Source organism: Mycobacterium sp. GA-2829 (assembly GCF_001499965.1).
Taxonomy (GTDB): domain Bacteria; phylum Actinomycetota; class Actinomycetes; order Mycobacteriales; family Mycobacteriaceae; genus Mycobacterium.
In genome coordinates, this window is the sequence record NZ_LQIT01000012.1 from 1 (window position 1) to 57,271 (window position 57,271).

Genomic DNA, 57,271 nt, shown 5'->3' on the forward strand with positions numbered 1-57,271 from the left:
CGAAGGCCAGGAATCCGGTGGCCAGTCCGCCGGCGATGATGGTGGCGAATCCGAACTTGTTCATTGTTCTGCCTCTTTCGCGTCTTACGGTCTGGAGGGTTTTCCTGGCCGGTCTGACTGCTTCAACCCGCAGGTCAGCGCCATCCATCCCGTTGGCAGTGATTGACCGACACGTGGCAGAAATCCGCCGAGACTGCTGCCAGATCACGAAATCTCGCGAAACGGCGATCTCCCCGCAGTCTCGGCGGCGCCGGAGGCTAGACGACCGTGAGCGGCAGCGACCGTCGCGGCTGGAACACGAACTCCGCGCCGCCGCTGACCCGCGTCACCGCGACCTCGGACATCTCCTTGGCCGCGGTGTCGGTCTCGACCACGCGGACCGTCCAGTCGGTCTCGGTGCCCGACACCTCGGCGCGCAGCCGCGGGTCGACGGCCTGGACCGCGGCCTGCAGCGGTGCGTCGGCCGCCGGGGAGACCAGCGAGATCCAGGCGCCGTCGGCGTGCGCGGGCGAACGCCGCACGTGCAGGAACCCGGGATCGACGTCGGCGTACACGTAGGCGGCGGGATTGAACAGCGGATGCAGTTCCAGCACCCGCAGGGCACCCGTGGCGTCGGCGGGCAGGTCCAACGCCCGCCGGATCCGGTCCGCGGCCACCCCCGCGATCCCGATGAGCTGTTTGGTGCGGATCGAACGCTCCAACGCCGCATCGTCTTTCGTACGCGCCTGGATCGCCAAGTTGAACGACAGCACCAGCAGGTGCATCTGCAGGCAGACCTCGTCGGCGATGCGCACGAGCGCCGAATGCGAGAACGCCCCGAAGTCGACGTCGGACAGCAGCGGACCCGAATAGTCCGACAACCCTTCATCGTCCGGGTCGATCGGTTCGAGCTCGGTGTGGTTCGCGCGGCTGGCGGCAACGATGTCGAGCTGCGGGATGAACGGCACCTCGGGATGGGACTCGTCGATGATGACCGTCCACCGGCAGTGCGGGTGCCGGTCGGCGGGCGTGCGCGGCGGCCGGTGGATCGGCCGCACCTGGCAGCGCCGGTTGGTGGCGAGCGCGGTCGCGTCGAAGGTCGGGTCCTCGATGTCGTGGCACATACCGCGGACGTAGTCCTCGCCCATGGGCTCGACGTCGAGCAGCGCGCCGCAGTGGTCGAGGTGGAACTCCCCGTGCCAGCGGTCGTGCACGGTGTAGCGGAAGTCCATGAACTGCGGCGGTGCGCCGATGTCGAGCTGCAGACCCTTGAAGATCGTGATCACGTCGACGCCCTCGTACTTCAGCGCCTTCTGCATCCGCTTGGTGTAGACGGGGCTGGACCCGGCCCACTCCTCGATCGCGATCTGCAGCATCTCCTCACGGCCGAAACTGCTGATGCACCAGGCCATCCCGGACCGGTCGATCAACTGGCCGATCAACAGCAGTTCCGGGACCAGCGTGGCGAGTTCCTCGCGCGTGAGCGCGGCGTACCTACTCATCATCGAGACTGCTCCCCGAGTGCATGTTCAGTGCGGCGTTGACGTTGCCCTTCTTGTCCTCACCCTTGCCGGCCGCCTTCCTGCGCTGCTTGACCACCTTGGTGACGACACCGTCGAGCTTGGAGCCCAGCGGGAAGCCCAGGTAGTGGGTCAGGAAGATCGCCATCTCCTTGAGCTCCTCCTCGGTGAGCTCCTCGTTCGCCAGCGCGGCGTTGGCTTGGATCTCCGCCAGGTCCGATATCCCGAGGGCGGTCACGACCGTCAGCGTCATGATCCGCTTGTCGCGCATCGACAGGCCCGGCCGGGTCCAGATGGTGCCGAAGAGGTGGTCGGCGGTCAGGGCGAAGTATTCGCCGGGCATGTCCGGCATCTCCCAGCCGTAGACCTCGTTCATCTTCTCGAGGCCCTTGCGGCGCAACTCGTCCATGCTCACTCCTCCGTGCTGGATTCCACGTGCGGCACACCCAGTCCGTCCGCCAGGTTCTGCAGCGCCACCTGCGCCAGGGGCAGATCCACCGACACCTTCTCCCCCAGCGCCAGCGCCAGCGCCAGATCCTTCTCACCCAGCCCGCGGGCGTGCAGGAAGGACTCGTACAGGAAGTTGTCGTGGTCGAGCGGTCTCATGTTGTCCCGCACCATGATCGCTCCGGGCCCGCTGGTCAGCGCGTCGGTGTGCCGGACCACCCGGCCGAGCTGCTGCAGATCGATCCCCGCCTGTTCAGCCAGCCGCATGGCCTCGCAGGCCGCGGCGTACCCGGTGAACGTCAACATGTTGCGCGCCAACTTCATCCGCGTGCCCGCACCCGGTTCGCCGGCGTGGATCACCATCGAGGCGAACTGCTTGAACGCCGGTTTGATCCGCTCGTACACCGGGCGGTCGGCGCCGACCATGACGGCCAGTTCGCCTTTCTCGGCCGCGGCACCGCCGCCGGACACCGGCGCGTCGACGACGTGGATGTCCTTCGGCCGCAGCTCGTCGGCCAGTTCGACGGCGGTGTCCGGGCTGATCGTCGAGTGGATCGCGATGACGGTCCCCGGTTTGACCTGCGGGACGAGGTCTGCGACCACGCTGCGCACCTGCGCGTCGTTGAGCACGGTGATGCTGATGATGTCGGCGGCCGCCACCTCGGCGAGGCTGCCCGCCGTGGCCGCGCCGGCCTCGGCCAGCGGTGCCATCGCCTCGGCGCGCAGGTCGAACACGACGAGCCCGCCCGGCCATCCGGTCAGTCGTCTGGCCATCGGCGCACCCATGTTGCCCAGGCCGATGTAGCCGTACTTGAGTTCCGTACTCATGAGCGGATGATCTGTCCGCCGTCGACGTTGAAGATCTGGCCGGTGACCCACTTGGCCTGATCCGACAGCAGGAACAGGCACATCCCGACGAGGTCCTCGGGCTGGCCCATCCGCGACAGCGGGATGCCCTTGACGATGTCGGCGACCATCTCCTGCGGCGTCGTTGTGCGGTTGGCCTCGGTGTCGATCGGCCCCGGGGCGATCGCGTTGACGCGGATGTTCTGCCCGCCCAACTCGGTGGCCAGCTGCTGGGTCAGCCCGTTGATGCCCACCTTCGCCAGCCCGTAGAAGTTCGAGTACAGCCACGCCGCGGTCGACGACTGGTTGACGATCGCCCCGCCGCCCCGCTTGGCCATCTTTCGGTACACCGCGCGGGTGCACACCAGCGCGCCGTCGAGGTTCACGCTCATGAACTTCTTGTAGTAGTCCCAGTCGACGGTGATGAGGAAGTCGAGCTTCATCCCGCCGAAGATCGCGGCGTTGTTGACCAGGTAGTCGATCCCGCCGAACTCCGAAAGCGTCTGCGCGGCCATCTCTTTCGCCGAGTCCGGATCGGACACGTCGACCCGGACGGCCAGCGCGTTACCGCCTTCGCCCTTGATACCGTCGGCCACCTTCTGGGCGCCCTCGACGTTGATGTCGGCCACGACGACCGCGGCACCCTGACGGGCCAGCGCCTCGGCGTAGGCCTGTCCGATCCCGCCGCCCGCCCCGGTGACGATGGCGACCTTGTCCTTGAAGTCGTCGCCGTAGTTGACCATCGAAAGCTCCTTAATTCGCTGCTGTGGCAATCAATTTGATCTCGGTGTACTCCTCGAACCCGGCGACGCCCATCTCGCGCCCGATCCCCGACTGCTTGTAACCGCCGAACGGTGCGTCAGCCGAGTACCAGATACCGCCGTTGACGTTCACGGTGCCGACCCGCAACCGGGCGGCGACGGCCTGGGCGCGGTCGTCGTCACCGCTGAACACCGTGCCGCTCAGCCCGTAGGGCGAGTCGTTGGCGATGCGCACGGCGTCGTCGTCGCCGTCGTGGGCGATGACCGTCAGCACGGGCCCGAAGATCTCCTCCCGGGCGACGCGGGCGCTGTTGTCCAGACCCGCGATCACCGTCGGCTCGACGAAGAAGCCGGTCTCGCGGTCGGCGGGACGCCCTCCGCCACAGGCGAATCGGCCGCCCTCCTGCAGGGCGAGGTCGAGGTAACCCTGGATCCGGTCCCGCTGCCGCGCGGAGATCACCGGACCGCAGACGGTGCGTTTACTGGTCGGGTCACCCGGGGTGATCGACCCCATGGTGGCGGCCGCCGCCTCGACGGCCTCGTCGTAGCGGGCGCGAGGCACCACCAGGCGGGTGGTGATCGCACATCCCTGACCGGCGTGCATGGCGGCGGTGAACGCCGACATCGCGCAGGCACCGGCCAGGTCGGCGTCGTCGAGCACGAGGAACGCCGACTTGCCGCCGAGTTCCAGGAACACCTTCTTGATGGTCGCGGCGGCGTCGGTCATCACCGCACGGCCGGTCGCGGTCGATCCGGTGAACGACACCATGTCGACCCGCGGATCCTGGGACAGCAGCGCGCCGACGGCATGGTCGTCGGAGGTGACGATGTTGATGACGCCGGCCGGGAAATCGGTGTGCTCGGCGATGATCTCGCCGACTGCGGCCGCGCACCACGGGGTGTCGGGTGCGGGTTTGAGTACCAGCGTGTTGCCCGCGGCCAGGGCAGGACCGACCTTGGCGAGGTTGATCTGATGCGGGAAGTTCCATGGCGTGATGGCGCCGACGACGCCGACGGCCTCGCGTGCGAGCGTCCGGTTGGTCGGAATGCCCTGCGGGGTGGCGTGTCCGAGATCGGTGCGCCACGGATAGGCCTCGGCGGTGTCCGCGCAGAAGCCGAGGTCGTCGATCGGGCCTTCCAGTTGCGCGCCGGAGGTCAGCATCCGCGGTGCGCCCACCTCGGCGATCGTGATGTCGCGCAACTCCTCGACGTGCTCGCGCAGCGCATCCTTGAGCTGACGCAGACAGCGCACCCGCAACTCGGTGTTCGTGGCCCAGTCGGTCTCGTCGAACGCCGTGCGGGCCGCCTCGATGGCGCGGCCCATATCGGCAAAATCCGCGTCCGCCGCGACGCCGAGCACCTCCTCGGTGGCCGGGTTCACGGTGGGGAACGTGCCCCCACTTCCCGCGACCAGTTTTCCGTCGATGAGCAGTCGGCTTTCGCCATCGGCCAGTATCGCCATCCGCACTCCACTCCAGTTCACTGGACAACTGTCCGGCTGTGTTCATTCGCACCTTAGACGGCGATCAACCGAGGTGGCAAGCACTCATGGATTCCGATCGGGCCTTGCTTCCCGCCCGCGGCGTCGGATAACTTGGACATGTGTCCAGCGATGCAGTGGCCGCGCTCCCGGAGTCGCCGCGCAACCGCCGGCAGGAGGAGACCTTCCGCAAGGTGTTGTCCGCCGGCGTCGAGATGTTGCGGGAGTCGTCCTACGCCGACCTCACCGTGCGGGCCGTCGCCGCGCGCGCGAAAGTCGCTCCCGCCACGGCATACACGTACTTCTCGTCGAAGAACCACCTCATCGCCGAGGTGTACCTGGACCTGATCCGTCAGGTGCCGTACTTCACCGACGTCAACGACAGCATGCTCACCCGCGTGGACAAGGCGCTGCGCAGCATGACGCTGATCCTGGCCGACGAACCCGAGGTGGCGGCGGCGTGCACCACCGCACTGCTGAGCAACAGTGACGCCGCCGTCCGCACCGCCCGCGACCGCATCGGCGCCGAGATCCACAAGCGCATCACCTCGGCGATCGGACCGGGCGCCGATCCGCGCAAGGTCTCGGCCCTGGAGATGACGTTCTTCGGCGCGCTGGTCAACGCGGGCAGCGGCGCCTTCACCTACCACCAGATCGCCGACCGGCTGACTTACGTCGTCGGCCTCATCTTGGGAGACGTTCAATGAGCCTGACCACGGATGTGGTGCTCGACCCCTACGACTACGACTTCCACGAGGATCCGTACCCGTATTACAAGCGGTTGCGCGACGCCGCACCGCTGTACCGCAACGAGGAACTGGGGTTCTGGGCGGTCTCCCGGCACGCCGACGTGCTCAAGGGGTTCCGCAACAGCACCACGCTGTCGAACAAGTTCGGGGTGTCCCTGGACCCGGCGTCGCGCGGTCCGCACGCCTCGAAGACCATGTCGTTCCTCGCGATGGACGATCCAGACCACCTGCGGCTGCGCACGCTGGTGTCCAAGGGCTTCACGCCGCGGCGCATCCGCGAACTCGAACCCCGCGTCACCGAGATCGCGGTCCGGCACCTCGACGCGATGCTCGAGGGCGCCGGGGACGGAACCGTCGACTACGTCGACGAATTCGCGGGCAAGCTCCCCATGGACGTCATCTCCGAGTTGATGGGCGTACCCGAGGCGGACCGCGTGCAGGTGCGGGCATGGGCCGATGCGGTGATGCACCGCGAGGAGGGCGTGACCGACGTCCCCGCGTCCGCGGTCGAGGCGTCGCTCAACCTGATCGTCTACTACCAGGAGATGGTCGCCGAACGCCGCAGGAAGCTGACCGACGACCTCACCTCCGCGCTGCTGGAGGCCGAGATCGACGGCGACCGGCTCACCGACGACGAGATCATCGGCTTCATGTTCCTGATGGTCATAGCCGGCAACGAGACCACCACGAAACTGCTTGCCAATGCCGCGTTCTGGGGTCACCGCAATCCCGAGCAGCTCGCACCGGTCTTCGACGATCCGACCCTGGTGCCGCTGTGGGTCGAGGAGACGCTGCGCTACGACACGTCGAGCCAGATCCTGGCCCGCACCGTCGCCGGTGAGCTCACGCTCTATGACACCGTCATCCCCGACGGCGACGTCCTGCTGCTGCTGCCCGGCTCCGCGCACCGCGATGAGCGCGTCTTCGACAACCCCGACGACTACGTCATCGGCCGCGAGATCGGTTCCAAGCTCATGAGTTTCGGCAGCGGCGCCCACTTCTGCCTCGGCGCGCATCTGGCGCGGATGGAGGCGAGGGTGGCGCTGGCCGAGTTGTTCAAGCGAATCCGTGGGTACGAGGTCGACGAGGCCAACGCCGTCCGCGTCCACTCCAGCAACGTCCGCGGATTCGCTCACCTTCCGATACACGTGGAATTGCGCTGAAAGGCCCGTTGCATGCCTCGTTTTGACCCCCTCCCCGACCGTCGGCCCGCACTGGTGGCGGGCGCATCATCCGGAATCGGTGAGGCGACCGCTATTCGCCTCGCCCGCAACGGCTTTCCCGTAGCACTCGGGGCCCGGCGGGTGGAGAAGCTCGAGGAGATCGTCGGCAGGATCCGCGCCGACGGCGGCGAGGCGATCGCCGTACACCTCGACGTCACCGAGCCCGATTCGGTGAAGTCGGCCGTCGAGCAGACCACCTCGCAGCTGGGCGACATCGAGGTCTTGGTGGCCGGCGCCGGTGACACCTACTTCGGCAAGCTCGCCGACATCAGCACCGAGCAGTTCGAGTCGCAGGTCCAGATCCACCTGGTCGGCGCGAACCGGGTCGCCACCGCGGTGTTGCCCGGGATGATCGAGCGCAGGCGCGGCGACCTGATCTTCGTGGGATCCGATGTGGCACTGCGGCAGCGGCCGCACATGGGAGCGTACGGCGCCGCCAAGGCGGCGCTCGTCGCGATGGTCACCAATCTGCAGATGGAACTCGAGGGCACCGGCGTGCGCGCCTCGATCGTGCATCCGGGACCGACCAAGACGTCGATGGGGTGGAGCCTGCCCGCCGAGCTGATCGGGCCCGCCCTCGAGGACTGGGCGAAGTGGGGTCAGGCCCGCCACGACTACTTCCTGCGCGCCGACGATCTGGCGCGGGCAATCACGTTCGTCGCCGAGACCCCGCGCGGGGGCTTCATCGCCAACATGGAGCTGCAGCCCGAGGCGCCGCTGACCGAAGTGAAAGACCGACAGAAACTCGCCCTTGGTGAGGAGGGAATGCCGTCATGACGACTGCGATCGTCCCCCGGGTCTCCGGTGGTGAGGACGAGGAGCACGGACACCTCGAGGAGTTCCGCACTGATCCGATCGGCCTGATGCAGCGGGTCCGCGACGAATGCGGCGATGTGGGCTGGTTCCAGCTGGCCGGCAAGCAGGTGGTGATGCTCTCGGGCTCGGAAGCCAACGAGTTCTTCTTCCGCTCCACCGACAGTGAGCTCAACCAGGCCGAGGCCTACCCGTTCATGACGCCGATCTTCGGCGAAGGTGTGGTGTTCGACGCCGATCCCGAGCGACGCGCGGAGATGCTGCACAACACCGCGCTGCGCGGCGAACAGATGAAGGGTCACGCTGCCACCATCGAGAACGAGGTCAAGAAGATGATCGCCGGGTGGGGCGACGAGGGGGAGATCGAACTGCTCGACTTCTTCTCCGAGCTGACCATCTACACCTCGACCGCCTGCCTGATCGGGCTGAAGTTCCGCGAACAGCTCGACAGCCGTTTCGCCCAGTACTACCACCAGCTGGAGCGCGGCACCGATCCACTCTGCTACGTCGATCCCTACCTCGACATCGAGAGCTTCCGCATCCGCGACGAGTCGCGGGTGAAACTCGTTGCGCTGGTCCAGGACATCATGGACGGGCGGCTCGCGAACCCGCCGAAGGACAAGGCCGACCGCGACCTGCTCGACGTGCTGGTCTCGATCAAGGACGACGATGGCAATCCCCGCTTCACCGCCAACGAGGTCACCGGCATGTTCATCTCACTGATGTTCGCCGGACACCACACCAGCTCGGGCACCTCGTCGTGGACGCTGATCGAACTTCTGCGCCACCCCGAGTTCTACGCGAAAATCCAGCAGGAGCTCGACGATCTCTACGCCGACGGCCAGGAGGTGAGTTTCCATGCGCTGCGCCAGATCCCGAACCTGGACAACGCGCTGAAGGAGACGCTGCGGCTGCACCCGCCACTGATCATCCTGATGCGGGTCGCTCAAGACGAGTTCGAGGTCGCGGGCCATCCCATCCACAAGGGCCAGATGGTGGCGGCCTCCCCGGCCATCTCCAACCGCATTCCCGAGGACTTTCCCGACCCGGATGCCTTCGATCCCAGCCGTTACGAGAAGCCGCGCCAGGAAGATCTGATCAACCGGTGGACGTGGATCCCGTTCGGCGCGGGCAAGCACCGCTGCGTGGGTGCGGCGTTCGCACAGATGCAGATCAAGGCGATCTTCTCGGTGCTGTTGCGCGAGTACGAATTCGAGATGTCGCAGCCGTCGGAGAGCTACCGCAACGACCACTCGAAGATGGTGGTGCAGCTGGCTCAGCCCGCCAAGGTGCGCTACCGCAAGCGCACGAAGGCCTAGTCCGATGGGCTGCTATCGCGTCGAACTCGACGAGGACCTCTGCCAGGGCCACGCGATGTGCGAACTGGAGGCCCCGGAGGTGTTCACAGTGCCCAAACGCGGTGTCGTCGAGATCGCCGACCACGAACCCCCCGATGAACTACGCGACGCCGTCGAACTGGCCGTCGAGATGTGCCCCACCCGTGCTCTATCCATCACAGAAAAGGACTGACAATGGCGTCATCTTCCACACGCGAAGCACTCGAGGACTGGGTCGAGCGCTGGCTCAAGGCCAACAAAGATTCCGAGGCGGCCGGTGACTGGACGAACCTGGCGGAGTTCTACACCGAGGACGCCACCTACGGCTGGAACATCGGGCCGAAGGAAGACGTGATGTGCGTCGGGAAGGACGAGATCCGCGAGATCGCCCTCGGTCTGGAGATGCTGGGCCTGGAGAACTGGTACTACGAGTACCAGCGCACGCTGATCGACGAGAAGCAGAACGAGATCGTCGGCTTCTGGAAGCAGATCGCCAACAAGAGCGATGGCACCACCGCCGAGATCTACGGCATCGGCGGCAGCTGGTTCCGCCTCAACGACTCCCTGCTGATCGAGTGGCAGCGCGACTTCTTCGACTTCGGCCACGTGGCGAAGGGGTACGCGAAGCTGATCGAGTCCGGGGACCTCACCCCCGCCATGCAGAAGCGCATCGAACGGTCGCTGTCCGGAGAGAAACTGCCCGGCTACTACCCGATCGGTCAGGCGCCGGTACCCATCTGGTGACCCGGCCAAACAGTTAGTTGGGGGTGGCTGTGACGCACCTAACTAATGCCTCTAGTCTGTGGGAACCGGCTCTATCGGAAGGCACTTGAGTATGAAGACAAAAGGCGCACTGATCTGGGAGTTCAACCAGCCGTGGTCGATCGAGGAGATCGAGATCGGGGACCCCGTCAAGGACGAGGTCAAGATCCAGATGGAAGCGTCGGGGATGTGCCACTCCGACCACCACCTCGTCACCGGCGACATCCCGATGGCGGGTTTCCCGGTCCTCGGCGGCCACGAAGGCGCGGGCGTCGTGACCGAGGTGGGCCCCGGAGTCGACCACATCAAGCCCGGCGATCACGTCGTGCTGTCGTTCATCCCGTCGTGCGGTGAGTGTCCGGCCTGCCAGGAAGGTCTGCGCAACCTCTGCGACCTCGGCGCCGGCCTGCTCGCGGGCACCGCGGTGTCCGACGGCACCTACCGCATCCACGCGGCCAAGAACGGCCAGCCCGTCATCCCGATGACCCTGCTCGGCACCTTCAGCCCGTACATGGTGGTGCACAAGAGCTCGGTGGTGAAGATCGATCCGTCGATCCCCTTCGAGGTCGCCTGCCTGGTCGGCTGCGGTGTCACCACCGGCTACGGCTCGGCGGTGCGCAGCGGCGACATCCGGCCCGGCCAGGACGTGGTCATCGTCGGCGTCGGCGGCGTGGGCACCGGCGCGCTGCAGGGTGCGCTGAACGCAGGCGCCCGCAACATCTTCGTCGTCGACCCGGTCGACTTCAAACGTGATACGGCGCTGAAGTTCGGTGCCACGCATGCGTATCCGGACATCTACAGCGCGATGGCCGGTGTCGCCGAGGTCACCCAGGGCCGGATGGCGCACAAGACCATCGTCACCGTCGGTGAGCTCAAGGGTGAGGACATCGACGACTACATGAACATCACGGCCAAGGGCGGCACCGTGGTCGCCACTGCCGTGGCGAACATGGCGAGCAACGACGTCAAGCTCAACCTCTCGATGCTGACGCTGCTGCAGAAGAACCTGCAGGGCACCATCTTCGGTGGCGGCAACCCGCACCACGACATCCCGCAGCTGCTGTCGATGTACAAAGCCGGCAGGCTCAACCTCGACGACATGGTCACCCGCCAGTACAAGCTCGAGCAGATCAACGACGGGTACCAGGACATGCTGGAGGGCCGCAACATCCGCGGCGTCATCCGCTACACCGACGCCGACCGGTAGAGCCGTGAGCCAGGAGACCGTCGCGCAGTCACCGGTGGTCGCAGCGTCACGTGCGTCGTGGCGCTGCGTCCAGTCCGGCGACAAAGAGGGTTGGCTGGCCCTGATGGCCGACGACGTCGTCATCGAGGACCCGATCGGCGAGGCGGTCACCAACCCGGACGGCAACGGGGTGCGCGGTAAGGAGGCCGTGGCGGCGTTCTACGACGCCAACATCGGCCCCAACACCCTCACCGTCACGTGTGAGGCGACGTTCCCGTCCAGTTCGCCGACGGAGATCGCCTACGTCCTGGTGTTGCGCACCGAGTTCCCGAACGGCTTCGTGGCCACGGTCCGCGGGGTGTTCACCTACCGGGTCGACGACGCCGGGCTGATCACGAACCTGCGCGGCTACTGGAACATGGACTCGATGACGTTCGAAGAGGCCAAGAGCGATTAGCGCCGAGCGGCCGCTGGCCGGACGTGGGGCGGTCGTCGTCGGCGGCTCCCGGGGTATCGGTCTCGCGGCGGCCGAACTGCTCGCGGCGCAAGGCGCCGGAGTCGTGGTCAGCGGACGCGATCCCGAAGCCGTCAACGCTGCGGCGCAACGGGTTTCGGGCGTCGGGGTGGCGGGTTCACCGGCGGAACCCGAGGTGGCTGACGCGCTCGTCGACCGGTGCGTCCGCGAGTTCGGGTCCATCGACATCCTGATCAACTGCGCCGGTACCGCCGAACCACCCGGATCGTCGATCCTCACAGTGACGTCCGCGCAGTTCCGCGAACTGCTCGACGCGCACCTGGGCACGGTGTTCGAGACCTGCCGTGCCGCCGCGCCCCGCATGGTGGCCCAGGGCGGCGGGGCGATCGTCAACACGAGTTCGTTTGCGTCCCTTGGTGATTACGGAGGCACCGGCTATCCGGCGGGCAAGGGTGCGGTCAACGGGCTGACCTTGGCGATCGCCGCGGAACTGCGGGAACACCGCGTGCGCGCCAACGTCGTGTGCCCGGGCGCGAAGACGCGGTTGTCGACCGGCCCCGACTACGAAGGCCACGTCCGGGAGTTGAACCGGCGCGGCCTGCTCGACGACGTCAGCCTGCAGGGCGCGCTCGACGCGGGCCCGCCGGAGTACGTGGCGCCGACGTACGCCTACCTCGCCGGCGACCTGGCCCGCGACGTCACGGGCCGGATCTTCATCGCCGCGGGCGGGTTCGTCGGCGAGTTCACCCGCCAGTCCCCCACCTTTCTGGGCTACCGCGACCACCACGACTCCCCGCCGTGGACGGTCGAGGAACTGCACGGCATGCTGCACTGAGCCCTCACTATGCTCGGGGCATGGCGACCGTCTTCACGAAGATCATCAACGGAGAACTGCCGGGCCGATTCGTCTACGAGGATGACGAGATCGTCGCATTCCTCACCATCGCCCCGATGACCCAGGGCCATACGCTGGTGGTCCCCCGCGCCGAGATCGACCAGTGGCAGGACGTCGAACCCGCGGTGTTCGCCCGCGTCATGGAAGTGACCCAGCTGATCGGCAAAGCCTGCGTCAAGGCATTCCAAGCCGAGCGCGCCGGTGTCATCATCGCCGGGCTCGAGGTGCCGCATCTGCACGTCCACGTGTTCCCGGCCTACAACCTCACCGATTTCGGCTTCGCGAACGTCGACAACGACCCGTCGCCGGAATCGCTCGACGAAGCACAGGCCAAACTCAAGGCCGCTATCGCCGAATTGACCTGAGCCTCATACCTTTTCGACGGGTACATCGCTGAATCGCGGCAAGTTCACGGTGAAGCGGCAGCCCTTACCGGGCGCCGTCGTCACCCGCACCGTCCCGCCATGGGCCAGCACCAGCGAGTCCACGATCGACAGCCCCAGTCCGGTCCCGCCACTCTCCCGGGCGCGCGAAGAATCCGTGCGGTAGAACCGCTCGAAGACCCGGCGCGCGTCCTCCTCGGTCATCCCCGGCCCCTGGTCGCAGACCTCCAGCAGCGCGTTGCGGTCGTCGGTGCCGACCCGCACCGTGATGCCCGCCGTCTTCGGGGTGTGCTGCAGCGCGTTGGCAACGAGGTTGCCCAACACCTGCCGCAGCCGTGCCTCGTCGCCGAGCACCTCGGGGGTGCCGGGCCCGTCCTGCACCTCCAGCCTGATCGCGCGTTCGGGGGCGATCGACTGGGCGTCGTGGACCGCATCGGTCGCCAGCGCCAGCAGATCGACCTGGCGCCGCTCCAGCGGGCGCTGCGCGTCGAGTCGCGCCAGCAGCAGCAGATCCTCGACAAGCAGCCCCATCCGCCGCGATTCGCTCTCGATGCGGTTCATCAACATCTCGACGTCACGCGCCGCGCCCTGGCGGTACAGCTCGGCGAAACCGCGGATCGTCGTCAGCGGTGTGCGCAACTCATGGCTGGCGTCGGTGATGAACCGGCGCATCCGCTCCTCGGAGGTGCGCGCGGCGTCGGCCGACGACTCCGACGACGCCACCGCCCGCTGGATCTGCGCCAGCATGCCGTTGAGCGCCAACGACAATCGGCCCACCTCGGTGCGCGGATCGCGCTGCGGTACGCGGCGGTCGAGCTGCCCGGCGGCGATCGCCGCGGCCGTCTCCTCCACCTCCGCCAGCGGGCGCAGGCTGCGCTGCACCACCGCGTAGCCCACGACGCCGAGCACCAGCAGCACCGCCGCCCCGATCCCCACCTGCGACCAGACCAGCGCGCGCACCGTCGACTGCACCTCGGACAGGTCGATCGCGACGGTGGTCAGTTCGCCGTCCGGTCCGCGGACGGTCATCGCGCGCCATTCGACGTTGGAATGGTCGACGGAGCCGACGGTGACGGGAACTGGGCCCACATCGTTGTCGGCGGGCAGCACGGGTTCGGCCTCGCGGTCGTTGACCGCGGTCCACATCCGTCCGTCCGGACCGGTGCCGCGCACATAGAAGTTCGACGGCGGGCGGGCCGGGTTGGGTCCGGCCACAGGCGCGGCCGGAAGCTGTCGCGGCGCCTGCGCCCAGCTACGGGAGGCGTCCAACAGGGTCTGATCGACGCGGCTCTCCAGGCTGTGCCGCATGATCGACGTCACCGCGATCCCGGACGCGAGCAGGCCCAGCGCGACGAGCACCAGCGTCGCGGCCACGAGACCCAGCCGCAGAGGCACACCTCCGCGCACTAACCGACCTGTCGGCTCATCGCGGCTCACGAAGCACGTATCCCACGCCCCTCAGCGTATGCAGCAGCCGTTTGTCACCGGTGTCGATCTTGCGCCGCAGGTAAGACACGTAGGACTCCACCACGTTGACGTCGCCACCGAAGTCGTACCGCCACACGTGGTCGAGGATCTTCGGCTTCGACAGCACGGTGCCCGCGTTGATGATGAAGTAGCGCAGCAGCGTGAACTCCGTCGGCGACAGCGAGACCGGTTCGCCGGCCTTCCACACCTCGTGGGTGTCCTCGTCCAGTTCGATGTCGGCGAAGCTCAGCCGCGAGGTCTTGGGTTCCTCGGCACCCCGGCCGGTGCGGCGCAGGATGACCCGCAACCGGGCCACCACCTCCTCGAGGCTGAACGGTTTGGTGACGTAGTCGTCGCCGCCGAGCGTCAGCCCCGCGATCTTGTCCTGCAGCGAGTCGCGCGCGGTGAGGAACAGCGCGGGGGCGTCGATGCCGTCGGCCCGCAGCCTGCGCAGAAGGCCGAACCCGTCCATCCCTGGCATCATGACGTCGAGGATCACCGCGTCGGGACGCACGTCACGGGCCTTGTCGAGCGCCGAGGCGCCGTCAGAGGCGGTGTGCACCTCGAAGCCCTGGAACTTCAGGCTGACGGAGAGCAGTTCGACGATGTTGGCCTCGTCGTCGACAACGAGGACCCGCGCCTCGGGCGTGGATTCGGGGAGCGCAGCCATGGCCATGAGCTCAGCGTCCGCCTCGGCCTTGGACTTAACCTGCAAGTTCGCTGTGAGATCTCTGTGAGTGTCGGCTTGCGCCGTCCCTAGACTGGCGGCATGGACTTCGGCAAGAACCTGATGCAGCTCGCGACCGCGCCGGCGCGCATCGGGCTCGCCGCCGCCGAGACCAGTCTCGGGATCGCCACCTCGGCGATCGGCGTGGCCAAGGCCACGCTCGGGGAAGATCCGGGCGTCGTCGCGAACCCCGGTGCCTTCGCCGGTCTGCTCGGGATCAACGACGCTGTGGAACGGGCCAACCGCCTCGCCCGGCTCATGGACGAGGATCAGCCGCTGGGCCGTGCGCTGGCACCGGACGGACCCGTCGACCGCCTGCTCAAACCGGGTGGCGTGGTGGACCGGCTGACCGCGCCGGGCGGTGTGCTGGACCGGTTGACGCAGGACGACGGCGGGCTGATGCGTGCGATCGAGCCGGGCGGGCTGGTCGACCAGCTGCTCGACGAGGACGGCCTGGTCGAACGCCTGCTCGCCGAGGACGGGATCGCCGATCGGCTGCTGGCCGAGGGCGGACTCGTCGACAAGCTCACCGCACGCAACGGACCGCTCGAGCAGCTCGCCGACGTCGCCGACACCCTCAACCGGTTGACGCCCGGCCTGGAAGCGCTGGCGCCGACGGTGGAGGCGCTGCGGGAAGCCGTGATCGCGCTGAGTCAGGTGGTCAATCCGCTGAGCAACATCGCCGACCGGATCCCGCTGCCGGGCCGCCGGCTGGGCCGACGCACCCCGACGGCCCCCACGACGGCGGTGCGGTCCCAACGGGTGATCGACGTCGAAGAGTGAGTTGTTGGGGATTGACCTGCTGACCGGCAGAAAGCCGAAAGTCAGTAGGACAAGCCGGCTGCGTAGCGCTGGCGCCGGTAATGGCGGCCGTTGCCCCGGTTCCTGGCCTTGTGGGTGGGCAGCTGGCTATCGCAGTTCGGGCAGATAAGCCGCAAATTCTCCCGACGGCTGTTGGTCGAGTCTCCATCGATGTGGTCGATGATCAGCCCTAGTGCCAGCCCGTTCCAGCTGTCGTTGTGGTTGCAGATGGCGCAGCGCCCGCCCTGCTGCTCGTAGAGGTAATCGCGAACGTAATGGCCCTGGTATGAGATGCGGCCGCACGTTCCGGTCTCGAGCCAGGCCTCCAAGAGCAGGCGTCGACGGTGCAACTGTTGGCATGCGTTTGTGCAATACACCTTCGCGCGGCGAGCCGAGACAACGGCTCCGCACCCGAGACAAGTCGTCGACACAATCCGAAGCTAGCGCTGGGCTGTGACAACTCAAGATCGCCTGGATATGGCAGACGCCCACTGCGGATAACCGAGGCCGCGGAGGAGCCGATAAGATATGGCGGTCTCGCAAGACACGCCTCCTTAGCTCAGCGGTAGAGCAACGCTCTTGTAAAGCGTAGGTCGTCAGTTCAATCCTGACAGGGGGCTCCACACGTCGGTGGCGCAATGCCCCTAGGTACTCGCGCGCCGGCTCCCGTCGCATTGCAGTGGCGTACTACTGCACCTCCTCGCGTTCGGTGGATCGACGATGACTCGGAGACGCCCCCACGCGGGAAGGCATGATGCGATGTCTGCGAATCCGGACCGAGACGCGCACTCCTTTGGCCGGCATCCGCCTCGGGGCGGCGCGGACGAGGAGCCGGTGCTGCAACTGAGGAACGTCTCCAAAACCTACCGGCGCGGACGCGAAGAGGTCCGCGTCCTCGTCGACATCGGGTTCGCCTTGACCGCAGGTGAATTCGTGGTCGTTACCGGTCCGTCGGGGGCGGGTAAATCGAGTTTCCTGCACGTCGCCGGTGGGCTGGACGCGCCTGATCACGGCGAGGTGGAGATCGGCGGCCGGGACGTGTGGTCGATGACCACCCGGGCACGCGCCGCGTTCCGGCGCCGCAACCTCGGATTCGTGTTCCAGTTCTTCAACCTCGTACCGAGCCTGACGGCTGTGGAGAACGTGTCGTTGCCGCTGGTGCTCGACGGCGTACCCGCCCGGGCGGCTGATGCGCGCGCCGAGGAGCTCCTACACAGAATCGGGCTGGGGGAACGCGCTCGGCATCGGCCCTCGGAGCTGTCGGGCGGACAGATGCAGCGGGTGGCGGTAGCCCGCGCGCTGGTCGCTCGACCGGCCATCGTCCTGGCCGACGAGCCGACCGGGAACCTCGACAGCCGATCTTCTGCGGAGGTCCTGGAACTGCTACGCGCGCTGTCGGACGAAGAGGGAACGGCAGTGGTCCTCGTGACTCACGACCGGACCGCCGTCGGTTACGGATCCCGTGAGATCCACCTCGTCGACGGGTGTGCCGGTGACGCCACGCCGGTCGCGGTGCGGTGATGCCCTGGTTGCGCTCGCGGTGGCTGTACTTCCGTCGCGTCCACCTCACCGCGCTGGCCGCCGATTGGCAGAGAACGCTGCTCAGCGTGATCGGCGTGGCCATCGGTGTGACGGTCGTACTCGGCACGCTGATCCTCAAGGCCGAACTCGCGCGGCCCTTCGATGCGTACGGCCCGGCGCTCGCTCACGCCGCCGATGCAAACGTCATCGAGGTCCGCCCGAATGTCAGCGGCCGGTTGCCCACCCAGACGGTCGACCGCCTGCGCGCCGAGGTGGGCGGTGCGGCATCGGTGATTCCCGTCGTCGCCGGCCTGACACCGGTCGACACACATCCGACCCGCACCGGGTTCCTCGTACTCGGCGGGTCCTGTCAGATCGAGTCGCTTGTCGGACCGTTCGATTGTCAACGGCGCGCCCGTGACGACGAACCCGCGCACGGCCCCGGCGTGCCGCTGCAGATGCCGGCGGTCGTCGCCGAACGGCACGGTCTGCGGCCGGGCAACGAAGTGCGCATCCCCGGCCTGCCCGCCGGTTCGGCGCACGTGGGGTGGACCTTTGCGGAATTCGACCGCGTCAAGGACATCAACGACGGCTACGTTCTGTTGGCGCCGTCGGTCGACTTCGCCGCATGGTTGTTGTCGAGCCCCGGGTACGTGACGGCCGCGTTCGTGCTGCCGCAGCAGGGCGCGAAGATCACCGCGGACGTCGACCGGGTCATCAGCGGCGTCGCCACGGCAGGGCCGCCGCGTCCGCACCTGCCCGCCATGTTCGAGAACAGCACGCAGAGCTCCAATCTCATTGCGCTGTGCGGAATCATCATCGGAACCCTGATCGCGGTGAACGCCCTTCTCTTGGCGGTCGAGGAGCGCCGCGCCGTGCTGGGCACCATCGGAGCGATCGGCGCGCGACCGGCCGGGACATTGGGCGGCATGCTGTGCGAAGGCGCTCTCGTCGGCGCGATGGGCGGACTCTGCGGAGTGCCGACGGGTTTCCTGCTCGGGACGTACCTGGTGGACCGCTTCGGACAAGCCATGCTGGCGGGTTCCGGCGGCAACATCACCACCCACTTCAGCTGGGTTCTCGTCCCCGTCGGCGCAGCCGCGGGGACCGCCTGCGGGGTCCTCGCGATGGCCGGCCCCGCGGTCAACCTGGTCCGTGCCGGCCCGTTGGCGTCGATGGCCAGCGCAGGTGGGGTCCAACGCATCAGGACCATCCCGACTTGGCCGCTCGTCCTCGGGACCGCCCTGGTGGCCTGCTCGGTCATCGTGTTGCGAATCTTCCGGCGCGGGTCGCTGCCGCTGCAGGTCGGCATCAACGGCATGACGATCGGCCTGTGCGGGCTGGTGTTGGCGACGGTATGGCTCGCGCCCCGTGTCGCGCGGGTGTCGGTCGGACTGCTGACCACCGTCCGGCCCAGCGTCGGGCGCCTCCTCGGCGCCGACATCCACCGATACGCATTGTTGTTCGCCTTCTCCACGGCCTTGCTCGCGGAGGGCACCAGCTTCGCGATCGGATCACACAGCATGCAACTCCTCGGGGCCGATCAGGTTGCCGCGCAGAAGGCCGAGCGGCTACCCACCGCACTGTTGATAACTGCTCAATCTGTGCTCGACCAGCGGGACGGCCGCCTGTCCGACGCCGCCTTCGAGATGGTCTCGAACACCGCGGGCGGGCGCAGCGTGGCCTCGCGCCGACAGGCGACGATCTCGTCAGGCGCGCTGTCCCGCCAAGTGATCGGGGTGACGCCGGGTGATTGGTACAGCTCGGCACTGTACGAGCCGACCGACGCCCCCGACCGGTTCTGGCAGTCCCTGCGAGGCGGCGAGGTCGGCCTGAGCGAGATCGCCGCCGGCCGCCTCGGCGCCGCCGAGGGGGACGTCGTCAGCCTGCCGACCGTCGACGGGCCCAAGCGGTACCTGGTGGCGGGAGTGTTCCGTCCACTGATGGTCAACGACGCCGCCGTCGGGGACATCGTGTTGGTCGACGAGGGTCTGGCACGCGAAGACTGGGCGGCCGCCCGCGACCAGGTCGCGGTGGATTACCCGTCCGCCGCCGACGCGACCGCTCATCGCGACGACTTCCTCGACCTCGACGCCGGGTTGCGGGTGTACGACAACCAGGGGTGGCGCGTGGCCGCCACCGAAGGGATCAACCGCTTCCTCGCACCGTTCACCGTGGCCGGTTACGTGGTGATGGCGGCGGCCGGCCTCAGCCTGATGAACGTCTTCGTGCTCGGTCTGCTGCAACGCGGTCGCGAGCGGGCGGTCCTGCGGGCGATCGGTATCACTGCCGGGCAGGAGCAGGCGGTGATCGTCGCCAACGCCTGCCTGCTCGGCCTCATCGCGGTCGTCGTCGCGGTGTTCGGCGGTGTGGGTCTCACCTACCTGTGGTCACTGGGTTCCCCCGTCTACTACGGCATCGAGATCGAGTGGGGCCTGCTGCGAGAGCCCGTGCAGACCTCGGCGGCGGCGCTGTTCCTGTTGGTCTTCGCCGCTGCGATATACCCGGTACTTCATTCGCGGCGACTCGAGACGGTCGAGATCCTGCGCAGCGCCTGACCGCCGAACTCATCTTTTCCGCGTTCGACACTCGCCGCGCCCGCCGCGATCCTAGGCTGCTTGAGTGTTGCTGTGCTGGCCGCTGACCGGGCGTTCGGCAGAGATGCAGACGATCGAGGCCGTCGTCTCGGCTCCCGACGTCTCCGGGGTGGTCGTCGGCGGGCCTGCCGGAGCGGGGAAGAGTCGAGTCCTTCGCGAGGCGCTGTCAGCCCTGAGCGCACGTGGATGTGTCACTCGCTGGGCGGTCGGCACCTCCGCAGCCCGCCTTGTTCCCCTGGGCGCTCTCGCCGCGTGGACGCAACCCGGGGTCGTCGACACGGTGCAGTTGCTCCACGGCGTGCTCGAGTCGCTGACCGCGGGTGCCCCTGGGTCGGGCTCCACCGTGGTGCTGGGCCTGGACGACGTCCACCTGTTCGACGAACTCTCGCTGTTCATCGTCCACCAGATCGTCCAGAGGAACGCCGCCAAGGTCGTGCTCACGATTCGCGACGGCGAACCGGTTGCTCAGGGCGTGGAGGAGATCTGGCGGATCGGCGAATTCGACCGACTCGACCTCCGGCCGTTGACCCTCGACCAGACCACCACACTGCTCACTGCCGCGTTGGCGGGGTCGGTGGATTCGGAGACCGCCGGGCGGTTGTGGCGTCTGACCGGCGGGAACGCCCTCTATCTACGGAACATCGTCGAGAACGAGATCGCCGAGCAGCGGATCGTGCAACACCACGGGTGGTGGCGGTGGATCGGTGAGCCCGTCCTGCCACCGGGCCTCGTCGAGCTGATCGAATCCCGCATCGGGGTACTTGCCGAACCGGTGAGCGACGTGGTCGACGCGCTCGCGGTCGGCGAGCCGATACCGCTGGAGACGTTGCGACGCATCACGGACCCGGCAGCAGTGGAGGAGGCGGACACCCGCGGCCTGATCATGCTGGAGCAGACAGCGGATGAGGTCCAGGTGCGGTTGGCGCATCCCATCTACGGCGAGGTACGCCGCAGGCGTGCGGCCCCCACCCGGCTTCGACGACTACGCGGACGGGTCGCCAACGAGCTGGTCGCACCCGAGGGCCGCGACGACAACCTCCAACTCGCCGTGCGCCGCGCCGCACTGAGCCTGGAGTCCGACCTCCCACCGGACGGCGACCTCCTCATGCGGGGCGCCAACGGTGCGGTGTGGCTCGCCGACCTGCCCTTGGCCGATCGCCTCGCCGAGGCGGCAGCGCGCGCCGGTGCGGGGCCGAAGGCTATCTTCGTGCGCGCACATGCGTTGTCGTGGATGGGCCGCGGCGAACAGGCGGATACCGTTCTCTCAGACCTCGAGACTCGCGATCTGACCGACCTCGAGCTCGCCAAACTTGCGTTCCTGCGGGCCAGCAACGCGTTGTGGACGCTCGGCGATCCGCCTCGCGCGAAGGCGATCATCGACGATGCACTGCGTACGAGCACGTTGCAGGGCGCCGGCTACATCGACGCATTCCTGAGCGTGTACTGGTTCGCCACGGATCATCCGGACATGGCCAAGGAGGCGGCGAAACATCTTGCATCGGAAGAGCTTCCGCCCGCAGCCGGCGCCGAGATCGCCTGGGCGCTCGCGACCATAGCCGCGGACGAGGGCCGCACCACGGCGGCGGTGACCATCGCAGAGTCGGGATACGGCGCGGTGAAACGGTCGTTCGATGTTCCGCATCTGAGGTTGAACATCGCCGACGCACACGTGAGCGGACTGCTGCTGGCCGGGCGCATCGAGGACGCTGTCGAAGTGGCCGAGCGGTTCCGCCGTGAAGCAGAACAGCTCCCCGGAGCGGCCGAAGCGATCGGTGCTGCGATAGCGGGACGAGCCGCTCTCGGCGCCGGCCGCCTCGAGCCGGCGTGCACATTGCTCGAACAGGCGGTGGAAAAGCTGTCCGCGACCCACGCGTTGGGCTGGGGGTACCGTTACGACGTCTCGCGCGCGACGGCACTTGCCATGCAGGGTTCGACGTGCCAAGCAGACGCCGCGCTCGCCACGCTCGACACGCGACAGCGCGCCTTCCGCGAGCTGGACTACGAACTGAGCCTGGCCAGGGCGTGGAATGCGGCAGGACACGGCGCGGTGAGCGAGGCGATCGCGATCACTACGGCGGCCGCTGAAAGAGCCTCTCTACAGGAACGATTCGCGGGCGAAGTGATCTGTCTGCAAACCGCCACCCAGTTCGGCGACTGCACCAGCATCACCAGACTGCGCGAATTGGGAGGCATCGTCGAAGGCCCCCGCGTCGGCCTCGCCGAGCGGTTCGCGGCAGCTCTACACGACGGTGACGCGCGCGAATTATCCGCCGTGTCAGAAGCTTTCGAGCAGATCGGCGACATCGTCGCCGCCCTGGACGCAGCGGCTCACGCCGCGCTCGTGTATCGGAGCCAGGGTCGCCGGGGATCCGCCTTCGGGTGCGCGACACGGGCCGAGACACTCGCCGAGCGATGTGGCGCCTGCACGCCGGCGCTCCGCCGGGTGAGCGAGCCCCTGCCCTTGACCGACCGGGAAGCAGAGGTCGTGATGCTGCTCGCGGAAGGGCTGACCAACCGCGCCGTCGCCGAACGCCTGACGCTGTCCGTCCGAACGGTCGAGAGCCACATCTACCGGGCCATGATGAAGACCGGTACGAACAGCCGGGACGAGCTGGCCGCGCTTCATCCGCGGCGCCGCGCCCGGGCGCAGTAGTGTGCCCGCGCCGTCAGACGTGGAGTTCACGGTGCAATCGCGGGATCTCGTCGTCCGCACGCTGGAACCGGTGCAGTTCCGCCCGCATCGACGGGGTCGACATAGCCTCGAAATCGCCCGGCGGCAACAACATCTGGAATACCAGTCCCTGACCGTCCGCACCTTCCATCAGCGCTCCGAAGCCGGGAACCGGTACCGTCATCAACAACGTCCAGTAGTACGCGGGGGTGCCACCGAACTCGAGGCGGTGCACCCCGAATCGAGTCAGGTTGGTGATCAGTGGGTTCCACCGCCGCAGGTTGAACGTCCCCGTCACACAGCGAAGGGCGCCCCAGGCCCCGGCGGCGTCCATGAATCGCTGGTTGGCCCGCATATCACAGTCCTCGTCCGTGAAACGGTCGAGGTGGTGGCGGATGTCCTCGGCGATCGATGCCGCGGGCTGCCCCCGCCGTAGGTCGACGTTCGTCGTGGTGACGATGTTGCCGACGAGCATGGGATCGAGGTTGCACCGAGTCCGCACATTGACGACGAGTGCGAGAGTGCGGCGATCCACCTCGGGTTGCGCTCTCATCAGAGCTTCACAGACATGGGCACACACGACCTCATTCGTCGACAGCCATCTCCGCGCCGAATAGGCGTCTCGCATGCGGGCCAGTTCGTCGTCCCCGAAGTACATCCGGACGCTGCGCAACTTCCGCGCATCTCGTACCAGATAGCCTGCCCCGCGCGCGATTTCAGCCAGGCCGAGGCGGCGCACCCCGGGCCGCGCAGCGCCATCGGCCGGAAGATGCTCATCGAGGTAGGCGGCGCGGTCTTCGACGATCAGGGGCACAGCGAACGGTTCGCCGCGGGCGGCGGCAGTCCATGCTCCCATCAGGTACATCAACGTCTGCATGTCGCCGATCGCGTGGTGCCAGGAGATCCCGATCGCCGTCGAGTCGTCCGCGAGATGCGTGATGCGGACTGTGCACAACGGACCCCACCCCCACCGGGCGGCGACACCGTTCACCGGGTCGACGAGCCATCGCCCGCTGTCTTCGGAAGTCGAGGTGATCGCCTCGTGGAGAGTCCGACCGGACGACATCACGGTGAAGGGGACGCCCTGTCCCCCACAGCGAATGCGCATACCGGCACCGCCCATGGCCATGCGGCCCGCGAAGACCGGGACCCCGCCGATCGCGCGCGCGAACGACCGGCGCAGCGCCCGGGCATCGAGATGGCGCTTGAAGAAGAACACCACGTTCATCGCCAGGTTGGCGACGATGGCGTCCGCGGCATCGCAGCGGATCTCCAGCGGATGTGTGCACGTCGGTGCGATCAGTTGGGTCAACACGGCACCTGCCTCCGGCGGGTCAGTATCACTCGCGCCCCGCGTTTGGGTGTGTGAGAGACGCCGCGGAAATGCGACTTCTCGTCGGGGGCGTCGTCGGTTTGCAGGCGGAACATCCGCAGCACCGTGCGCAGCACGACGTCCATCTCGACGATGGCGAAGTCGGCCCCCGGACAGCGTCGTTCACCTCCGCCGAACGCCTGCCAACCTGGCGCGGTTCGCTGGGCGCCGACGAAGCGATAGGGATCGAATCGCTCCGGATCGGGGAAGAGCTCCGGGCTTTCGTGCAGGTCGGCGATGCGTACGAGCACGGTACGACCGCTCGGTATCCGCCATCCGCCGAGTTCGAGATCCGTTGCGTTGACTCGGCGTCCGGCCACGTCGAGGACGGTGCGCGCGCGAAGCGCCTCTGCGATCGTGGCTCGCCGCAGGGCGCTGCCCCGCTCGTCGATCTCGGCGACGAGGTCGGCCAGGAGCGCGGGGTGGCGCCGCAGTCTTTCGAAGGTCCACGCCAGCGCCGACGCGGTCGTTTCGTGGCCGGCGCCGATGAGCGCCAACAACTCGTCGCAGATGTCCGCCCGGGATAGCTGGGTTCGACCTTCCTGACTGCTCCGGACCAGCAACGCCAGGACATCCGTCCGCTTGCCGAGTTCTGGATCCGTCTCGGCCTCGTCGATCAGTGTGAGGACGACTCGGTCGTATGCGCCCCGGAAGCGGTTGAGTGCGCCCCAAGGGCTGTGGCGTCCCCTCCAGAACGACGGCGCGGTCACGAACGCCACCAATGAACCCAACGTCATGAACGGGGGGATGATCGCGCGTAGCTCGTCCGCCCCCGACCCGTCTGCGCCGAAAACCGTTCGAAGTATCACGTTCAGGCTGATCCGGTTCATCGGTTCGAGGATTCGGAACTCTTTCCCCTCGGGCCACCGGGAACTCTCCCGCACCGTCTCTTCCTCGACGACCTTCTCGAGGTCCCTCAGGCTGCGGCCGTGAAACGCCGACGCGAGCAACCGGCGCCGTTGGCGATGCGGCTCTCCGTCGAGTCCAAAGACCGACCCGGGTCCGAACAGATTGCTGAGGTTCGGTTGCACGTTCACCAGTCGTTCCGCGCTCGCGGCGAACACCGCCTTCACTGCCGCCGGATCCGATATCACCGCCGTCCGCCCGAACAGGGGGATGTCGAGCTCGAAGACGCGCCCGTACCGGCGGATCCAGGTCCGCATCGCCGTGCGGCGCCGGACAGCGAATCGAACCGCCTGAATCATCCTCGGCTCCCCCACGACGGGCACGCTGAACTGCTCGGATGTCCCGCGGGCATCGCTGCTCGTCAAGACGGTCATCGGCACTCCAATCCACGGCGCTCCCGATCGTCGCGCGTTCCGGACGCGACGACCGCGGTAGGGCACTACTGCAATCGGCGCCGGATGCAGCGGTGGTACTGAGTCGGTGTGACCCACCACATCTGGATCCCGATTGAATTCCGTCGCTCTGGGTAACCTCCCCCTCGTGCTCAGCGGGGAAACGACAGTGGCCATCGACGAATGTCACGGATGTGGCTACCCACGGTTGGGGCCGGGTCTGTGCGCCCCGTGCCAGTCGTTCTCCACCCTGCCGTTCATGCGGTCAGAGGAACGTTTCACCGGTTAGGAGTCGCGAGTATGCGCACGCAACATCGCCGCATTTCCACCGTCGTAGCGATCGGCGCCGCCGTCCTGTTCACCCCGTTGGCCGTGGCCTGCGGAGGCAGTGAGGAGTCCGGCGACACCTCGACGTCGGAGACCACCTCGTCCACCACCGCCGTCGCGCCGACGCCCACCACCACCGCGCCCGCGACCTCCCCGGCGGTTCCGGCCCCGGGGGACACCGGCGGCACGGAAGGCACCGGCGCACCGGCCGCACCCGCCGCGCCGGGCGACACCGGCGTTCCCGCTCCCCCGGCCGGCTCGCCCGCCGCCGAAAGGGGTCCGTCCACCCAGCCGGAGACCCCGACCATCGCGCCCGGTGAGGGTCCCGCGGTGACCACCACGCCCGAGGACACCCCGCCCGGGATGGGCGACGACGAGGGCAGCGGCGACTAGCGGTACTGACGTTGACGTCAGCGCCTTCAGGGGTATCCCGGGGCGATGACCGTCATCGGCTTCCACTGCTCGCATGAGCAGATCAATCCCGCCCAGATGCTGCGGGACGTCCAGCACGCGGAACAGGCCGGCTTCACCGCCGGCATGTCGTCCGACCACTTCAGCCCGTGGAGCGAGCGGCAGGGCGAATCCGGCTTCGCGTGGGCGTTTCTCGGCTCGGCGCTCGCGACCACCGGACTGCCGTTCGGTGTGGTCAACGCCCCCGGTCAGCGCTACCACCCGGCGATCATCGCCCAGGCCATCGCCACGCTGGCGCAGATGTTCCCCGGCCGGTTCTGGGCTGCGCTGGGTTCGGGCGAGGCGTCCAACGAACGCATCACCGGGCAGGCGTGGCCCCGCAAGGAGGTCCGTGACGCGCGCCTGGTCGAGTGCGTCGACGTCATCCGCCGCCTGCTGCGCGGCGAGGAGGTCAGCCACGAGGGCCTGGTGGAGGTGAACCGGGCCCGGCTGTGGACGCTGCCCGCGGTGGTGCCCGACCTCGTCGGGCCCGCGGTCACTCCGCAGACGGCGGCGCGCCACGCCGCCTGGGCCGACGGGTTGATCACCGTCAACCAGCCGCCGGAGAAGCTCCGCGCGGTCCTCGATGCGTACCGGGAGGCCGGCGGGCGCGGCCCGGCCCGGCTGCAGATCCACCTGAGCTGGGCGCGCACCGACGACGAAGCCATGGCGATCGCGCACGACCAGTGGCGCAACAACGTCTTCGACCCGCCGGTGTCGTGGGATACCGAGACGGTCGAGGCGTTCGACGTCATCGGCAGCGCGGTCTCCACGGAGAAGGTCGGCGGCGCGGTGCGGGTCTCATCGGACCTCGGCCGCCACGCCGAGTGGCTCGCCGAGTATGTCGAGCAGGGCTGGGAGGAGCTCTACCTGCACTTCGTCGGCCAGGAGCAGGCGCCCTTCATCGACGCCTTCGGCGAGCACGTGCTGCCGCAGCTCTCGCCGACGGCACCGGGTTCGAGCGCGGCGATCGCATGAGGAAGATCGAGACCGGCGACCTGTGGTGGAAGAACGCCGTCTTCTACTGCGCCGACATCGAGACGTTCTACGACTGGAACGGCGACGGGACCGGCGACATCCGGGGGATGACCGAGCGCATCGAGTACCTCTTCGATCTCGGCATCACCTGCCTGTGGCTGATGCCGTTCTACCCGACCGCGCGCAAAGACGACGGCTACGACATCGTCGACTTCTTCGGCGTCGACCAGCGCCTCGGCAACCTCGGCGATTTCGTCGAGCTGGTGCGCACCGCCCGCTCCAAGGGCATCCGCGTGATCGTCGACTTCGTCATGAACCACACCTCCGACGCGCACCCGTGGTTCAAGTCCGCGCGACGCAGCACGGACGATCCGTACCGCGACTACTACGTGTGGAGCGAGACCGAGCCCGAGTCGAGCCCGGCCGACGTCGTCTTCCCCGATCAGGAGGACAGCCTCTGGGAGCAGGAGCCCAAGACCGGGGAGTGGTACCTCCATCACTTCTACAAACACCAACCCGACCTGAACATCGCCAATCCGCGCGTGCAGGAAGAGATCTCACGCACATTGGGCTTCTGGCTGCAGCTGGGCGTCTCCGGCTTCCGGGTGGACGCCGTGCCGTTCCTGTTCGCCCGGGACGGCGCGCCGGGCGACCCCGGCGTCTTCGACCCGTACGAATACCTTGGCGACGTCCGCAATTTCGTCACCCGCAGGGTCGGCGACGCGGTGCTGCTCGGTGAGGTGAACGTGCCCTATGCCGACCAGAAGTCGTTCTTCGGCGGCGACGACGGCGACGGGCTCAACATGCAGTTCGACTTCATCGGCATGCAGAACATGTACCTCTCGCTGGCGCGGGGTGACGCCGGACCGCTCGCGGCGGCGCTGCGCGAACGCCCGTCGCTCGACGAGACCAGCCAGTGGGCGAACTTCGTGCGCAACCACGACGAACTCACCCTCGACAAACTCGGCGAAGCGGAACGGCAGGAGATCTTCGACGCGTTCGGTCCGGAACCGGACATGCAGCTCTACGGCCGCGGGCTGCGGCGACGGTTGCCGTCGATGCTCGGCGGGGACGAACGCCGGATGCGCATGGTCTACTCCCTGGCGTTCTCCCTGCCGGGGACCCCGGTGCTGTTCTACGGCGAGGAGATCGGGATGGCCGAGAACCTCGACATCCCAGGGCGATTCGCGGTCCGCGTACCCATGCAATGGACCGACGACGCCAACGGCGGCTTCTCCAGGGCCGCCGCACGGCAGCTCCCCCGACCCCTCACCGACGGCCTCTACGGGCCGGAGCACGTGAACGTCGCCGACCAGCGCCACAATCACCAGTCGTTCTGGTGGTTCATCCGCGATCTGATCTACACCTATCGCCAGCAGCCCGAGATCGGGTGGTCGACCGCCGAGGTGCTCGATCAGCCCAATCCCGCGGTCCTCGCGCACTGCTGCCGGGAGAAGAGCGGGTGGACGATGGTGGCGCTGCACAACTTCGGCGCCGACCGATGCATGGTGCCGATCCAGATCGAGGACGCGCCGGAGGGGTCGACGCTCGTCGACCTCATGGACGGGTTGTCCGTCCACGAACTCGACGCGAAAGGGCGGCTCGAGATTGGCCTCGACGGTTACGGATACCGGTGGTTGCGGCTGCTGCGGCCGGGCGACGACCCCATCATCTGAGACCATCTCACCGTGTGGGAGCTCGCCATCGGTATCGGCGCCGGGTTCGCGCTCACCTGGCTGGCGCTCGTGGTCGCCTTGATATGCGCGCGCCCGCGCGGAAACCTGTTGCGCGAGGCGCTGCGCATCCTGCCCGACACCCTCCGCCTCGTCCGCAGACTCGCCGCCGATGACGCCCTGCCGCGAGGCGTCCGAATCCGATTGGCGCTGCTGCTCGCCTATCTGGCGTCGCCCATCGATCTGATCCCCGATTTCATCCCCGTACTGGGCTACGCCGACGACGCCATCGTCGTCGTCGCGGTGCTGCGCAGCGTGGTGCGGCGATCGGGTCTGGATGTGGTGCGCCGGCACTGGCCCGGAAGCGATGACGGGTTCCAGGCGCTGCGGCGGCTCACCGGGTTGGCTGCGTCATGTCCTGATCCGGCCCAGGAACCACCGGCTGGCGAGGAGGTAACACGCGAGGGCCGCCACCTGCGCGACGGGGACCACGATCAACAGGGCACGGCCGAGCGCGGCGCTGCCGAGGTGGGCGGTCAACGCATCGCTGATGAGTCCCGTGACGAACGGACCGGCCGAGCCGAGGACGGCGCCGAAGAAGAGGAAGACCGCCGAGGCGGTGGCCCGCTGCTCGGGGAGGACCAGCCGCTGGATGGCCGCGATGGACGGCGCCATGTAGGCGGTGCCGATGACGTAGCTCAGCGCGATGAACAGCACACACAGCGCGGGGCTGCCCACCAGGAAGGCGGCCACCGAGCACGGCAGCAGCACCGCGGTCATCGCGGCGACGAGCCAGAGCAGCCACCGCGGGTCGCGGGCGGCCAGGCGGTCGGCCACCCGTCCCACCACGAGGAGGCCGACGATGCCGGCCACCCCGCTGGCGATGCCGTACTGCAGGCCGACGTCGCCGATCGACATCCCGTGGCTGCGGATGAGGAACGCAGGCGCGAACGTCGTCAGCGAATAGCCGGCGATTGAGATGCACGCCGCGCCGGTGACGATGACGACGTAGCTGGGCTCACGCAGCAGATCCCACGGTTTGGCGGTGCGCTGTCGCGGGGCGCGGTCGAGGACGGGCATCGCCTGGCGGCGCCCGATCACCACCAGCACCAGCGGGACGAACGCCACGCTGATCGCCCCCATCACCACGAACGCGGTGCGCCAGCCGAACGACTGGGCCAACAGCCCGCCGCCGATCAGGCTCGCGGCACTGGCCAGTGGGATCGACAGGGTGATGACCGCCAACGGTGCGGCACGTCGTTCCGGTGCGAAGTTGCGGGCGACGTACGCGTGGGCGGCGGGGGTGCTGCCCGCCTCCCCCACCGCGACCCCGACGCGGGTCAGCGCCAACTGCAGACCCGACTGCGCGACCGCGCCGACCATGGTCATCGCGCCCCATAATCCGAGGCACACGGCGACGACCGAGCCGAACGCACCGCGGTCCGCGAAGCGCGCGATGAAGATGCCGAGCACCGCGTAGACGATGAGGAAGCCGAAGCCGTTGATCACACCGATCGCCGTATCCGACAGCGCCAGGTCGTTCTTGATCGGCTCGGCGAGGACGGCGGGCAGGAAGCGGTCGGCGTAGTTGAGCGTGCCGACGACGGCCAACAGCGCGACGGCCGCCCATGCCCGCCGCGGCCCGTGCGTCTGCGCCTCGATCGGGGATGTGCCCTGCGTCGTCAGCGCCACGGTGCGGAAGCCTGGCAGACCGCGGTGCGGTTGTCAGGCGAATCCGACTTCCCGATTCGGGTCCGCGGACGCCGCCGGGCTGGCAGTCTGGGCGCAAGATGCCCGCACCCGACGTCCTCACCTGCGGAAATGACACTCTCTCTTTTGAGCAGATGTCTTATCACTTACGATAACCAGACTCTTGCTTCAGCCCCGGCCCCGCCTACTTACGCGCAGAAGCAATCGACGGAATGGAGCGCTCACCGATGACCGACACCGTCGCCACCCGCTATTCGGGCACCCGCGTCGCGAGGGTCGAGGACAACCGCCTGCTGACCGGTCGCGGCACCTTCGTCGACGACATCCAGCGCCCCGGGATGCTGCACGCGTGCTTCGTCCGCAGCCCCTTCGCCCGCGCGAAGGTCAACGGGATCGATGCCTCCGCGGCGCTGGCCATGCCGGGGGTGCACGCGGTGTTCACCGCCGCCGACCTCAACGGGGACGCGGTCGAGGCGTGGCACGCCGTGGCAGGCAAGGACGTCCCCGACACCCCGCGTCCCCCGCTCGCCGAGGGTGAGGTCAAGTTCGTCGGTGATCCGGTCGCACTCGTCGTCGCCGAATCCCGCTACCTCGCCGAAGACGCCGTTGACGCGGTCGAGGTGGACTACGAACCGCTGCCCGCGGTGGCCGACTTCCGCACCGCCGTGAACTCCGAAGTCGTTGTGCACGAGCAGTATCCGGACAACGTGGCGGGCGGGATGGGCGGTGCGCCACCGGACGAGGAGACGTTCGGCGCGGCGGCGTGTGTGGTCAGCGAGAACATCTACCAGCAGATGTACGTGCCGGTGCCCATCGAGACCCGCGGCCTGGTCGCCGAATGGGGTTCGACCACCGACGAACTGACGCTGTGGGCGTCGACGCAGACACCGCACGAACTGCGCGCCTTCGCCGCCCGGCTACTCGGTATCCCGGCCCAGAAGGTCCGCGTCATCATGCGCGACACCGGCGGCGGTTTCGGCCAGAAGGTCGTGCCGATGCGCGAGGACATGGTGATCATGCTCGCCGCACGCAGAGTGCCCGCGGCACTGAAATGGATCGAGGACCGGCGCGAGAACCTCATGTCGGCGGGGCAGTCGCGCCACGTCGACGGCACCGCGCGCATGGCGTTCGACGAGGACGGGACCATCCTCGCCGTCGACATCGACTTCAACCAGGACGTCGGCGCCTACCCCACGCCGTATCCGGTGCTCACCACCGCGGCGATCGGCATGTTCTTCCCCGGCCCGTACCGGGTGCCCAAGGCCAGCTTCAACTACAAGACGGTGTTCTCCAACACCGCGGGCCTGCACGCCTACCGCGGCCCGTGGCAGTACGAGACCCTCGCCCGCGAGATCATGCTCGACATCGCCGCCCGCAAGCTCGGCATCGATCCGGTCGAGTTGCGCCGCAAGAACATCCTGCGTGGCGACGAGATGCCGTACTTCAACCCCAACGGCATGCCGTATGACCACGTCGCGCCCGCCGACACCTTCGAACAGGCCGTCAAGATCCTCGACCACGAGGGCTTCCGCAAGGAGCAGGCCGAAGCGCTCGCCCAGGGCCGCTACATCGGCCTCGGATTCTCCGCCTACATCGAACCGACCGGCGCGGCCACCGGCCACCTGGCCACCGAGGGCTGCACCATCCGGATGGAGCCGACCGGCAAGGTCAACGTCTACGTCAACGGCGGCTCGAGCGGAAACAGCTTGGAGACCACCGTCGTTCAGCTCACCGCCGATGCGCTGGGCGCCGACATCGACGACGTCTCCACCATCCAGGGCGACACCGCGGTCACCCCGTACGGGGCGGGCACGCAGGGCAGCCGCAGCGCTCCGATGACCGCGGGCGCGGTCAGCGAGGCGGGGGCGGTGCTGCGCAGGCAACTCGTCGCGATGGCCGCCCACCATCTCGGCGCCGAGGCCGGCGACATCGAACTCGGCGGTTCCCGGGCGTACCTGCGCGAGGATCCCGACAAGAGCGTGTCGTTCGCCGACATCGCCTACCGCGCGTACTACGAACCCGCCCAGCTGGCACCGGGCACCTCGGCAAGCCTGGAAGCCACCGCGCGCTTCACCTCACCGCCGGAGGCGATGATCCACTGGGCCAACGCCACTCACGCGTGTACCTGCGAGGTCGACGTGGCGACCGGTCAGGTGACGTTGACCCGCTACATCGTCAGCGAGGACGTCGGCCCGATGATCAACCCGAACATCGTCGAGGGTCAGGTGGCCGGCGGCACGGTCCAGGGCATCGGCGGCGCGCTGCTGGAGAGCCTGGTCTACGACGCCGACGGCAACCCGCTGTCCTCGACGTTCGTCGACTATCTGCTGCCGACCGCGACCGAGGTGCCGCCGATCGAATTCGGCCACGTCGAGATCCCCGGCCCGGGTGTCGGCGGCTACAAGGGCGCGGGCGAGGGCGGCGCCATCGGCTCCACGCCCGCGGTGATCAACGCGATCAACGATGCGCTCGCCCCACTGGGCGTCACCGTCACCCGACTACCGGCCAACCCCGCGACCATCGTCGAACTGCTCGAAAACATTCAGCGAGAGGACCACTGACCGTGGAACTGAACAACGAATTCCGGGTCGCGGTGCCCGCCGCCAAGACCTGGGAGGTGCTCACCGACGTCGAGCGGGTGGCGCCGTGCCTGCCCGGCGCCACGCTGCTGTCGGTCGACGGCGATGAGTTCACCGGTGCGGTGAAGGTCAAGGTCGGTCCGATCACAGTGTCCTACAAGGGTGTTGCCGCCTTCCAGGAGAAGGACCCCGCCGCCCAGCGGGTCGTGCTCCGCGCCTCGGGCAAGGAGACGCGCGGCAACGGCAACGCCGCGGCCGTCGTCACCGCGCAACTCAAAGACGAGGGCGACGCAACCCACGTCGTGATCAACACCGACCTCACGATCTCCGGTAAGGCCGCCCAGTTCGGCCGCGGCGTGCTCGCCGACGTCGCCACCAACCTGATCGGTCAGTTCGCCAAGGCCCTCGAGGCCGACGTGCTGGGCGACGCCCCGAAGGCGACCACCGCCCCCACCACCGAAGCCGCGACCGCCGCCGCCCAACCCGCCGCGGGCGATTCGGTCGACCTGCTCAAGGTCGTCGCGGTGCCGATGGCCAAACGCTTCGCCCCCGTGGTCGCGGGTGTGGCCGCGGGCACCGCGCTGGGCTTGCTGATCGGCCGTCGCCGCAGGCGCGCACATCCGGCCGCCGTGCTGGCCGAGGATCTGCAGGCCGCGTTGGCCAGGCTACTGTCGTCATGAAGGCCGCCCCGTTCGCATACCACCGCCCGGAGACGGTGGCCGAGGCGGCGCAGCTGCTCGCCGAATTCGGCGAAGACGCCAAGATCCTGGCCGGCGGGCAGAGCCTGGTGCCGATGCTGGCCATGCGCCTGACCCATTTCGCGAACCTGGTCGACATCTCGCGGCTCGACGAGCTGACCGGCATCGACCTGATCGACGACCAGATCGTGGTGCGCGCGGCGACCCCGCACGCACTGGTCGGCATGGACGACGAGGTCGCCGATTCGGCGCCGCTGCTCACGCTGGCGACCCCGCACATCGGGCACTTCCAGATCCGTACCCGCGGCACCCTCGGCGGCGCGATCGCCCACGCCGACCCGGCCGCCGAATACGCCGCCGTCGCACTGGCCCTCGACGCGCGGATCGAGGCGGTGTCGACCCGCGGACGCCGCGAGGTCGCCGCCACGGACCTGTTCACCGGTCTGTGGGAGACCTCGCTCACCTCCGACGAGATCCTCACCGCCGTGCGGTTCCCGGTGTGGAGGGGCCGCTGCGGATTCGCGGTCGAGGAATTCGCCCGTAGGCATGGCGATTTCGCGATCGCCGGTGCGGCGGTCGCCCTCGAGGTCGACGGGGACGACCGGGTGACCCGGTGCGGTATCGGCCTGCTGGGTCTGGGATCGACGCCGCTGCGCGGCACCGACGGCGAACGTGCCCTCGTCGGAGCGCGCCTGTCCGAGATTGACGCCGACGAGGTCGGTGCGGTCACGCTGGCCGCGCTGCGCGACATCCCCGCCGACCTGCAGGGTTCGGCGAGCTACCGCCGTCGCGTCGGCACTGCGATGGTCGCCCGTGCCGTCACATCGGCCGCGGCACAGGTGAATTCGGAGGAGTTGAGCCATGCATGAGCTGCCTGTCGAGTTGACGGTCAACGGCCGCGCCCACCGCGGCCTGGTCGAACCGCGGATCACCCTCGCCGACTTCCTGCGCGAGACGTGCGGGCTGACCGGCACGCATCTGGGTTGCGAGCACGGCGCCTGCGGTGCGTGCACGGTGCTGCTCGACGGTCAGGCCGTGCGCTCGTGTCTGGTGTTCGCGGTGCAGGCCGACGGTCAGGACGTCACCACCGTCGAGGGGATCGCCGGTCCCGACGGTGAACTGTCCCCGGTGCAGTCCGCGATGAAGGAGTGCCACGGGCTGCAATGCGGCTTCTGCACACCGGGTTTCGTCACCTCCATCACCGCGCTGCTGGCCGACAACCCCGACCCCAGCGACCAAGAGATCCGCGAGGGCCTCTCGGGCAACTTCTGCCGCTGCACCGGCTACCAGGGCATCGTCGACGCGGTCCGCCTCGCGGCCGAGAAGACGCGCGCCGGGGAAACCGTCAGCCCGTAAAGGAGAAGCGCGAACACGATCCGCCCGGCAGGATTGCGCCATGCGCATCGGATTCATCGGACTCGGCAACATGGGCTCGGCGATGGCGGCCAACCTGCTGGCCGCCGGACACGAGGTCACGGCCTACAACCGGTCCCCCGACAAGGTGGACGCCCTGGCGGCCAAGGGCGCGCACCCGGCGCGCACGGTGGCCGACGCCTGCCGGGGCGACGTGGTGGTGACGATGCTGTCCGACGACACCGCCGTCGAGGCGGTCGGCTTCGGCGACGACGGCATCGTCGCCTCGCTGCCCCCGAACGCGATCCACGTCTCGGCCTCCACGATCAGCCTGGCTCTGGCCCAACGGCTCATCACCGCCCACGCCGAAGCCGGTCAGCGATACGTCTCGGCGCCGGTGTTCGGCAGGCCAGAGGCGGCGGCAGCGGCCAAACTCTTCGTGGTCGCCGCGGGCGCACCCGACACGGTGTCCGAGGTGGCGCCGGTCTTCGACGCGGTCGGCCAGCGCACCTTCGTTGTGGGCACCGAACCGACCGCGGCCAACCTGGTGAAGGTGTCGGGGAACTTCCTCATCGCCTCGGTCATCGAATCGCTCGGCGAGGCCATCGCGCTGGTCACCAAGGGCGGAGTCGACGCGGGCGACTACCTCGACCTGCTGACCTCCACGCTGTTCGACGCACCGGTGTACCGCACCTACGGCGGGCTGGTGGCGCGCCGGCAGTTCGAACCCGCGGGCTTCGCCGCCACCGGCGGCCTCAAGGACATCGGCCTTGCCCTGGAGGCGGGTGCCGGGCTGCAGGTCCCGCTGCCGATCGCGAGCCTGCTACGCGACCGGTTCCTCACCTTGCTGGCGCACGGCGGTGGCCAGCTGGACTGGTCGGCCATCGGCGCGTTGAGCAGCTGGGAGGCGGGCGGGTCTTCCCCAACGGCCTGACCGACACCCACAATGGCCAGATGGGCCCGTCGATCACCTATCGGCTGCTGCAGATCGCGCTCGCCGTCTTCGGCACGGTGATGGTGCTGCTCTACCCGCTCGCGGTGGTGTGGCCGTCGGGGTGGGCGTGGCATCACGGGCCGCCGCACGAGTCCGACTACTTCATGATGATCGTCGGGCTGTACGCCACCCTCGGCGTCTTCCTGTGGATCGCGGCGCGACGCCCGGAGGCGCACGTCAGCTTGATCTGGTTCACCGTCTGGTCCAGTGTCGTACACGCCGCGATCATGGCGGTGCAGTCGCTGCGCGGCGACCACCTGGGTCATCTCCTGGGTGACGTCCCCGCACTGGTTCTGGTGGCCGTCGTCCTGGCCGTGTTGGTGCAGATCTCCGGCGCGGGGCAGCGCTCAGACGACCCCGCGTAGGCCGTCGGCGCCGAACAACGGCTCGAGCATGCCCGACATATCCGGCCCGCGTCGCAGATTGTGGCCGCCGTCGACGTTGACGATCTGACCGGTGATCCACGACGACGCATCGCTGAGCAGGAACACCGACAGGTTCGCGATGTCCTGCACCTCGCCGAAGCGCGGCAGCGGGGTGCACGCCCGGTAGTCCGCGGACACCTCGGGCGACTCCAGGATTGGGCCGACGAGGTCGGTCTGGATCAGCCCGGGCCGAATCCCGTTGACCCGCACCCACGACGGTCCCAGTTCGTCGGCGGCCAGCTGCATGATGTGATCCAGCGCGGCCTTGCTCGGCCCGTACGCGCCGAACCAGCGGTGCACATTGCTCGACGCGATCGACGAGATGCCGACGAAGGATCCGCCGCCGCCCCGAACCAGTTCGCGCGCAGCGTGTTTCAACACGTACATGGTGCCGTTGACGTTGAGGTCCACGGTGCGCCGCCACGCGTCGGAGTCGATCTGGGTAATCGGGCCGATGGTCTCGGATCCGCCGGCGCTGTGGACGACGCCGTGCAACCGACCGCGCCAGGCGGTGGCGGCCTCGACCAGGCGCGCCGCCTCGTCCTCGTTGGTGACATCGGTCGGTTCGTAGCGAACCTCCCCCGCTCCGTCACCGGTCGCGGCCGACAGTTCCTCGGCCGCGGCGGCGAGCCGGTCGGCGTTGCGGCCGGCCAGCATCACATCACCGCCCGCAGCGAGGATCGCCGCGGCGACCCCCTTGCCGATACCGCTGCCACCGCCGGTGACCAGATAGGTGCGATCCGCCAGTGAAAGCAGCAAGGCCGTCCTCCGATACCTAGGTCGTATAACTGAAACGCGTTCTAGTTATACGTCACGGTTCGTCGCGGCGGGCCAACTTCGGCGCCCCCAGTTCGCGCCAGTCCGGCACATCCGGGGGCAGCCCGACAGCCATCCGGTTCTCGTTGTGCGCCGCCCAGTGCGCATGGCCGAGTTCGTGAATGTGGAAACCGTGCCGCAGCGCCTCGGTGAAGCCCATCGCGTCGGCGGCCGCGTTGACCGAATCCTTGACCAGCAGCGCCGCCATCGTCGGCAGCGCGGCGATCCGGCGCGCGAACTCGACGGTCCGGTCCTCCAGGTCCGCGCGTGGGAACACCTTCGACACCATGCCGAGGCGGTGCGCCTCGTCGGCGTCGATCGAATCCCCGGTCAGCAGGAGTTCTTTGGCCTTCCGCGGCCCGAACTCCCAGGGGTGCGCGTAGTACTCGACGCCCGGCATCCCCAGCCGCACCGCCACCACGTCGCTGAACCTGGCGTCGTCGGCGGCGACGATAAGGTCGCACGCCCAGATCAGCATCAGGCCGGCCGAGATCGCATTGCCCTGCACCTGGGCGATGGTGATCTTGCGCAGATCGCGCCAGCGCCGGGTGTTCTCGAAGAAGTAGTGCCACTCCTGCAGGTAGATCTTCTCGGCGATCGGCGCGCGGGTGCCGCCGTTGACGGTGAAGCTCGGATGCTGGCCGGGCCCCGGCGTCCGCTCGGCGATCGCCTCTTCGGACCCGAGGTCGTGACCGGCCGAGAAGTTCTTGCCGCGGGCGGCCAGGATGACCACCCGGACCTGGTCGTCGGCTTCGGCTCGACCGAACGCCTCGTCGAGAGCCACCAGCAGCGTGCGGTTCTGCGCGTTCTGGGTCTGCGGCCGGTTCAGCCAGATCCGGGCGATCCGGCCGTCGTCGAGGGTCTCGTAGGTCACCTGCTCCTGGGTGGACACTAGTCGCACGATACGGGGCCCGACCAGGCATGTCGCCGCCGGTGTGGTGAGTCGCCTAGAGTTGCGGACATGCCTGCCAAGTCTGATCCCGCCGAAATCGGCGACGTCGAACCGCTCGCCGACAGCACCGCTCGCCAGGCTCGCCGCGTGGTGGCCGCCTACGCCACCGACGCCGACGAGTGTCGCGTCTTCTTGTCCATGCTCGGCATCGGGCCCTCGAAGCTCGAGGCGTAAATGGCCTCGGGGGGCGACGGCCACGCCAGCTCGGGGAATTCCGAATTCGTGGTCGTGGCCAACCGGTTGCCGATCGACATGGAGAAGCTGCCCGACGGCAGCATCTCCTGGAAGCGAAGCCCCGGTGGGCTCGTCACCGCCCTGGAGCCGCTGCTGCGCCGTCGGCGCGGCGCCTGGATCGGGTGGGCCGGCATCCCGGACAGTCCCGAGGATCCCATCGAGGAAGACGGCCTGCAGCTCTACCCGGTGGCCCTGTCGGCCGAGGACGTCGCCGACTACTACGAGGGTTTTTCCAACGCCACCCTGTGGCCGCTCTACCACGATCTGATCGTCAAGCCGATCTACCACCGCAAATGGTGGGACCGCTACGTCGAGGTCAACCGCCGCTTCGCCGAGGCGACGGCGAAGGCTGCCGCACCCGGCGCCACGGTGTGGGTGCAGGACTACCAGCTGCAGCTGGTGCCGAAGATGCTGCGCATGCTGCGGCCCGATCTGACCATCGGTTTCTTCCTGCACATCCCGTTCCCCCCGGTCGAGCTGTTCATGCAGATGCCGTGGCGCACCGAGATCATCGAAGGGTTGCTCGGCGCCGACCTCGTCGGGTTTCACCTGCCCGGTGGGGCACAGAACTTCCTGTTCCTGTCGCGGCGCCTGGTGGGCGCGAACGCCTCACGGGCGACGGTCGGGGTGCGGACCCGCTTCGGGGAGGTCCAGTACGGCTTCCGGACGGTGAAGGTCGGCGCCTTCCCCATCTCCATCGACTCGGCCGATCTCGACGCCAAGTCCCGCAACCGCGCGATCCGGCAGCGGGCCCGCGAGATCCGCAACGATCTCGGTAATCCGCGCAAGATCCTGCTGGGTGTCGACCGGCTGGACTACACCAAGGGCATCAACGTCCGGTTGGAGGCGCTGGCCGAACTGCTCAGCGACGGTCGGGTCAAACGCGAGGAGACCGTGCTCATCCAGCTGGCCACCCCGAGCCGGGAGCGCGTCGAGAGCTACATCGCGATGCGTGAGGACATCGAGCGGCAGGTCGGCCACATCAACGGCGACTTCGGCGAGGTCGGTCACCCGATCGTGCACTACCTGCACCGGCCGGTCCCCCGCGACGAATTGATCGCCTACTTCGTCGCGGCCGACGTCATGCTGGTCACGCCTCTGCGCGACGGGATGAATCTCGTGGCCAAGGAGTACGTGGCCTGCCGCCACGATCTCGGCGGAGCGCTGGTGCTCAGCGAATTCACCGGTGCCGCAGCCGAGTTACGGCAGGCCTACCTGGCCAATCCGCACCACCTCGAAGACGTCAAGGACGCCATCGAGGCCGCGTTGAACCAGACTCCCGAAGAGGGTCGCAGGCGGATGCGTGCGCTGCGCCGCCAGGTGCTCGCCCACGACGTGGACCGGTGGGCCCGCGCCTTCCTCGATGCGCTGGCCGGCACGCGCGACGACGCGAAATCAGTCTGAGCCGGTCTCAGATCGGGGTGATGTAGTTGATCAGCCACTTGCCGTCGAGCTTGGTGTAGTCGACGCGCAGGCGGCTGCCGTCATAGATGGGCTGACCGCCCTTCTCGGTGACGGTCCGGTTGAGGTACACCATCACCTGCGCTGAATCACGTTGCGCCGAGAGGACTCCGACGCCGACGACGTGTGCCTGGCTGACGACCTGCCGCTCCCGGGCCTGCGGGATGATCTCCTTGGTCGCCCGGTCGCTGAACTCCTGCCGGAACCCCGGCGCCAGCAGCGGGTAAGCCTCGGTGAGACTGCGCTCCACCGTTTGGTAGTCATACCCGAACATCCTCGGGATCTGGTCGGCCGCCAGCGGGGCCAGGGTGTCACGCGCCTGCTGGGCGCCGCGGGTCTCGACGCGTTGCCAGTACAGCCAGCCGCCGACACCGGCCAGCGCGACGAACGCGACCGCGCACACCACGCTGAGCAGACCCACGATCCGGGTCGTCCACCGACCCATCAGTTCCCGCCCTCGGGGTACTTCAGGTCATAGCCGGTCATGTGGCCGTTGTCGTCCTCGTGGACGATGATGCGCAGCCGGTAGGGCTGGGACGGCTTGTTCGTCCCGTCGACGTCGGTGACCGTCACCCGTACCGAGACCAGGACGGCGGCATTGCCGGCGATGTTGTCGACGCTCTCGAGCGCAGCACCGTTGATCACCGCTTCCGAGCTGGCCTGGGTGTCGCGGAAGATCGCCTTGAGATTGTCGACGTTGCCGTTCTGGCTGAGCATGTCGCGCAGCGGGCCGCTGGTTCCGTCGACGAACCGGTTGACGCTGTCGTCGATGTTGTCCTGCGTGTAGCTGAACATGTTGACCGCGGTCTGCGATGCGGTGTCGACGAAGCGCTGCTCGCGGGCCTGCTCGGCGTCGGCGGCGCGCTGCTGGACGCCTGCCACCGCCACTGCCGCGGTGAGGGCGGCCAGCGCGACCGCCGTGACGACGAGTGCCACCGCGGCGACGAGCGTGCGGTGTGGCTGGCGACGCGGAGGCGGCCCGGCCGGACGGGATGACCGCACCCGCGCGACGGCCGGGGCGTCGACGCTGACCTTGCCGGGTGCGGCCGCGGCCGCGTCGGTCGACCCGTTCGCCGGGCCGGCCGCGCGCGACGCACGACGACGCGCCGGCTTCGTTTCCGAAGCCGTGTCCTCTGTCATCACACCTGCCTTGGAGCCATCATCAAGTCCGCCCAATTCTCCGCCGGCGCCAGTTTGGCAGCGCCGGGGGCGTATACGCCAGTCCCGCCCGCGGGATCGGCGAACTCACCGGTCCGGGAGTCGTAACTGGTCATGAGCGGATCACTCGGCCCGCTGGCCACGGGCTGCTCGGCCGGCATCGGTGGCTGCGGCCCGGGGATGGGCACCCCGTTGAGGGAGTTGCCCGGCGGTGGCGGCGGCGCCACGGGGACCGCTGGTGGTGGCGGTGCCGCAGGAGCCGGCGGTGCCGCGGGCGGGACGGGCCGGCCGTACGGCGGCGCGACCTGGTCGGGCGGCGCGTAGTACGGCAGCGGTGGCGGCATACCCGGCTGATTCGGCGGCACCGGCAACGGGAACGGCGCATGCGGCGCCGGGCCCGGGCCGGGTGTCGCCCCCGGCGGCAGTTGCACCACCGGCGGTCCCGGATCCGGATCGATCTGCGGCGGGATGAACGGGAACTTGTTCATCGGCAACGACATTCGCGGGTCGGTGACCGGCGTGTCCAGCGGCACCGGCGGACCGCGCCACGGGTTCGTGCCCACCGGGATGTACCCCTTGGGATCGCGGCACAGCTGGATCGTCGGCGCCCGCTTACCGGGGAACTCCTGGCACGGGTAGTTGCGCGCGCCGCGGACCACCGCGGGGTCGTTGTGCGGAGTCTTGCAGTAGAGGTCGTCCGGCAGATCGCGCACCGTGAGGTCGGCCGGCGAGCGGATCGTCGTCGGCGGCAGGAAACCGGTCGAACAGGACGGCGGATCGTTGAGGTGGATCTTGAAGTCGAGCTTGCCGCCCTCGTCGGCCGGCACGCCGCCGGCGACGGTGTTCAGCGCGGCGATCAGGGCCGGGAAGATCACCAGCGCCTGTTCGATCGACTTGTTGTAGATGACGCCGATCCGGCCGAAGTTCGCCAGATTGGCGGCGAGCACCGGGAACGTGGGCCGGATCCCCGCGAACGTCGTGTTGGCAACCTCGGTGGTCCCGGGCACTGTCTGCAGGGTCGTCCGCAGCTGCGGGTCGGCGCCTGCCACGTTGCCGGTCAGCCGGGCCAGCCCGTCGGACAGGGAGCGGATGTCGTCGCCGCTGCGGATCTGGCTGTCCAGGAACGGCCCCACCTGGTCGATCAGCTGGGTGGTCTGGCCGTAGTTGGCGTTGGCCTCGTCGATGAGCAGCCGCGAGGACTGGATGAGCCGCGACAGTTCCGGCCCTGAGCCGTTGAACGCCTTGAACGTCTCGCGCAGCAGATCCTGCAACCGGCTGTTGCCGACGCTGCTGACCAGTTTGTCGGCCTCCTCCAGCATGCCGGCGATGTCCTGGCCGATCGCGGTGCGGTCCACTCCGATGTCGGAACCGTCGTGCAGCATCGACGACGCCGCCTTCTGCGGTGGCACCAGGTCGACGTACTGCTCGCCGACCGCCGACACACTCTTGACCGTCGCGGTGACGTTCTCGGGCACCGGGGTCTTGCTGTTGAGCCGCATGTGCGCGACGACGCCCGAATCGGACAGCCCGACCGATTCCACCCGGCCGATGGTCACGCCGCGATAGGTCACGTTGGCGTTCTCGTAGAGGCCGCCGCCCGCGGTGAAATTCGCGGTGATGTTGTAGGACCCGATACCGACAGCCGCCGGCAGATGCAGATAGAACAGCGAGATCGCGCCGACGGTGAGCACGGTGACGACCGCGAAGATCGACAGCTGCAGACGCGTGAGACGGTTCAGCATCAGGGCGCCTCGTGCTGCGTCGCCGTGCCGGCCGGGATCTTGAACGGATCGGCCGCCTGACCGGAGAGGTTGGCCATCGCACCGGTCAGGAAGTCCGGCGGATTGATGACCTCCCCCATCCTCTTCATGTTCGGGTCCAGTCCGAGCGAGGTGGTGAACACCGACTCGCCCAGGCGCCGCACCGTGAGGTCGAACGTCACGAACACATTCAGGTAGTCACCGCGTACGGCGTTGCGCAGGTACTTGTAGTGGAACGGGAACGTCGGCAGGAATTCGAGGTCTTTGATGAAGTCGTCGGCATTGTCGTTGAGCGACTTGATCACCGGGTAGAGGTCTTTCAGGTCGGCGGCGAAGTCGGTCTTGGTCTCCGACAGCACGCGGGAGGCGATGACGGCGAAGCTTCGCAGCGCGCCGAACGCCTCGACGATGTTGGCCCGGTTGTTGTTGAGGACCTCGAGTGCGGCGGGCAGCGTGTCCAGCGTGCGGCCCAGGCTGTCGCGGCTGCGCGACAGGATTCCGGCGAACCGGTCCAGACCCTCCATGGCGGCGATGATGTCGTTGGTCTGGCGGTCCAGCGAGCTGGTGAGCTCGGCCAGTCGCGGGATGAGGTCGGCGAAGGTGCCCTCCCGGCCGGCCACCGCGGTGTACGCCTCGTCGGTGATGTCCTGCAGCGCACCGAGATTGCCCTTGTTCACCACGACGCCCAGCGATGACAGCACCTCCTCGGTGCTGGGGTACCGACCGGTCCGGTCGAGCGGGATCTGTGATCCGTCCTTCAGCCTGCCCACGGCCGGCTCATCCTTGGGGGCCGCCAACTCGATGTGCTGGGAACCCAGCAGGGAGGTCTGGGCCACCTTGGCCGTCGCGTTCTGCGGGAGGTCCACGTCGCCGTCCAACGACACCTGCACCGCGGCGTAGAACGTGCCGTCGGAACGCTGCACGGCGTCGATGCCCGACACGCTGCCGACGGTGACGTCGTTGACCATCACCGGTGAGTTCTGCGGCAGGGTCGCCACGTCGGGAAGCTGCACGGTGATCTTGTAGGCACCCGCGCCGTGGCCGGCAGTGCCCGGCATGTTCAGTGAGTTGAGTCCGCCGAACTGGCAACCGGCCAGCAGCAGCACCCCGCCACCCAGCGCCATCGAGCGGTAGCTGAGCCGAGTCATGCGGCGCCGCAACATCGTGCGCGTCACGGGGTACCCGCCTCAGCCGGTAGCGCCGGCCCCGCCGGTGCAGGGGCCGGGGCCGCCGCGGGCCCACCACTGCGCGAGGTCGCGGTCGCCGATCCGCCGGGAGCGGGCGGCAGCAGCATCGAGGTCAGGTCCCTGCCCGGTCCGATCTGCGGGGGCGTCACGCCAGGAGCGTTCTGCCACTGCAGATACGGCAGCGGTGTCTGCGCCTTGGCCTGCGTCGCCGGGGTGTCGTAGATGATCTGCCCCTTGTAGGCGGTGATGCTGTTGATCGGGTGGAACAGCAGCGGCGGGAAGTTCATCGCGATCCGCTTGAACACCGGCCCCATCCGCTGCCGGCAGATCTCCGCGCGTTTGAAGTTGTCCGGGTTGGCGCCGACGTCGAACGTGCCGCCGCAAATGAACTGCACGGGATTGGCGAAGTTGGGCAGGGTCAGCAGACCACCGACGGTGCCCTGCGCAGGGTTGTAGATGTTGTAGAAGTTCGCCAACCCGTTGGGGGTGATGTGCAGGATCTGTTCGATGTCGTCGCTGTGGTCGGTGAGGATCTGCGTGAAATCGGCGAGTTTGCCGACCTGGGCGATGAGGGCGTCGTTGTTGTCGCCAAGCAGCTGCCGCACGTCGGTCAGCGCCTGGTTCAGCGTCCCGAGCGTGTTGTCGAGATCGGCGGTGCTGTCGGCCAGCACCTGCGACACCGACGCGACATGGTTGGTGAACTGCACGATCTGCTGATTGCTGTTGGACAGCGCGTTGACCAGCACCTGCAGGTTGCGCACGGTGCCGAACAGATCGGTGCGCGAGTCACCGAGCCGGCCCGCGGTCTGGGACAGCTCCCGCAACGCCTGGCGGAATGAATCGCCATTGCCGTCGAAGGTGTCGGCGGCCTGGTTGACGAATGCGCTCAGCGGACCCTGCATCGCTCCGGCCTGCGGGCCCAACTGGCTCGAGAGCTGCGTGAGCTGCTCTTTGACCTCGTCCCACTCGACGGGCACCGCGGTGCGGTCGAGCCCGATGCTGGCGCCGTCGGCCAGCGCCGGCCCGCCGGTGTAGGCGGGAGCGAGCTGAATGAAGCGCGCCGCCACCAGGTTCGGGGAGACGATGAGCGCTTTGGCGTCGGCGGGCAGCTTGATCCCGTCATCGAGGGTCATGGTGATCTTGACGTCCTGGGCCCGCGGATCGATCGAGTCGATCTTGCCGACCGGCACGCCGACCACGCGCACCTCGTCACCGGGGTAGAGCCCGACCGCGGAGGTGAAGTAGGCCGTCAGCTTCGTCCCCGTGGCCGACGGCCACACCAGGAAAACGCCCACCGCCAAAGTGATCACCAGTACCGCGGCCAGCGCCACCCGCGCCGCGCGGCTGCTCTTCAGCTTCGAACTCGCGTGTGTCATGGCGATTTCGGCCTGATGATCAGTCGCTCGGCGATGAAACCGCGCAGGTAGTCGGCAAGGCTGTCGGGCAGCTTGCCCGGCTGGAAGTAGGTGTCGAGCAGCACCTCGGCCAGCGAGGCCGGGGGCAGACCGTACAGGTTGATCTGGAAACCGGGGCCCGAGCCGACGACCTCGCCGAGCGCCGTGGCGTAGGGCGGCAGCCGTTTGAGCGCCTCACCGATGTGCTCCCGGCGGGCGAGCAGGTTGTCCATGACGAGGTTCAGCTTCTCCAGCGCCGGGCCGAACTCACGGCGGTTGTCGGCGACGAAGCCGGACAGCTGCTGCGAGAGATCGTCGATACCACCGATCAACTGGCTGAGCGCCTGGCGCCGCTCGTCGAGGGCGGCGAACAGCAGGTTGCCGTCGGTGATCAACTGGTTGACCTGACCCGCCCGCGCCGCCAGCATGTCGGACACCCGCTTGGCATGACCGAGCAGTTCCTCGAGCGCCTGATCGCGGGCGTTAATGCTGCGCGACAGGTTCGCCACCCCGTCGAGCGCACCCCGCAGTTGCGGCGTCGCGTCGTGCAGGGACTCGGTCAGCGTGTTGAGCGCCTGCTCGAAGCGCGGCTTGTCGAGTTCGCTGACGTTCTGGCCGAGGTCCTGCAGGGCGGTATTGAGGGTGTACGGAGTCGTGGTGCGGCCCAACGGAATCACCTGCACCGAGCCCGCACCTCGCGGGGTGACGGCCAGCGACTTCTCGCCGAGCACGGTATCGGTCTTGATGGAGACCAGCGACTGATCACCGACGCGCACGTCCCGGTTGACGGTGAACGACACCTTGGCGGTGTCACCGGCGAGCGCGACGCCGGTGACCTTGCCGACGTTGATCCCCGAGACGTTCACGTCGTTGCCCGGCGTGATGCCGCCGGCATCGTTGAAGTACGCCTCGTAGGACTTGCCCTGCGGGAAGAACGGCAGGCTGGAGTAGCCGAACGACACCAGCACAAGGCACACCACCACGACGATGCCGAAGATTCCGGTGCGCAGCGGATTGGAACTGTCTGGCCTAGCCATTCTCCGAACACCTCCCCTTCGACGGGTCCGGCGGTCCGCCGAACGGGATGAGGATGTCGCTGCCGGCCGGCCCGTTGATCTTCATGCGGATCGAGCAGTAGTAGATGTTGAAGAACGAACCGTAGGCGCCCAATGCGTTGAGCCGCAGATAATTCTCCGCCAGCGGTTCGATCACCTTGTTGACGTCGTCCTTGCGCTCGTCGAGTCGCTGGGCGAGCGGCCTGGCGTTCTCGATCAGGCCCTGCAGCGGCCGCCGTGAGGTCTCGAGCATGTCGGTCAGGTCGCTCGACGCCGACGCCAGGGGCGGGATGGCTCCGGCGATGGGGTCGCGTCCCTGAGCGAGCCCGGTCATCAGTTGCTGCAACTGGTCGACGGTCTTGTCGAACTGGGCGCCCTTCTCGTCGACCGTTCCCAGCACCGAGTTGAGGTTGTCGATGACGCTGCCGATGAGTTGGTCGCGCGCGGCAAGGTTCTGGGTGAACGAACTGGTGCTGGCGAGCAGGTTGGCCAGCGCTCCGCCCTGACCCTGCAGCATCTCGATCACCGCGTTGCTCAGCTCGTTGATCTTGGCGCCGTCGAGGCCCTTGAGAACCGGACGCAGACCGCCCAGCAGCGCATCGAGATCCAGTGCGGGCTGGGTGTTCTGCTTGGGGATCGTCGCCCCCGCCGGCAGCTTGCGCAATTCGCCGGGCCCCGAGGTGATCTCGAGATAGCGGTCACCGACCAGGTTCTCGTACCGGACGACCGCGCGGGTCGACGTGTAGAGCTGGTACTTGTCGTTGACGTCGAACTCGACGTCCACCGTGTTGTCCGGGTTGAGACTGACAGCTTTGACGGTGCCGACCGGGACACCCGAGATGCGCACGTCCTGACCGGCTTTCAACCGGGACGCCTCGGTGAAGTTGGCGTGGAACGTGTGTCCCGACGCGAAGCGGAACTCGCCGAACACCACGACCAGCGCCGCGGCCACCAGCAGCATCACCACCGTGAAGATGCTGACGTAGAGGAACGTCCGGTCGCGCCTCATCAGTGCTCTCGGTTCTTCTGCCATGGCTCTTCGCGCGAGCGCTCATCGCGAGGCAACCGGCTCATCAGAAATCGTCCCGTTCTGCGAACGCCCCGTTGAACAGGAACTGAATCGTCGACGGTGCGTCGAACTGCAACTCGGTGTTCGGCTGGTACGGCACGTAGGCGTTGTCGGTGACCAGGAACGGGGTGTGATACCACGATCCGCCGTACTGCTTGCTCGGGACATCTGGCAGGCCACGGCAATTGGGGCCGCCGGTCGCGTTCACGATCGGCAGGCTCTCCGGATAGGTGTACGCGGGCGCGCCGGGCAGGAAGTTCGATGACACGAACAGGCCGGGCCGGATGCCACCGATGATCGGGGCGAACCGGTCGACTGCCTGGGCCGTGCCCTTGAGGATGCAGCCGATCTCCGGCGAGTACTCACCGGCCACCTTCAGCGGCGCCCGCAGTCGCTGGATCGCGGCGATGTAGTTGTCGGCGGCGGGCTGGAACGTCGCGGTTCCGTTGTTGGCCAGACCCGTCGCGGCCAGCAGCGTGGCGTTCAGATTGTCCTGCTGGTCGACGATCGTGTTGCTGATCGTCGGCGCGTTGTCGAGCACGCGCACCAGGTCCGGAGCCGCGTCGGCGTAGATGTTGGCCACCTCGCCGGTCTTGCGGAAGTCCTCCTGCAGGGTCGGCAACTTCGGGTTGAGCTGCTGCAGGTAGTAATTGAGACCCGACAGCGCCGCACCCAGGTCGTCGCCGTTTCCGCGCAGACCCTCGCCGAGTGCACTGAGCGTGGCGTTGAGGTTCACCGGGTCGATCTTGCCCAGCACGTCGGACAACGTCTGGAACAGCGTGTTGACTTCGAGCTGGACGTCGGCAGCCTGCACTTCGGCGCCCGGGCGCAGGGAGGTCTGCTGCGCCTTGGCCGGAGGGACGAATTCAACAGATTTGGCGCCGAACACGGTGGTGCCGGCGATGCGCACAGTGGCGTTCGAGGGGATGTAACGCATGTCGTCGCGTTGGATCGCCAGCGTCAACTTCGCCTGATCGCCCGCGTAATCGATCGATTTGACCTTGCCGACCTGGATGCCCCGGTACTTCACCTTCGCGTCGGTCTCCATCACCAGCCCGGCGCGCGGCGACATGACCGTCACGGTGTCGGTCGGGGTGAACGCCGCGGTGTAGGAGAGGTAGGTGAAGACGGCTGCGGCCACCACGATCGCGGCCAGGATCGCCGCGGCGATGCGTACGTGGCTGCGCTTCTTGTCGATGTCGGCCATCTCGCCCTACCCCGACAGGTTGAAGTTGCCGGACGCGCCGTAGACGGCGAGCGAGATGAACAGGGTGATGGTGACGACCACGATCAGCGAGGTCCGCACGGCCTGACCGACCGCGATGCCCACGCCGACCGGACCGCCGGAGGCGTTGTAGCCGTAGTAGGTGTGCACGAGCATGACCGCGACGGACATGACGATGGCCTGGAGGAACGACCACAACAGATCGCTGGGCACCAGGAACGTGTTGAAGTAGTGGTCGTACAGGCCGCCCGACTGACCGTTGATGAACACCGTCGTGAACCGGGCGGCGAAGAACGCCGCGAGCACCGACAGCGAGTACAGCGGGATGATCGTGATCAGCCCGGCCATCAACCGCGTCGACACCAGGTAGGACACCGAGTGCACGGCCATCGACTCGACGGCGTCGATCTCCTCGGCGACGCGCATGGCGCCCAGCTGGGCGGTGGTGCCCGCGCCGATGGTGGCGGCCAGCGCGATGCCCGCGATGACCGGGGCGACGATGCGGACGTTGAGGAACGCCGACAGGAACCCGGTCAGCGCCTCGATGCCGATGTTGCCCAGCGACGAATAACCCTGGACGGCGATGACGCCACCGGAGGCCAGCGTCAGGAACGCCGCAACACCGACAGTGCCGCCGATCATCACCAGCGCGCCCGCACCCATCGTCATCTCGGCGATGAGCCGGATCGTCTCCTTGCGGTACCGGGTCAGCGCGTTGGGGACGTAGCGCATGGTCTCGCCGTAGAAGAGCGCCTGCTCCCCCACGGTGTCCACCGCGCCGGGCACCCAGCGGAAGGCGCGGCGGAATCGAACTGTGGCGTCGAAACTCATGATGTCGTCTTATTCGCGAGAAGGCCCATGATTGCTACCGCACCAGCACCCGGACGCCGACGGCGGTCATGATCACGTTGATCACGAACAGACAGATGAAGGCGTAAACCACGGTCTCGTTGACCGCGATGCCGACGCCCTTCGGGCCGCCCTGCACGGTCAGCCCGCGGTAGCAACCGACCAGCCCGGCGACCACGCCGAACAGCAGCGCCTTGATCTCGGCGAGCACGAGTTCGCCGAGCCCGGTGAGCACGGTCAGCCCGTTGATGAACGCGCCGGGGTTCACGCCCTGCAGGAAAACCGAGAAGACGTAGCCGCCTGCCAGGCCGATCGCGCAGACCAGGCCGTTGAGCAGCAGCGCCACGAATGTCGAGGCCAGCACGCGCGGGACCACCAGGCGCTGGATCGGGTCGATGCCGAGCACGCGCATCGCGTCGATCTCTTCGCGGATGGTGCGGGCGCCGAGGTCCGCGCAGATCGCGGTCGCACCGGCGCCGGCGACGACGAGCACGGTGACCACCGGGCCGAGCTGGGTGATGGTGCCGAAGGCCGTGCCAGCGCCCGACAGGTCGGCGGCGCCGATCTCACGCAGCAGGATGTTGAGCGTGAAGGCGACGAGCACCGTGAACGGGATCGCGACCAGCAGGGTCGGGATCAGCGAGACCCGCGCGATCATCCACGTCTGGTCGAGGAACTCCCGGAACTGAAAGGGACGTCGGAAGGTCTTGACGAAAGTGTCGATGGACATCTCGACGAAACCGCCGACCGCCCGGGCCGGCGCCGCGAGCTGTTCGATCAACCTCGGCTCCGTTCTGGGGGCGGGGTGTTGCGAACTCCGGTCACGGCGAAGATTCGGTGAATTTTCGCCGGGACGGCTTTCCCACCCCTGGTTCGGACGACTCGCTCAGTGAGCCGGATCATACTAACTAGAACACGTTCGCAGTGTCAAAGACGGACAAATTCCGTCATCACTACCCTATTCGCACTGGTCAGGGCCAGTGTGACCCACGCCATTCTGTAACGTGTTCTACCCCCCATCCGGGCACCGTGGACCGAGACCGTCAGTCTCGGGAGTCCATCAGCGCGGTGGCCGAGAAACCACGCTCTGGGTCACGGTCAGCAAAGTACCCCCGCAGTGTGTCGCTCAGGTCCGCCAGGTCCCACGCCTCGGCGTCCGCCGCGAAGTGGGCCTCCGCGACGGGTGCCGCCACCAACGTCACCTTCGGACCGTAGACGATGAACAGCTGTCCGTTGACGGCTTCGCTCGCGGGGGATGCCAGGAACCTGACCAGCGTGACGACGTGGTCGGTCGACAGCGGGTCGACGTGGCCGTCCGCGACCTCCGGGGCGTCGCCGAAGACGCCCGCGGTCATCGCGGTCCTGGCGCGGGGTGCGATCGCATTGGCGCGCACGCCGAACCGCTCCAGCGCCCGGGCCGCCGAGAGGGTCAGCGCGGTGATGCCCGCCTTGGCGGCCCCGTAGTTGGGTTGGCCCACCGGGCCCGACAGGCCCGCCTCCGACGAGGTGTTGACGATGCGCCCGTAGACCGTCCCGTCGCCGGCCTTCGCCTTGGCGCGCCAGTACGTGGCGGCGTTGCGGGTCAGCAGGAAATGCCCGCGCAGGTGGACCGCGATCACCGCGTCCCACTCCTCGTCGGACATGTTGAACAGGATGCGGTCGCGGGTGATGCCCGCGTTGTTGACGACGACGCTCAGCCCGCCGAGCCCGTCGGCGGTCTGCACGAGCTCGTCGGCGGTCGATCGCGCACTGATGTCACCGGCGACCGCGACTCCCTTCGACCCCGCCGCGGCGATCTCGTCGAGTACGTCGGAGGCGTCCAGCGCGCCGGGCATGTCGTTGACCACCACGGTCGCGCCTGCGGCGGCCAGGCCGATCGCCTCGGCGCGCCCGAGCCCGGCGGCGGCACCCGTGACCACCGCGACGCGGCCGGAGAGATCGGTCAGGTCGTTACTGGGAGTCGTCACTTTATGAATACCTCTAGTCTCTGCGATTCAGCGCGGCGCGCGGGCACTCGGCGATCGACTGCTCGGCCACGCCTTCCATCTCTGCGGGTACCGGGTCGTGTTTGACGACGGCGTAGTCGTCGTCGTCCAGATCGAACAGGTCCGGCGCAATTCCCACGCAGACGGCGTTGCCCTCGCAGCGATCCCGGTCGACTTCCACTCTCATGACAACCTCCTCGAGACAGCTGTGCGGACGGCCCGCCAGAACGTCGGGGTCAGAATACGACCCGTTGTGACGGCGTGTGCACGACATCGGTCTGGACCCCAAGACTAGAACGTGTTACAACCGGGTGGAGCGGGAGGGGCCCATGCGGCCGCCCCGGAAGCGGCACAGTGAGGACGCGGATGCGAATCGGCTACACCCCCGAGCAGGAGGAGCTGCGCCGCGAATTGCGGTCGTACTTCACCAAACTCATGACCCCCGAGCGCGCCGAGGCGCTCGCGAGCAACGACGGTGAGATGGGCCGCGGCAACGTCTACCGCGAGACTGTCGCGCAGATGGGCAAGGACGGCTGGCTGACGCTGTCGTGGCCCAAGGAGTTCGGCGGTCAGGCCCGCCCGCCGATGGACGGCTTGATCTTCAACGACGAGGCCGCCATCGCGAACGTGCCGGTGCCGTTCCTGACCATCAACAGCGTCGCGCCGACGATCATGGCGTTCGGCACCGAGGAGCAGAAGAACTTCTTCCTGCCCAAGATCGCCTCGGGCGATCTGCACTTCTCGATCGGCTACTCCGAACCGGGTGCGGGCACCGACCTTGCGTCGCTGCGCACCACTGCGGTGCGCGACGGCGACGAGTACGTCATCAACGGCCAGAAGATGTGGACGTCGTTGATCGCCTACGCCGACTACGTGTGGCTGGCGGTCCGGACGAATCCCGAAGCCAAGAAGCACCGCGGCATCTCGATGCTGATCGTGCCGACCACCGCCGACGGGTTCTCCTGGACGCCGGTGCACACGATGTCGGGTGTGGATACCAGCGCGACCTACTACCAGGACGTGCGGGTGCCGGTGTCCAACCTCGTCGGCGAGGAGAACGCCGGCTGGAAGCTGGTCACCAACCAGCTCAACCACGAGCGCGTCGCGCTGGTGTCGGCGCAGCCGATCTTCGTCGCCCTCGACGGGGTCCGGGAGTGGGCGCAGCACACCAAGGACGTCCACGGCAGGCGCGTGATCGACTCCGAGTGGGTGCAGCTCAACCTCGCCCGGGTGCACGCCAAGGCCGAGGTGCTCAAGCTGATCAACTGGGAGCTCGCCTCGACCGAGGCCGCCCCGTCGCCGGCCGATGCGTCGGCGGCCAAGGTGTTCGGCACCGAACTGGCGACCGAGGCCTACCGGCTGCTGATGGAGGTGCTGGGCACCGCGGCCACGTTGCGCCCCGGCTCCCCCGGCGCGCTGCTGCGTGGCCGCGTCGAACGTATGCACCGCTCGTGCCTGATCCTGACGTTCGGCGGCGGCACCAACGAGATCCAGCGCGACATCATCGGCATGGTCGCCCTCGGCCTGCCCCGGGTCAACCGGTAAGGAGCACCATGGACTTCAATTCGACCGAAGCCGCGAGCGACCTCGGCGGGCTGGTGCGCACCATCACCGAGTCGGTGTGCACACCCGAACACCAGCGTGAGCTCGACGGATTCGAGCACCGGTTCGACCGCGACCTGTGGCGCAATTTGATCGACGCCGACGTGCTGTCGACGACTGCACCGGAAGCGGTGGGCGGCGGCGGGTTCGGCGTGCTGGAGGAGGTCGCGGTGCTGGTGGCGCTGGGTCGCCAACTGTCCGCGGTGCCGTATCTGGAGTCGGTGGTCCTGGGCGCCGGAGCGCTCGCGGCGTTCGGCGCCGATGCGCTGCAGCGGGATTGGGCAGCGCCCGCGGTTCGCGGCGAGAAGGTGTTGACGATCGCGCTGGACGGCGAGATGGGTCAGGGTCCGGTGCAGGCGTCGTCGTCAGATGCCGGTTACCGATTGACGGGTGCGCGCACGCTCGTTCCGTTCGGCCCGGTGGCCGATGCGTTCCTGGTACCCGCCGAATCCGACGACGGCGTGCAGGTCTTCCTGATCGCCGCCGACGATGCCGGCGTCGCGGTGGACACCCTCGACACCACGGGCCACGGCAGCGTCGGACACCTCGAGCTGTCCGGTGTCGAGGTCGACGCCGCACGGGTGGTGGGCGGCGCGGATGTGCTGGCGTGGTTGATCTCTCGTCATGGGCTGGGTCGGGCGGCGTTCCAACTCGGCGTCCTGGAGCGGGCGTTGGAGTTGACCGCGACGTATGCCCGTGAGCGCGAGCAGTTCGAACGTCCGATCGGCAGCTTCCAAGCGGTCTCGCAGCGGCTGGCCGACGGCTACATCGACATCAAGGGGCTGCGCCTCACGCTCACCCAGGCGGCGTGGCGCATCTCGGAGGGTCTGCTCGCCGACATCGACGTGTCGAGCGCGGCGTTCTGGGCGGCCGAGGCCGGGCACCGTGTCGCCCACACCGCGGTGCACATCCACGGTGGTGTCGGCATCGACACCGATCATCCGATCCACCGGTATTTCCTGGCCGCCAAGCAGACCGAGTTCGCGATCGGGACCGCGACCGGACAGCTGCTGCGCATCGGTCGCGAACTGGCCGACACCCCGGTGTGACCGTGGGCGCAGGACCCACGGTCGCGAATCTGTTGCGGCCGTTGGTCGATGTCGACGACCGCGGGATCCATGCCGACGGGGAGTTCGTCAGCTGGCGTGAGCACATCCGGTCCGCGGCGGCGATCGCGGCGGTTCTGCGCGTGCGGCTGGATCCCGACAAGCCGCCACACGTGGGGGTGCTGCTGGGCAACACCCCGTTCTTCTCCAGCGTGCTGGTGGCCGCGGCGCTCGCCGGTCTGGTGCCGGTCGGCCTGAACCCGACCCGGCGCGGACAGGCGCTGGTCCGCGACATAGAGCGCGCCGACTGCCAGTTGGTGCTCACCGACGACGGCACCCAGTTGCCCGACGGGGTGGAGTTCATCGACGTCGAATCCGCGTCGTGGCGAGCGGAGTTGGCCGCGCACGCCGACACCCCGGTCGAGTTCGGGAGTCCGGCGCCGGACGACCTGTTCATGCTGATCTTCACCTCGGGTACGAGCGGTGAGCCCAAGGCGGTGCGGGTGACCCACGAGAAGGTGGCGGTGCCGGGACGGATGCTGGCCGACCGGTTCGGCCTCGGCCCGTCGGACACCTGTTATCTGTCGATGCCGTTGTTCCACTCCAACGCCGTGATGGCCGGCTGGTCGGTGGGGGTGGCGGCGGGCGCGTCGCTCGCGCTGCGCCGGAAGTTCTCGGCGTCGCAGTTCACTCCGGATGTCCGCCGGTACGGCGCGACGTACGCGAACTACGTCGGCAAACCGTTGTCGTACATCCTCGCGACACCGCCCCGCGACGACGATGCGGACAACCCGCTGAAGATCATGTACGGCAACGAGGGTGCGCCCCGTGACCTCGAGCGGTTCGCGCGGCGGTTCGGCGTGACCGTCGTCGACGGATTCGGATCGACCGAGGGTGGCGTCGCGATCGTCAGGACGCCCGACACCCCGGAGGGTTCTCTGGGGCCGCTGACCGCCGACATCGCGATCGTGGATGTGGAGACCGGCGAGCGGTGCGCACCCGGGCAGGTGGGTGAACTGGTCAACCCCAACGGGCGCGGGCAGTTCCGCGGCTACTACAACGACGCCGCGGCCGAGGCCGAGCGGATGGCCGGCGGTGTCTACCACAGCGGGGACCTCGCCTACAGCGACGAGGACGGCTTCATCTACTTCGCGGGACGCCTCGGCGATTGGATGCGGGTGGACGGGGAGAACCTCGGCACCGCGCCGATCGAGCGAATCCTGCTGCGCCACAACGATGTCGTCGAGGTCGCGGTGTACCCGATCCCGGACCCGGCGGTGGGCGATCGGGTGATGGCGGCGCTGGTGCTGACACCGGGCCGCGAGTTCGACGTCGAGAAGTTCGCGACGTTCCTGGCCGAACAGTCCGATCTCGGCCCCAAACAGTGGCCGTCATTCGTGCGGATCGCCGAGGAGTTGCCGCGCACCGAGACCTTCAAGGTGGTCAAGCGGCACCTGTCCGCCGAAGGCACGTCGTGCGCCGATCCGGTGTTCGAGATCCACCGAGCTCGGTGATCGGACGTCGAATCAGGAGTCGCCCCCAGGCAGTCCGGTCAGCGGCCAACCGGTAGGACCGGTGCCACCCGCCTGGTACTCCTGCAGCGGTACCCGGTTCTCGAGCCACGCCTTGCGCACCGGATCGATGATTCGCCAACACTGCACGGCCATATCGCCGCGCACCGACAGTGGAGGAGAGCCCTCGAGGACGCCCTTGAGCACTTGGCCGTATGCAGGCAGCGCGCCGGGTGGGAAGTCGGCAGCCAAGCTCACCGGGTCGACGGAGAACGGATCACCCGATCCGTTGATGTTCAGATCCGCCCCTAAAACGTTGCGCGTCAAGGAGATTCCGAGATGCAGCCGGTTGGGCTGGACCCAGCCACCCATGCCCGCCGGAACCAGCGGCGGCGCCTTGAAGGTGACCGTGACCTCGGTGCGCGGCGAGCCCAGCGCCTTGCCCGAGCGCACCCGGAACGGGACGCCGGCCCAGCGCCACGTGTCGACGGCCAGCACCAATTCGGCGAACGTCTCGGTGCCGCGAGAACCGTCGACGCCCTCCTCGTCGACGTAGGAGGGCACCCTGCGCCCATCGACCTCGCCCGCGGTGTAACGCGCGCGGCGACTGAAGGCGACCGGATCGTCGTTCCAGATCCGCGTCGCGCGCAGCACCTGCGCCTTGCCCGTGCGGACATCGTCGGCCTGCAGGGTGGCCGGCGGCTCCATCGCGAACAGCGACATCACCTCGAGTAAGTGGCTCTGGATCATGTCGACCATTGCGCCGGTGGCGTCGTAGAAGTCGGCCCGCCCCTCCAGCGCCAGGGATTCGTCGTAGACCACGTCGACACTACTCACGTGCTCGCTGTTGAGCAGGGGCTCGATCATCCGGTTGGCGAACCGCACGCCGATGATGTTGAGGACCGTCGCCATGGCGACGAAGTGGTCGATCCGGTGAACATGGTCCTCCGGCACCAGGTCGGTCAGCAGCTTGTTCAGAGCGGCGGCGCCGGCGACGTCGCTGCCGAACGGCTTCTCGATCGCCAGTTGGATGCCTTCCGGCACTCCGATGCGGGCCAGCACGTGGCACACCTTCTCGGTGATGGCGGGTGGCAGTGCGAAGTAGACGATGATCTGTCCCCGGCAGGAGGCCAGCAGTGCCCGCAGTTCGTCCGCGTCGGTCACATCCGATCTCCGATAACGCGCGGTCGAGACGACGGCTTCGACATGCGGTCCGCTGGCGCTCTCCGTCGCGAAGGACTCGGCGATCCGGGCGCACCAACGATCGTCGTCCCAGTCGTCCAGCCCGCTGCCGATCAGCTGCAGGCCCTCCGCGCCGCCGGCCGACAGCAGCGCCCCCAAGCCGGGCAACAGCAGCCGCGCGGTCAGGTCGCCGCTCGCGCCCAAGATCAAAAGCGTCTGCCGAGGCGCTGCGTGGTCACCGCGCTCGGGCATCATGCGCCGATGTCTACCCCGCCCTCCGTACACCAA

At 68.1% G+C, this 57,271-nt stretch carries 54 protein-coding genes, 1 tRNA gene and 2 pseudogenes; 31 read left to right on the forward strand and 26 right to left on the reverse strand.

Going from position 1 to position 57,271, the window contains the following annotated elements:
• Nucleotides 1-257 precede the first annotated feature (257 nt).
• The 5 genes from AU194_RS08470 to AU194_RS08490 are packed head-to-tail and all read right to left on the reverse strand — an operon-like array spanning nt 258 to nt 5,015.
• A complete protein-coding gene (locus AU194_RS08470; RefSeq protein ID WP_059088791.1) occupies nt 258-1,484 on the reverse strand; it encodes a hypothetical protein in 1,227 nt (408 codons plus the stop codon).
• The gene (locus AU194_RS08475) at nt 1,474-1,908 is read right to left on the reverse strand and encodes a carboxymuconolactone decarboxylase family protein (protein WP_059088792.1); all 435 of its coding nucleotides are present in this window, start codon (nt 1,906-1,908) and stop codon (nt 1,474-1,476) included. Before AU194_RS08475 ends, AU194_RS08470 begins: the two co-directional genes overlap by 11 nt.
• 2 nt (nt 1,909-1,910) lie before the next feature.
• Entirely contained in the window at nt 1,911-2,774 is an 864-nt protein-coding gene (locus AU194_RS08480) for an NAD(P)-dependent oxidoreductase (protein WP_059088793.1), read from the reverse strand.
• Nucleotides 2,771-3,535: an SDR family oxidoreductase gene (locus AU194_RS08485; protein WP_059088794.1), complete on the reverse strand. Its 765-nt coding sequence runs from the start codon at nt 3,533-3,535 to the stop codon at nt 2,771-2,773. Before AU194_RS08485 ends, AU194_RS08480 begins: the two co-directional genes overlap by 4 nt.
• A 10-nt stretch (nt 3,536-3,545) precedes the next feature.
• On the reverse strand, nt 3,546-5,015 hold the full coding sequence (locus tag AU194_RS08490; protein ID WP_059088795.1) for an aldehyde dehydrogenase: 1,470 nt from the start codon (nt 5,013-5,015) through the stop codon (nt 3,546-3,548).
• A 140-nt stretch (nt 5,016-5,155) separates the two neighbouring features.
• Between AU194_RS08490 and AU194_RS08495 the strand changes: the two genes are divergently transcribed.
• The 10 genes from AU194_RS08495 (at nt 5,156) to AU194_RS08540 (ending at nt 12,838) form a co-directional block, all read left to right on the forward strand.
• Complete coding sequence (locus AU194_RS08495; protein ID WP_059088796.1) at nt 5,156-5,740, forward strand: TetR family transcriptional regulator; 585 nt, start codon at nt 5,156-5,158, stop codon at nt 5,738-5,740.
• Nucleotides 5,737-6,945: a cytochrome P450 gene (locus AU194_RS08500; RefSeq protein WP_059088797.1), complete on the forward strand. Its 1,209-nt coding sequence runs from the start codon at nt 5,737-5,739 to the stop codon at nt 6,943-6,945. The genes AU194_RS08495 and AU194_RS08500 overlap by 4 nt, the downstream gene beginning before the upstream one ends.
• Before the next feature lie 12 nt (nt 6,946-6,957).
• A complete protein-coding gene (locus AU194_RS08505) occupies nt 6,958-7,782 on the forward strand; it encodes an SDR family oxidoreductase (RefSeq protein WP_059088798.1) in 825 nt (274 codons plus the stop codon).
• Entirely contained in the window at nt 7,779-9,137 is a 1,359-nt protein-coding gene (locus AU194_RS08510) for a cytochrome P450 (protein ID WP_059088799.1), read from the forward strand. Before AU194_RS08505 ends, AU194_RS08510 begins: the two co-directional genes overlap by 4 nt.
• Nucleotides 9,138-9,141: 4 nt before the next feature.
• Nucleotides 9,142-9,348, forward strand: coding sequence for a ferredoxin (locus tag AU194_RS08515; protein ID WP_059088800.1), 207 nt, complete (start codon nt 9,142-9,144; stop codon nt 9,346-9,348).
• 2 nt (nt 9,349-9,350) lie between these two features.
• Nucleotides 9,351-9,899, forward strand: a complete 549-nt coding sequence (locus tag AU194_RS08520) for a nuclear transport factor 2 family protein (RefSeq protein ID WP_059088801.1) — start codon at nt 9,351-9,353, stop codon at nt 9,897-9,899.
• Nucleotides 9,900-9,990: 91 nt separating this feature from the next.
• A complete protein-coding gene (locus AU194_RS08525; protein ID WP_059088802.1) occupies nt 9,991-11,124 on the forward strand; it encodes an NDMA-dependent alcohol dehydrogenase in 1,134 nt (377 codons plus the stop codon).
• 4 nt (nt 11,125-11,128) lie between these two features.
• A complete protein-coding gene (locus AU194_RS08530; RefSeq protein ID WP_059088803.1) occupies nt 11,129-11,560 on the forward strand; it encodes a nuclear transport factor 2 family protein in 432 nt (143 codons plus the stop codon).
• Nucleotides 11,561-11,573: 13 nt separating this feature from the next.
• The gene (locus tag AU194_RS08535; RefSeq protein WP_059088804.1) at nt 11,574-12,413 is read left to right on the forward strand and encodes an SDR family NAD(P)-dependent oxidoreductase; all 840 of its coding nucleotides are present in this window, start codon (nt 11,574-11,576) and stop codon (nt 12,411-12,413) included.
• Between the two features lie 20 nt (nt 12,414-12,433).
• Entirely contained in the window at nt 12,434-12,838 is a 405-nt protein-coding gene (locus AU194_RS08540) for an HIT family protein (RefSeq protein ID WP_059088805.1), read from the forward strand.
• 3 nt (nt 12,839-12,841) lie between these two features.
• On the opposite strand, the gene AU194_RS08545 is transcribed toward AU194_RS08540, so the two are convergent.
• The gene (locus tag AU194_RS08545; protein ID WP_059088806.1) at nt 12,842-14,263 is read right to left on the reverse strand and encodes a cell wall metabolism sensor histidine kinase WalK; all 1,422 of its coding nucleotides are present in this window, start codon (nt 14,261-14,263) and stop codon (nt 12,842-12,844) included.
• Nucleotides 14,264-14,279: 16 nt separating this feature from the next.
• Nucleotides 14,280-14,999, reverse strand: coding sequence for a response regulator transcription factor (locus AU194_RS08550; RefSeq protein WP_059089047.1), 720 nt, complete (start codon nt 14,997-14,999; stop codon nt 14,280-14,282).
• A gap of 93 nt (nt 15,000-15,092) precedes the next feature.
• Here AU194_RS08550 and AU194_RS08555 point away from each other — a divergent pair, with 93 nt between their 5' ends.
• Complete coding sequence (locus AU194_RS08555) at nt 15,093-15,833, forward strand: hypothetical protein (RefSeq protein WP_059088807.1); 741 nt, start codon at nt 15,093-15,095, stop codon at nt 15,831-15,833.
• Between the two features lie 41 nt (nt 15,834-15,874).
• Here the strand turns inward: AU194_RS08555 and AU194_RS08560 are convergent, their stop codons facing one another.
• A complete protein-coding gene (locus AU194_RS08560; protein ID WP_059088808.1) occupies nt 15,875-16,282 on the reverse strand; it encodes an HNH endonuclease in 408 nt (135 codons plus the stop codon).
• Nucleotides 16,283-16,399: 117 nt separating this feature from the next.
• Between AU194_RS08560 and AU194_RS08565 the strand changes: the two genes are divergently transcribed.
• From AU194_RS08565 to AU194_RS08580, 4 genes are all read left to right on the forward strand, one after another.
• Nucleotides 16,400-16,474 (forward strand) — tRNA-Thr (locus tag AU194_RS08565).
• Between the two features lie 211 nt (nt 16,475-16,685).
• The gene (locus AU194_RS08570) at nt 16,686-17,372 is read left to right on the forward strand and encodes an ABC transporter ATP-binding protein (RefSeq protein WP_059088809.1); all 687 of its coding nucleotides are present in this window, start codon (nt 16,686-16,688) and stop codon (nt 17,370-17,372) included.
• Entirely contained in the window at nt 17,372-19,930 is a 2,559-nt protein-coding gene (locus tag AU194_RS08575) for an ABC transporter permease (RefSeq protein WP_059088810.1), read from the forward strand. The genes AU194_RS08570 and AU194_RS08575 overlap by 1 nt, the downstream gene beginning before the upstream one ends.
• Nucleotides 19,931-19,994: 64 nt before the next feature.
• On the forward strand, nt 19,995-22,622 hold the full coding sequence (locus AU194_RS08580; RefSeq protein WP_059088811.1) for a LuxR family transcriptional regulator: 2,628 nt from the start codon (nt 19,995-19,997) through the stop codon (nt 22,620-22,622).
• 13 nt (nt 22,623-22,635) lie between these two features.
• Here the strand turns inward: AU194_RS08580 and AU194_RS08585 are convergent, their stop codons facing one another.
• Together AU194_RS08585 and AU194_RS08590 are read right to left on the reverse strand one after the other, a co-directional pair.
• A complete protein-coding gene (locus AU194_RS08585; RefSeq protein WP_157575955.1) occupies nt 22,636-23,952 on the reverse strand; it encodes an acyltransferase in 1,317 nt (438 codons plus the stop codon).
• Nucleotides 23,949-25,292 carry a cytochrome P450 gene (locus tag AU194_RS08590; protein ID WP_059088813.1) on the reverse strand — a complete coding sequence of 448 codons (1,344 nt, stop codon included), beginning with the start codon at nt 25,290-25,292 and terminating at the stop codon, nt 23,949-23,951. The genes AU194_RS08585 and AU194_RS08590 overlap by 4 nt, the downstream gene beginning before the upstream one ends.
• 318 nt (nt 25,293-25,610) lie before the next feature.
• Here AU194_RS08590 and AU194_RS08595 point away from each other — a divergent pair, with 318 nt between their 5' ends.
• From AU194_RS08595 to AU194_RS32160, 4 genes and pseudogenes are all read left to right on the forward strand, one after another.
• Nucleotides 25,611-26,030 carry a hypothetical protein gene (locus AU194_RS08595; RefSeq protein WP_059088814.1) on the forward strand — a complete coding sequence of 140 codons (420 nt, stop codon included), beginning with the start codon at nt 25,611-25,613 and terminating at the stop codon, nt 26,028-26,030.
• Between the two features lie 45 nt (nt 26,031-26,075).
• Complete coding sequence (locus AU194_RS08600; RefSeq protein WP_059088815.1) at nt 26,076-27,065, forward strand: TIGR03885 family FMN-dependent LLM class oxidoreductase; 990 nt, start codon at nt 26,076-26,078, stop codon at nt 27,063-27,065.
• On the forward strand, nt 27,062-28,741 hold the full coding sequence (locus AU194_RS08605) for an alpha-amylase family protein (RefSeq protein WP_059088816.1): 1,680 nt from the start codon (nt 27,062-27,064) through the stop codon (nt 28,739-28,741). Before AU194_RS08600 ends, AU194_RS08605 begins: the two co-directional genes overlap by 4 nt.
• A gap of 12 nt (nt 28,742-28,753) precedes the next feature.
• Nucleotides 28,754-29,143: pseudogene (locus tag AU194_RS32160) on the forward strand (YkvA family protein); the annotation flags it as partial.
• A 6-nt stretch (nt 29,144-29,149) separates the two neighbouring features.
• On the opposite strand, the gene AU194_RS32165 reads toward AU194_RS32160, so the two are convergent.
• Complete coding sequence (locus AU194_RS32165) at nt 29,150-30,430, reverse strand: MFS transporter (RefSeq protein ID WP_231743231.1); 1,281 nt, start codon at nt 30,428-30,430, stop codon at nt 29,150-29,152.
• Nucleotides 30,431-30,454: 24 nt separating this feature from the next.
• Here AU194_RS32165 and AU194_RS32965 point away from each other — a divergent pair, with 24 nt between their 5' ends.
• From AU194_RS32965 to AU194_RS08640, 7 genes and pseudogenes are all read left to right on the forward strand, one after another.
• Nucleotides 30,455-30,679, forward strand: a complete 225-nt coding sequence (locus tag AU194_RS32965) for a hypothetical protein (protein WP_197417554.1) — start codon at nt 30,455-30,457, stop codon at nt 30,677-30,679.
• Nucleotides 30,676-33,009 carry a xanthine dehydrogenase family protein molybdopterin-binding subunit gene (locus tag AU194_RS08615; RefSeq protein ID WP_059089049.1) on the forward strand — a complete coding sequence of 778 codons (2,334 nt, stop codon included), beginning with the start codon at nt 30,676-30,678 and terminating at the stop codon, nt 33,007-33,009. Before AU194_RS32965 ends, AU194_RS08615 begins: the two co-directional genes overlap by 4 nt.
• A gap of 2 nt (nt 33,010-33,011) precedes the next feature.
• Nucleotides 33,012-33,707 (forward strand): SRPBCC family protein, encoded by a 696-nt coding sequence (locus AU194_RS08620; RefSeq protein WP_059088817.1) that lies wholly within the window; start codon nt 33,012-33,014, stop codon nt 33,705-33,707.
• A complete protein-coding gene (locus AU194_RS08625; RefSeq protein ID WP_059088818.1) occupies nt 33,704-34,594 on the forward strand; it encodes a xanthine dehydrogenase family protein subunit M in 891 nt (296 codons plus the stop codon). The genes AU194_RS08620 and AU194_RS08625 overlap by 4 nt, the downstream gene beginning before the upstream one ends.
• On the forward strand, nt 34,587-35,081 hold the full coding sequence (locus AU194_RS08630) for a (2Fe-2S)-binding protein (protein WP_059088819.1): 495 nt from the start codon (nt 34,587-34,589) through the stop codon (nt 35,079-35,081). Before AU194_RS08625 ends, AU194_RS08630 begins: the two co-directional genes overlap by 8 nt.
• A gap of 28 nt (nt 35,082-35,109) precedes the next feature.
• Nucleotides 35,110-36,012: pseudogene (locus AU194_RS08635) on the forward strand (NAD(P)-dependent oxidoreductase); the annotation flags it as partial.
• Nucleotides 36,013-36,032: 20 nt separating this feature from the next.
• Nucleotides 36,033-36,437: a DUF6632 domain-containing protein gene (locus AU194_RS08640; RefSeq protein WP_059088821.1), complete on the forward strand. Its 405-nt coding sequence runs from the start codon at nt 36,033-36,035 to the stop codon at nt 36,435-36,437.
• Here the strand turns inward: AU194_RS08640 and AU194_RS08645 are convergent.
• Nucleotides 36,420-37,256 carry an SDR family oxidoreductase gene (locus tag AU194_RS08645; protein ID WP_059088822.1) on the reverse strand — a complete coding sequence of 279 codons (837 nt, stop codon included), beginning with the start codon at nt 37,254-37,256 and terminating at the stop codon, nt 36,420-36,422. The two genes, AU194_RS08640 and AU194_RS08645, sit on opposite strands and share 18 nt — an antisense overlap.
• Nucleotides 37,257-37,308: 52 nt before the next feature.
• The gene (locus AU194_RS08650; RefSeq protein ID WP_082698544.1) at nt 37,309-38,205 is read right to left on the reverse strand and encodes an enoyl-CoA hydratase; all 897 of its coding nucleotides are present in this window, start codon (nt 38,203-38,205) and stop codon (nt 37,309-37,311) included.
• Nucleotides 38,206-38,274: 69 nt separating this feature from the next.
• Here AU194_RS08650 and AU194_RS32170 point away from each other — a divergent pair, with 69 nt between their 5' ends.
• The gene (locus AU194_RS32170) at nt 38,275-38,439 is read left to right on the forward strand and encodes a hypothetical protein (RefSeq protein ID WP_197417555.1); all 165 of its coding nucleotides are present in this window, start codon (nt 38,275-38,277) and stop codon (nt 38,437-38,439) included.
• Entirely contained in the window at nt 38,440-39,903 is a 1,464-nt protein-coding gene (locus AU194_RS08655) for a trehalose-6-phosphate synthase (RefSeq protein ID WP_059088824.1), read from the forward strand.
• Between the two features lie 7 nt (nt 39,904-39,910).
• On the opposite strand, the gene AU194_RS08660 is transcribed toward AU194_RS08655, so the two are convergent.
• The 12 genes from AU194_RS08660 to AU194_RS08715 form a co-directional block, all read right to left on the reverse strand.
• Nucleotides 39,911-40,405: a hypothetical protein gene (locus AU194_RS08660; protein ID WP_059088825.1), complete on the reverse strand. Its 495-nt coding sequence runs from the start codon at nt 40,403-40,405 to the stop codon at nt 39,911-39,913.
• Nucleotides 40,405-41,100, reverse strand: coding sequence for a hypothetical protein (locus tag AU194_RS08665; protein ID WP_059088826.1), 696 nt, complete (start codon nt 41,098-41,100; stop codon nt 40,405-40,407). Before AU194_RS08665 ends, AU194_RS08660 begins: the two co-directional genes overlap by 1 nt.
• A complete protein-coding gene (locus tag AU194_RS08670) occupies nt 41,100-42,860 on the reverse strand; it encodes an MCE family protein (protein WP_059088827.1) in 1,761 nt (586 codons plus the stop codon). Before AU194_RS08670 ends, AU194_RS08665 begins: the two co-directional genes overlap by 1 nt.
• Complete coding sequence (locus AU194_RS08675; protein ID WP_197417556.1) at nt 42,860-44,026, reverse strand: MCE family protein; 1,167 nt, start codon at nt 44,024-44,026, stop codon at nt 42,860-42,862. Before AU194_RS08675 ends, AU194_RS08670 begins: the two co-directional genes overlap by 1 nt.
• A 23-nt stretch (nt 44,027-44,049) precedes the next feature.
• Nucleotides 44,050-45,441 carry an MCE family protein gene (locus AU194_RS08680; protein WP_059088828.1) on the reverse strand — a complete coding sequence of 464 codons (1,392 nt, stop codon included), beginning with the start codon at nt 45,439-45,441 and terminating at the stop codon, nt 44,050-44,052.
• Nucleotides 45,438-46,496, reverse strand: coding sequence for an MCE family protein (locus AU194_RS08685; protein WP_059088829.1), 1,059 nt, complete (start codon nt 46,494-46,496; stop codon nt 45,438-45,440). The genes AU194_RS08680 and AU194_RS08685 overlap by 4 nt, the downstream gene beginning before the upstream one ends.
• Nucleotides 46,489-47,523 (reverse strand): MCE family protein, encoded by a 1,035-nt coding sequence (locus AU194_RS08690; RefSeq protein WP_059088830.1) that lies wholly within the window; start codon nt 47,521-47,523, stop codon nt 46,489-46,491. Before AU194_RS08690 ends, AU194_RS08685 begins: the two co-directional genes overlap by 8 nt.
• A 64-nt stretch (nt 47,524-47,587) precedes the next feature.
• A complete protein-coding gene (locus tag AU194_RS08695) occupies nt 47,588-48,790 on the reverse strand; it encodes an MCE family protein (protein ID WP_059088831.1) in 1,203 nt (400 codons plus the stop codon).
• Nucleotides 48,791-48,796: 6 nt separating this feature from the next.
• Nucleotides 48,797-49,639, reverse strand: coding sequence for an ABC transporter permease (locus AU194_RS08700; RefSeq protein WP_059088832.1), 843 nt, complete (start codon nt 49,637-49,639; stop codon nt 48,797-48,799).
• A 34-nt stretch (nt 49,640-49,673) separates the two neighbouring features.
• Nucleotides 49,674-50,438, reverse strand: coding sequence for an ABC transporter permease (locus AU194_RS08705; RefSeq protein WP_059088833.1), 765 nt, complete (start codon nt 50,436-50,438; stop codon nt 49,674-49,676).
• A gap of 262 nt (nt 50,439-50,700) precedes the next feature.
• Entirely contained in the window at nt 50,701-51,624 is a 924-nt protein-coding gene (locus tag AU194_RS08710) for a 3-oxoacyl-ACP reductase (RefSeq protein ID WP_059088834.1), read from the reverse strand.
• A gap of 13 nt (nt 51,625-51,637) precedes the next feature.
• The gene (locus AU194_RS08715; protein WP_059088835.1) at nt 51,638-51,829 is read right to left on the reverse strand and encodes a ferredoxin; all 192 of its coding nucleotides are present in this window, start codon (nt 51,827-51,829) and stop codon (nt 51,638-51,640) included.
• A 179-nt stretch (nt 51,830-52,008) separates the two neighbouring features.
• On the opposite strand from AU194_RS08715, the gene AU194_RS08720 reads away from it, so the two are divergent.
• Genes AU194_RS08720 through fadD17 form a run of 3 tightly spaced genes read left to right on the forward strand, consistent with a single transcriptional unit; the run spans nt 52,009 to nt 55,804 of the window.
• Entirely contained in the window at nt 52,009-53,187 is a 1,179-nt protein-coding gene (locus tag AU194_RS08720; RefSeq protein WP_059088836.1) for an acyl-CoA dehydrogenase family protein, read from the forward strand.
• 8 nt (nt 53,188-53,195) lie between these two features.
• Complete coding sequence (locus AU194_RS08725; RefSeq protein WP_059088837.1) at nt 53,196-54,293, forward strand: acyl-CoA dehydrogenase family protein; 1,098 nt, start codon at nt 53,196-53,198, stop codon at nt 54,291-54,293.
• A gap of 2 nt (nt 54,294-54,295) precedes the next feature.
• The gene (gene fadD17 / locus AU194_RS08730; RefSeq protein ID WP_059089051.1) at nt 54,296-55,804 is read left to right on the forward strand and encodes a long-chain-fatty-acid--CoA ligase FadD17; all 1,509 of its coding nucleotides are present in this window, start codon (nt 54,296-54,298) and stop codon (nt 55,802-55,804) included.
• A 12-nt stretch (nt 55,805-55,816) separates the two neighbouring features.
• Here the strand turns inward: fadD17 and AU194_RS08735 are convergent, their stop codons facing one another.
• The gene (locus AU194_RS08735; RefSeq protein ID WP_059088838.1) at nt 55,817-57,238 is read right to left on the reverse strand and encodes a glucose-6-phosphate dehydrogenase; all 1,422 of its coding nucleotides are present in this window, start codon (nt 57,236-57,238) and stop codon (nt 55,817-55,819) included.
• Nucleotides 57,239-57,271 lie beyond the last annotated feature (33 nt).

Coding starts and splice junctions, on each gene's coding strand:
- AU194_RS08470 (WP_059088791.1), bottom strand. CDS start 1,484: ATGATGAGTAGGTACGCCGCGCTCACGCGCGAGGAACTCGCCACGCTG.
- AU194_RS08475 (WP_059088792.1), bottom strand. CDS start 1,908: ATGGACGAGTTGCGCCGCAAGGGCCTCGAGAAGATGAACGAGGTCTAC.
- AU194_RS08480 (WP_059088793.1), bottom strand. CDS start 2,774: ATGAGTACGGAACTCAAGTACGGCTACATCGGCCTGGGCAACATGGGT.
- AU194_RS08485 (WP_059088794.1), bottom strand. CDS start 3,535: ATGGTCAACTACGGCGACGACTTCAAGGACAAGGTCGCCATCGTCACC.
- AU194_RS08490 (WP_059088795.1), bottom strand. CDS start 5,015: ATGGCGATACTGGCCGATGGCGAAAGCCGACTGCTCATCGACGGAAAA.
- AU194_RS08500 (WP_059088797.1), top strand. CDS start 5,737: ATGAGCCTGACCACGGATGTGGTGCTCGACCCCTACGACTACGACTTC.
- AU194_RS08505 (WP_059088798.1), top strand. CDS start 6,958: ATGCCTCGTTTTGACCCCCTCCCCGACCGTCGGCCCGCACTGGTGGCG.
- AU194_RS08510 (WP_059088799.1), top strand. CDS start 7,779: ATGACGACTGCGATCGTCCCCCGGGTCTCCGGTGGTGAGGACGAGGAG.
- AU194_RS08515 (WP_059088800.1), top strand. CDS start 9,142: ATGGGCTGCTATCGCGTCGAACTCGACGAGGACCTCTGCCAGGGCCAC.
- AU194_RS08520 (WP_059088801.1), top strand. CDS start 9,351: ATGGCGTCATCTTCCACACGCGAAGCACTCGAGGACTGGGTCGAGCGC.
- AU194_RS08525 (WP_059088802.1), top strand. CDS start 9,991: ATGAAGACAAAAGGCGCACTGATCTGGGAGTTCAACCAGCCGTGGTCG.
- AU194_RS08540 (WP_059088805.1), top strand. CDS start 12,434: ATGGCGACCGTCTTCACGAAGATCATCAACGGAGAACTGCCGGGCCGA.
- AU194_RS08550 (WP_059089047.1), bottom strand. CDS start 14,999: ATGGCCATGGCTGCGCTCCCCGAATCCACGCCCGAGGCGCGGGTCCTC.
- AU194_RS08555 (WP_059088807.1), top strand. CDS start 15,093: ATGGACTTCGGCAAGAACCTGATGCAGCTCGCGACCGCGCCGGCGCGC.
- AU194_RS08575 (WP_059088810.1), top strand. CDS start 17,372: ATGCCCTGGTTGCGCTCGCGGTGGCTGTACTTCCGTCGCGTCCACCTC.
- AU194_RS08590 (WP_059088813.1), bottom strand. CDS start 25,292: ATGACCGTCTTGACGAGCAGCGATGCCCGCGGGACATCCGAGCAGTTC.
- AU194_RS08595 (WP_059088814.1), top strand. CDS start 25,611: ATGCGCACGCAACATCGCCGCATTTCCACCGTCGTAGCGATCGGCGCC.
- AU194_RS08600 (WP_059088815.1), top strand. CDS start 26,076: ATGACCGTCATCGGCTTCCACTGCTCGCATGAGCAGATCAATCCCGCC.
- AU194_RS08605 (WP_059088816.1), top strand. CDS start 27,062: ATGAGGAAGATCGAGACCGGCGACCTGTGGTGGAAGAACGCCGTCTTC.
- AU194_RS08615 (WP_059089049.1), top strand. CDS start 30,676: ATGACCGACACCGTCGCCACCCGCTATTCGGGCACCCGCGTCGCGAGG.
- AU194_RS08625 (WP_059088818.1), top strand. CDS start 33,704: ATGAAGGCCGCCCCGTTCGCATACCACCGCCCGGAGACGGTGGCCGAG.
- AU194_RS08630 (WP_059088819.1), top strand. CDS start 34,587: ATGCATGAGCTGCCTGTCGAGTTGACGGTCAACGGCCGCGCCCACCGC.
- AU194_RS08640 (WP_059088821.1), top strand. CDS start 36,033: ATGGGCCCGTCGATCACCTATCGGCTGCTGCAGATCGCGCTCGCCGTC.
- AU194_RS32170 (WP_197417555.1), top strand. CDS start 38,275: ATGCCTGCCAAGTCTGATCCCGCCGAAATCGGCGACGTCGAACCGCTC.
- AU194_RS08655 (WP_059088824.1), top strand. CDS start 38,440: ATGGCCTCGGGGGGCGACGGCCACGCCAGCTCGGGGAATTCCGAATTC.
- AU194_RS08660 (WP_059088825.1), bottom strand. CDS start 40,405: ATGGGTCGGTGGACGACCCGGATCGTGGGTCTGCTCAGCGTGGTGTGC.
- AU194_RS08665 (WP_059088826.1), bottom strand. CDS start 41,100: ATGACAGAGGACACGGCTTCGGAAACGAAGCCGGCGCGTCGTCGTGCG.
- AU194_RS08670 (WP_059088827.1), bottom strand. CDS start 42,860: ATGCTGAACCGTCTCACGCGTCTGCAGCTGTCGATCTTCGCGGTCGTC.
- AU194_RS08675 (WP_197417556.1), bottom strand. CDS start 44,026: ATGACTCGGCTCAGCTACCGCTCGATGGCGCTGGGTGGCGGGGTGCTG.
- AU194_RS08680 (WP_059088828.1), bottom strand. CDS start 45,441: ATGACACACGCGAGTTCGAAGCTGAAGAGCAGCCGCGCGGCGCGGGTG.
- AU194_RS08685 (WP_059088829.1), bottom strand. CDS start 46,496: ATGGCTAGGCCAGACAGTTCCAATCCGCTGCGCACCGGAATCTTCGGC.
- AU194_RS08690 (WP_059088830.1), bottom strand. CDS start 47,523: ATGAGGCGCGACCGGACGTTCCTCTACGTCAGCATCTTCACGGTGGTG.
- AU194_RS08695 (WP_059088831.1), bottom strand. CDS start 48,790: ATGGCCGACATCGACAAGAAGCGCAGCCACGTACGCATCGCCGCGGCG.
- AU194_RS08700 (WP_059088832.1), bottom strand. CDS start 49,639: ATGAGTTTCGACGCCACAGTTCGATTCCGCCGCGCCTTCCGCTGGGTG.
- AU194_RS08715 (WP_059088835.1), bottom strand. CDS start 51,829: ATGAGAGTGGAAGTCGACCGGGATCGCTGCGAGGGCAACGCCGTCTGC.
- AU194_RS08720 (WP_059088836.1), top strand. CDS start 52,009: ATGCGAATCGGCTACACCCCCGAGCAGGAGGAGCTGCGCCGCGAATTG.
- AU194_RS08725 (WP_059088837.1), top strand. CDS start 53,196: ATGGACTTCAATTCGACCGAAGCCGCGAGCGACCTCGGCGGGCTGGTG.
- AU194_RS08735 (WP_059088838.1), bottom strand. CDS start 57,238: ATGATGCCCGAGCGCGGTGACCACGCAGCGCCTCGGCAGACGCTTTTG.